Origin of the sequence: Acidisarcina polymorpha (assembly GCF_003330725.1) — a bacterium.
GTDB classification, from domain to species: Bacteria; Acidobacteriota; Terriglobia; order Terriglobales; family Acidobacteriaceae; genus Acidisarcina; species Acidisarcina polymorpha.
Window position 1 is genome coordinate 57672 of record NZ_CP030843.1, and the last position, 57671, is coordinate 115342.

General features: G+C 56.2%; 50 protein-coding genes and 7 pseudogenes (2 of these 57 cut by a window edge). 24 read left to right on the forward strand and 33 right to left on the reverse strand.

Annotated features, from left to right (window positions below):
• From tnpB to ACPOL_RS31680, 3 genes and pseudogenes are all read right to left on the reverse strand, one after another.
• Positions 1 to 49, reverse strand: the 5' portion of a protein-coding gene (gene tnpB / locus ACPOL_RS35290; RefSeq protein ID WP_236657642.1) for an IS66 family insertion sequence element accessory protein TnpB. 209 nt of this gene lie to the left of the window's left edge; the window shows 49 of its 258 coding nt (coding positions 1–49); its start codon is at positions 47 to 49; its stop codon lies off the left edge, out of view.
• Positions 50 to 107: 58 nt separating this feature from the next.
• A pseudogene (locus tag ACPOL_RS31675) lies at positions 108 to 335 on the reverse strand (transposase); the annotation flags it as partial.
• A gap of 287 nt (positions 336 to 622) precedes the next feature.
• A complete protein-coding gene (locus ACPOL_RS31680) occupies positions 623 to 2629 on the reverse strand; it encodes a diguanylate cyclase (RefSeq protein ID WP_114211360.1) in 2007 nt (668 codons plus the stop codon).
• Between the two features lie 419 nt (positions 2630 to 3048).
• On the opposite strand from ACPOL_RS31680, the gene ACPOL_RS35295 reads away from it, so the two are divergent.
• Positions 3049 to 3249, forward strand: a complete 201-nt coding sequence (locus tag ACPOL_RS35295; RefSeq protein WP_236657643.1) for a hypothetical protein — start codon at positions 3049 to 3051, stop codon at positions 3247 to 3249.
• A 616-nt stretch (positions 3250 to 3865) separates the two neighbouring features.
• On the opposite strand, the pseudogene ACPOL_RS31700 reads toward ACPOL_RS35295, so the two are convergent.
• Positions 3866 to 4677: pseudogene (locus tag ACPOL_RS31700) on the reverse strand (IS6 family transposase).
• 80 nt (positions 4678 to 4757) lie between these two features.
• Between ACPOL_RS31700 and ACPOL_RS31705 the strand changes: the two are divergent.
• From ACPOL_RS31705 to ACPOL_RS31720, 4 genes are all read left to right on the forward strand, one after another.
• Positions 4758 to 5282: a CRTAC1 family protein gene (locus tag ACPOL_RS31705; protein WP_114211364.1), complete on the forward strand. Its 525-nt coding sequence runs from the start codon at positions 4758 to 4760 to the stop codon at positions 5280 to 5282.
• A gap of 200 nt (positions 5283 to 5482) precedes the next feature.
• The gene (locus tag ACPOL_RS31710; RefSeq protein WP_114211365.1) at positions 5483 to 7117 is read left to right on the forward strand and encodes a glycoside hydrolase family 27 protein; all 1635 of its coding nucleotides are present in this window, start codon (positions 5483 to 5485) and stop codon (positions 7115 to 7117) included.
• A gap of 255 nt (positions 7118 to 7372) precedes the next feature.
• Complete coding sequence (locus ACPOL_RS31715) at positions 7373 to 8074, forward strand: IS6 family transposase (RefSeq protein ID WP_114211366.1); 702 nt, start codon at positions 7373 to 7375, stop codon at positions 8072 to 8074.
• A gap of 38 nt (positions 8075 to 8112) precedes the next feature.
• A complete protein-coding gene (locus ACPOL_RS31720; RefSeq protein WP_161557691.1) occupies positions 8113 to 8586 on the forward strand; it encodes a chitobiase/beta-hexosaminidase C-terminal domain-containing protein in 474 nt (157 codons plus the stop codon).
• Positions 8587 to 8654: 68 nt separating this feature from the next.
• On the opposite strand, the gene ACPOL_RS31725 is transcribed toward ACPOL_RS31720, so the two are convergent.
• Together ACPOL_RS31725 and ACPOL_RS31730 are read right to left on the reverse strand one after the other, a co-directional pair.
• Positions 8655 to 10439, reverse strand: a complete 1785-nt coding sequence (locus ACPOL_RS31725) for a CRTAC1 family protein (RefSeq protein WP_236657644.1) — start codon at positions 10437 to 10439, stop codon at positions 8655 to 8657.
• 37 nt (positions 10440 to 10476) lie between these two features.
• On the reverse strand, positions 10477 to 11076 hold the full coding sequence (locus tag ACPOL_RS31730; protein WP_114211369.1) for a tetratricopeptide repeat protein: 600 nt from the start codon (positions 11074 to 11076) through the stop codon (positions 10477 to 10479).
• Between ACPOL_RS31730 and ACPOL_RS31735 the strand changes: the two are divergent.
• Positions 11012 to 11887 (forward strand): annotated as a pseudogene (locus ACPOL_RS31735) (alpha/beta fold hydrolase); the annotation flags it as partial. The gene ACPOL_RS31730 and the pseudogene ACPOL_RS31735 sit on opposite strands and share 65 nt — an antisense overlap.
• 381 nt (positions 11888 to 12268) lie before the next feature.
• On the opposite strand, the pseudogene ACPOL_RS31745 reads toward ACPOL_RS31735, so the two are convergent.
• A pseudogene (locus ACPOL_RS31745) lies at positions 12269 to 12613 on the reverse strand (DDE-type integrase/transposase/recombinase); the annotation flags it as partial.
• Positions 12589 to 13038 carry a hypothetical protein gene (locus tag ACPOL_RS31750; protein ID WP_414633415.1) on the reverse strand — a complete coding sequence of 150 codons (450 nt, stop codon included), beginning with the start codon at positions 13036 to 13038 and terminating at the stop codon, positions 12589 to 12591. The gene ACPOL_RS31750 and the pseudogene ACPOL_RS31745, both read right to left, overlap by 25 nt.
• A gap of 121 nt (positions 13039 to 13159) precedes the next feature.
• On the opposite strand from ACPOL_RS31750, the gene ACPOL_RS31760 reads away from it, so the two are divergent.
• Both ACPOL_RS31760 and ACPOL_RS31770 read left to right on the forward strand, forming a co-directional pair.
• On the forward strand, positions 13160 to 13504 hold the full coding sequence (locus tag ACPOL_RS31760; RefSeq protein WP_114211373.1) for a hypothetical protein: 345 nt from the start codon (positions 13160 to 13162) through the stop codon (positions 13502 to 13504).
• A 1107-nt stretch (positions 13505 to 14611) separates the two neighbouring features.
• Positions 14612 to 14968 carry a Crp/Fnr family transcriptional regulator gene (locus tag ACPOL_RS31770; RefSeq protein ID WP_114211375.1) on the forward strand — a complete coding sequence of 119 codons (357 nt, stop codon included), beginning with the start codon at positions 14612 to 14614 and terminating at the stop codon, positions 14966 to 14968.
• A gap of 359 nt (positions 14969 to 15327) precedes the next feature.
• Here the strand turns inward: ACPOL_RS31770 and ACPOL_RS31775 are convergent, their stop codons facing one another.
• The gene (locus tag ACPOL_RS31775; RefSeq protein ID WP_114211376.1) at positions 15328 to 16320 is read right to left on the reverse strand and encodes a ferritin-like domain-containing protein; all 993 of its coding nucleotides are present in this window, start codon (positions 16318 to 16320) and stop codon (positions 15328 to 15330) included.
• A gap of 12 nt (positions 16321 to 16332) precedes the next feature.
• Positions 16333 to 17256 (reverse strand): ferritin-like domain-containing protein, encoded by a 924-nt coding sequence (locus ACPOL_RS31780; protein ID WP_161557692.1) that lies wholly within the window; start codon positions 17254 to 17256, stop codon positions 16333 to 16335.
• A 1635-nt stretch (positions 17257 to 18891) separates the two neighbouring features.
• Here ACPOL_RS31780 and ACPOL_RS31790 point away from each other — a divergent pair.
• Positions 18892 to 20418, forward strand: a complete 1527-nt coding sequence (locus ACPOL_RS31790; protein ID WP_114211379.1) for a replication initiator protein A — start codon at positions 18892 to 18894, stop codon at positions 20416 to 20418.
• Positions 20419 to 20579: 161 nt separating this feature from the next.
• On the opposite strand, the gene ACPOL_RS35650 is transcribed toward ACPOL_RS31790, so the two are convergent.
• Complete coding sequence (locus ACPOL_RS35650) at positions 20580 to 20711, reverse strand: hypothetical protein (RefSeq protein ID WP_275066532.1); 132 nt, start codon at positions 20709 to 20711, stop codon at positions 20580 to 20582.
• A 21-nt stretch (positions 20712 to 20732) separates the two neighbouring features.
• Positions 20733 to 21068, reverse strand: coding sequence for a single-stranded DNA-binding protein (locus ACPOL_RS31795; protein WP_114211380.1), 336 nt, complete (start codon positions 21066 to 21068; stop codon positions 20733 to 20735).
• 53 nt (positions 21069 to 21121) lie between these two features.
• Here ACPOL_RS31795 and ACPOL_RS31800 point away from each other — a divergent pair, with 53 nt between their 5' ends.
• Positions 21122 to 22138, forward strand: a complete 1017-nt coding sequence (locus tag ACPOL_RS31800; RefSeq protein ID WP_114207353.1) for an IS110 family RNA-guided transposase — start codon at positions 21122 to 21124, stop codon at positions 22136 to 22138.
• Between the two features lie 756 nt (positions 22139 to 22894).
• Here ACPOL_RS31800 and ACPOL_RS31805 read toward each other — a convergent pair.
• Positions 22895 to 23359: an SgcJ/EcaC family oxidoreductase gene (locus ACPOL_RS31805; RefSeq protein ID WP_161557693.1), complete on the reverse strand. Its 465-nt coding sequence runs from the start codon at positions 23357 to 23359 to the stop codon at positions 22895 to 22897.
• Positions 23360 to 23496: 137 nt separating this feature from the next.
• On the opposite strand from ACPOL_RS31805, the gene ACPOL_RS31810 reads away from it, so the two are divergent.
• Together ACPOL_RS31810 and ACPOL_RS31815 are read left to right on the forward strand one after the other, a co-directional pair.
• Positions 23497 to 23919: a winged helix-turn-helix domain-containing protein gene (locus tag ACPOL_RS31810; protein ID WP_114211382.1), complete on the forward strand. Its 423-nt coding sequence runs from the start codon at positions 23497 to 23499 to the stop codon at positions 23917 to 23919.
• Entirely contained in the window at positions 23916 to 25289 is a 1374-nt protein-coding gene (locus ACPOL_RS31815) for a tetratricopeptide repeat protein (RefSeq protein ID WP_114211383.1), read from the forward strand. The genes ACPOL_RS31810 and ACPOL_RS31815 overlap by 4 nt, the downstream gene beginning before the upstream one ends.
• Before the next feature lie 294 nt (positions 25290 to 25583).
• On the opposite strand, the gene ACPOL_RS31820 is transcribed toward ACPOL_RS31815, so the two are convergent.
• The 5 genes and pseudogenes from ACPOL_RS31820 to ACPOL_RS33860 form a co-directional block, all read right to left on the reverse strand.
• The gene (locus ACPOL_RS31820; protein WP_114211384.1) at positions 25584 to 26903 is read right to left on the reverse strand and encodes a HupE/UreJ family protein; all 1320 of its coding nucleotides are present in this window, start codon (positions 26901 to 26903) and stop codon (positions 25584 to 25586) included.
• Positions 26900 to 27901, reverse strand: a complete 1002-nt coding sequence (locus ACPOL_RS31825) for a DUF3500 domain-containing protein (protein ID WP_114211385.1) — start codon at positions 27899 to 27901, stop codon at positions 26900 to 26902. The genes ACPOL_RS31820 and ACPOL_RS31825 overlap by 4 nt, the downstream gene beginning before the upstream one ends.
• A complete protein-coding gene (locus tag ACPOL_RS33330; protein WP_150133224.1) occupies positions 27885 to 28058 on the reverse strand; it encodes a DUF3500 domain-containing protein in 174 nt (57 codons plus the stop codon). The genes ACPOL_RS31825 and ACPOL_RS33330 overlap by 17 nt, the downstream gene beginning before the upstream one ends.
• Positions 28055 to 29072, reverse strand: a pseudogene (locus tag ACPOL_RS31830) (DUF3500 domain-containing protein). Before ACPOL_RS31830 ends, ACPOL_RS33330 begins: the two are co-directional and overlap by 4 nt.
• The gene (locus ACPOL_RS33860) at positions 28964 to 29299 is read right to left on the reverse strand and encodes a hypothetical protein (RefSeq protein WP_161557694.1); all 336 of its coding nucleotides are present in this window, start codon (positions 29297 to 29299) and stop codon (positions 28964 to 28966) included. The pseudogene ACPOL_RS31830 and the gene ACPOL_RS33860 overlap by 109 nt, the downstream one beginning before the upstream one ends.
• 622 nt (positions 29300 to 29921) lie before the next feature.
• Here ACPOL_RS33860 and ACPOL_RS31840 point away from each other — a divergent pair.
• Both ACPOL_RS31840 and ACPOL_RS31845 read left to right on the forward strand, forming a co-directional pair.
• Positions 29922 to 30653, forward strand: a pseudogene (locus ACPOL_RS31840) (transposase family protein); the annotation flags it as partial.
• 459 nt (positions 30654 to 31112) lie between these two features.
• Positions 31113 to 32711: a GMC family oxidoreductase gene (locus ACPOL_RS31845; RefSeq protein WP_114211387.1), complete on the forward strand. Its 1599-nt coding sequence runs from the start codon at positions 31113 to 31115 to the stop codon at positions 32709 to 32711.
• 192 nt (positions 32712 to 32903) lie between these two features.
• Here the strand turns inward: ACPOL_RS31845 and ACPOL_RS31850 are convergent.
• The 6 genes and pseudogenes from ACPOL_RS31850 to ACPOL_RS31875 form a co-directional block, all read right to left on the reverse strand.
• Positions 32904 to 33863: pseudogene (locus ACPOL_RS31850) on the reverse strand (alpha/beta fold hydrolase).
• A 42-nt stretch (positions 33864 to 33905) separates the two neighbouring features.
• On the reverse strand, positions 33906 to 34520 hold the full coding sequence (locus ACPOL_RS31855; protein WP_114211388.1) for a DUF417 family protein: 615 nt from the start codon (positions 34518 to 34520) through the stop codon (positions 33906 to 33908).
• 71 nt (positions 34521 to 34591) lie between these two features.
• On the reverse strand, positions 34592 to 35995 hold the full coding sequence (locus ACPOL_RS31860; protein ID WP_114211389.1) for a dihydrolipoyl dehydrogenase family protein: 1404 nt from the start codon (positions 35993 to 35995) through the stop codon (positions 34592 to 34594).
• Positions 35996 to 36058: 63 nt separating this feature from the next.
• Positions 36059 to 36454, reverse strand: a complete 396-nt coding sequence (locus tag ACPOL_RS31865; RefSeq protein ID WP_114211390.1) for a DUF302 domain-containing protein — start codon at positions 36452 to 36454, stop codon at positions 36059 to 36061.
• Between the two features lie 38 nt (positions 36455 to 36492).
• Complete coding sequence (locus ACPOL_RS31870) at positions 36493 to 36939, reverse strand: cupin domain-containing protein (RefSeq protein ID WP_114211391.1); 447 nt, start codon at positions 36937 to 36939, stop codon at positions 36493 to 36495.
• A 188-nt stretch (positions 36940 to 37127) separates the two neighbouring features.
• Positions 37128 to 37946, reverse strand: coding sequence for an AraC family transcriptional regulator (locus ACPOL_RS31875; protein WP_114211392.1), 819 nt, complete (start codon positions 37944 to 37946; stop codon positions 37128 to 37130).
• Positions 37947 to 38084: 138 nt separating this feature from the next.
• On the opposite strand from ACPOL_RS31875, the gene ACPOL_RS31880 reads away from it, so the two are divergent.
• The 5 genes from ACPOL_RS31880 (at position 38085) to ACPOL_RS31905 (ending at position 42097) form a co-directional block, all read left to right on the forward strand.
• A complete protein-coding gene (locus ACPOL_RS31880) occupies positions 38085 to 38927 on the forward strand; it encodes an alpha/beta fold hydrolase (protein WP_161557695.1) in 843 nt (280 codons plus the stop codon).
• 38 nt (positions 38928 to 38965) lie between these two features.
• Positions 38966 to 39376 carry a hypothetical protein gene (locus tag ACPOL_RS31885; RefSeq protein WP_150133225.1) on the forward strand — a complete coding sequence of 137 codons (411 nt, stop codon included), beginning with the start codon at positions 38966 to 38968 and terminating at the stop codon, positions 39374 to 39376.
• Positions 39377 to 39481: 105 nt separating this feature from the next.
• Positions 39482 to 40456, forward strand: coding sequence for a zinc-dependent alcohol dehydrogenase family protein (locus tag ACPOL_RS31890; RefSeq protein ID WP_114211395.1), 975 nt, complete (start codon positions 39482 to 39484; stop codon positions 40454 to 40456).
• Positions 40457 to 40556: 100 nt separating this feature from the next.
• Complete coding sequence (locus ACPOL_RS31895; RefSeq protein WP_114211396.1) at positions 40557 to 41420, forward strand: SDR family oxidoreductase; 864 nt, start codon at positions 40557 to 40559, stop codon at positions 41418 to 41420.
• A 266-nt stretch (positions 41421 to 41686) separates the two neighbouring features.
• Entirely contained in the window at positions 41687 to 42097 is a 411-nt protein-coding gene (locus ACPOL_RS31905) for a hypothetical protein (protein WP_114211398.1), read from the forward strand.
• A gap of 432 nt (positions 42098 to 42529) precedes the next feature.
• Here ACPOL_RS31905 and ACPOL_RS31910 read toward each other — a convergent pair whose 3' ends face one another.
• The 3 genes from ACPOL_RS31910 to ACPOL_RS31925 all read right to left on the reverse strand — a co-directional run bounded on the left by ACPOL_RS31910 (position 42530) and on the right by ACPOL_RS31925 (position 47344).
• Positions 42530 to 43171: a M15 family metallopeptidase gene (locus tag ACPOL_RS31910; RefSeq protein ID WP_114211399.1), complete on the reverse strand. Its 642-nt coding sequence runs from the start codon at positions 43169 to 43171 to the stop codon at positions 42530 to 42532.
• Positions 43172 to 43514: 343 nt separating this feature from the next.
• Positions 43515 to 46118 carry a protein kinase domain-containing protein gene (locus ACPOL_RS31915; RefSeq protein WP_114211400.1) on the reverse strand — a complete coding sequence of 868 codons (2604 nt, stop codon included), beginning with the start codon at positions 46116 to 46118 and terminating at the stop codon, positions 43515 to 43517.
• A 302-nt stretch (positions 46119 to 46420) separates the two neighbouring features.
• Entirely contained in the window at positions 46421 to 47344 is a 924-nt protein-coding gene (locus ACPOL_RS31925; RefSeq protein ID WP_161557696.1) for a retropepsin-like aspartic protease, read from the reverse strand.
• A 206-nt stretch (positions 47345 to 47550) separates the two neighbouring features.
• Between ACPOL_RS31925 and ACPOL_RS31930 the strand changes: the two genes are divergently transcribed.
• On the forward strand, positions 47551 to 49665 hold the full coding sequence (locus ACPOL_RS31930) for a winged helix-turn-helix domain-containing protein (RefSeq protein ID WP_114211402.1): 2115 nt from the start codon (positions 47551 to 47553) through the stop codon (positions 49663 to 49665).
• Positions 49666 to 49779: 114 nt separating this feature from the next.
• On the opposite strand, the gene ACPOL_RS31935 is transcribed toward ACPOL_RS31930, so the two are convergent.
• Both ACPOL_RS31935 and ACPOL_RS31940 read right to left on the reverse strand, forming a co-directional pair.
• Positions 49780 to 50841 (reverse strand): TolB family protein, encoded by a 1062-nt coding sequence (locus ACPOL_RS31935; RefSeq protein ID WP_114211403.1) that lies wholly within the window; start codon positions 50839 to 50841, stop codon positions 49780 to 49782.
• A gap of 113 nt (positions 50842 to 50954) precedes the next feature.
• On the reverse strand, positions 50955 to 51347 hold the full coding sequence (locus ACPOL_RS31940) for a hypothetical protein (protein ID WP_150133226.1): 393 nt from the start codon (positions 51345 to 51347) through the stop codon (positions 50955 to 50957).
• Between the two features lie 54 nt (positions 51348 to 51401).
• Between ACPOL_RS31940 and ACPOL_RS31945 the strand changes: the two genes are divergently transcribed.
• Positions 51402 to 53069: a RepB family DNA primase gene (locus tag ACPOL_RS31945; protein ID WP_236657619.1), complete on the forward strand. Its 1668-nt coding sequence runs from the start codon at positions 51402 to 51404 to the stop codon at positions 53067 to 53069.
• A 37-nt stretch (positions 53070 to 53106) separates the two neighbouring features.
• A complete protein-coding gene (locus ACPOL_RS31950) occupies positions 53107 to 53340 on the forward strand; it encodes a hypothetical protein (RefSeq protein ID WP_114211405.1) in 234 nt (77 codons plus the stop codon).
• A gap of 113 nt (positions 53341 to 53453) precedes the next feature.
• Here ACPOL_RS31950 and ACPOL_RS31955 read toward each other — a convergent pair whose 3' ends face one another.
• Positions 53454 to 53933 (reverse strand): hypothetical protein, encoded by a 480-nt coding sequence (locus tag ACPOL_RS31955; protein ID WP_150133227.1) that lies wholly within the window; start codon positions 53931 to 53933, stop codon positions 53454 to 53456.
• 101 nt (positions 53934 to 54034) lie between these two features.
• Positions 54035 to 54805, reverse strand: a complete 771-nt coding sequence (locus ACPOL_RS31960) for a hypothetical protein (protein ID WP_150133228.1) — start codon at positions 54803 to 54805, stop codon at positions 54035 to 54037.
• Positions 54806 to 55008: 203 nt separating this feature from the next.
• On the opposite strand from ACPOL_RS31960, the gene ACPOL_RS31965 reads away from it, so the two are divergent.
• Together ACPOL_RS31965 and ACPOL_RS31975 are read left to right on the forward strand one after the other, a co-directional pair.
• Positions 55009 to 55602 carry an IS3 family transposase gene (locus ACPOL_RS31965; RefSeq protein WP_114211408.1) on the forward strand — a complete coding sequence of 198 codons (594 nt, stop codon included), beginning with the start codon at positions 55009 to 55011 and terminating at the stop codon, positions 55600 to 55602.
• 367 nt (positions 55603 to 55969) lie between these two features.
• Positions 55970 to 56947: an FRG domain-containing protein gene (locus ACPOL_RS31975; RefSeq protein WP_114211410.1), complete on the forward strand. Its 978-nt coding sequence runs from the start codon at positions 55970 to 55972 to the stop codon at positions 56945 to 56947.
• A gap of 13 nt (positions 56948 to 56960) precedes the next feature.
• On the opposite strand, the gene ACPOL_RS31980 is transcribed toward ACPOL_RS31975, so the two are convergent.
• Both ACPOL_RS31980 and ACPOL_RS31985 read right to left on the reverse strand, forming a co-directional pair.
• Positions 56961 to 57167 (reverse strand): DUF2188 domain-containing protein, encoded by a 207-nt coding sequence (locus ACPOL_RS31980; RefSeq protein ID WP_114211411.1) that lies wholly within the window; start codon positions 57165 to 57167, stop codon positions 56961 to 56963.
• 245 nt (positions 57168 to 57412) lie between these two features.
• Positions 57413 to 57671: the 3' portion of an HNH endonuclease gene (locus tag ACPOL_RS31985; RefSeq protein ID WP_150133229.1), read on the reverse strand. 392 nt of this gene lie beyond the right edge of the window; only the last 259 of its 651 coding nucleotides appear in the window; the start codon falls outside the window, past its right edge; its stop codon occupies positions 57413 to 57415.

Genomic DNA, 57671 nt, shown 5'->3' on the forward strand with positions numbered 1-57671 from the left:
TCACCCCGGCCACGACACACACCCCCGTCCCCGTTCTAAGCTCAATCACCGGAGAAGATGCTCCAGGATGATGCGCGGCGACTCCGCGTGCGGAGCTCCATCGACGGTCAACAATGCGTTGCCGGGAAACTCCACGTGAATGGAACCTGAAGCGGACTTGCTTCAATCTTAGGAGAGGCCTCGTCCACAGCATCGTTCGCGATCTGCGCCGGCAACAGCTTCACTCCGCTGTTACCGCGATCTTCCAGAAGGCCTTGCTGGTACGCTCTGCGCCAGGCAAACACCTGATTCGCATTCACCGCAAACTCGCAAGCCACTTGCGCCACCGAGGCTCCAGGAGCTAGCGTCGCGCCTCGACGATCCGCCGCTTCTGTTCCATAGGGAAACGCTGCCGCCGACCACCTATGCGCGTACTCGCTGCCGCCAGTTCCACCCCTCCAGAATCAGGCAGAACAAACCAAGAGACTAGACGCACTCACCGGACGCTTACAGGAACTCAACTCACGGTCGCATCAACCCGTGCCCTCGCCGTTCCGTTTTCCCGCCATAAGCGCATTAGAAACCGAGGGAACGCCTGGCGCTCCGGCGCAGGCCAAGCGGACTCATGCGGGATTGCTTTGCCCTAACGCTCCAGCAGAGGCTCTTCCGAGGTCTCGCGTTGGAACATCTGGTATACCACACGGTGGCGCCCCGCATTTTTTGCGCGGTAAAGGGCCTGGTCGGCCATGCGCATCGCCGAATGCTGATCGATCTCGTCGCCGGCCGCGATAAAGACGCCCCCTATGCTACATGTAATTCGAAAAGTAACTTCCACGTCTTCCACTTCCAGATCCGAGATAGAGGCATGAAGCGCCGCCATCCGCTCGTCGAGGTCTCCAGCCAAGATACCGGTGAGCACGATCAGGAACTCCTCGCCCCCATAGCGCCCCGCATGATCGTAGGAGCGAACGCAGCCAGAGAGCGCCGTCGCGAAGCGCCGCAACGCTGTATCTCCGGCCAGATGGCCATAGGTATCGTTGACTCGCTTGAAATGGTCGATATCCGCCAAGACAATGGTCATCGTACGGTTCTCGCGGCGGCAGCGGTCAGTCTCTCGGTCGAGCGCCGATAGAATCGCACTCCGATTCCACATTCCGGTAAGTTCGTCATGCTGGGCGAGATGGCGAAAACGCTCCTCACTCTCACGAATGATCCGGGTCTGCCGTTTCACGCGAACTCTCAACATCAAGATCCAGAGAATCGCAAGCAGGGTAACTCCTGCCAAGGCGGCTAGCAACAACAGGATCCGGGTTGGTGTCCAAAAGGGGGCCTGCTTTAAGACTAGAATGTCTTGTGGAGAGCGCAACAGAATACTAAATGAGGTGGGGATACCCTCATGGTCGGCATGAACCGTGCAGATTCCGGTCATCATGAGGACACTGCCGACACCGATGGTGCGCGTTCTCTCGTTTGTGGTGATCATGGGAAGATATGCATCGAAGACCTCGCTGCCTTGCTGCAGAATCCATACGTGCTGGCCACCTTGTATCCAGCTATCCACGACCTTTCCCTGCAATTTCACAAGTTGCTGATCGTATGGGACCTGATCGAATCCTGATCGGCCGCCGATCGCATCTTTGGCCTTGATCAGCAGAGGCACGATTGGAGTCGCTTTTCCGACGACGTGAAACAAGCCATCTTCAAGGATCGGCGAGTATTCACCCTGGACCGGGAATCCCACCGCCTCGACCCTATTGCCGGACTCCACCAACTCCTTCGATGAAGTCTGAATTCTCACTCCGTCGCTGCCATCCTGAAGGTAAAGAGCATGGCCGGGGATCTGATGGGTGGCTATGCCTTCGATCTTCACTCGATGTTGTCCTTGGCCGAACTGCAGGACGTTGCGGACCGGGATCGCAGATAGGGCGAACGGATCGGCGGCCGCGGGCTGCACGACTGTGATACCTCTACCATCCGAAACATACAGCTCCGCACCAATAAACTGGCGTTTTTCGTTGAAATGGGATGTGCAGACGCCGCGAATGCTTACCGTGGAGTCGACGAGAGGGTTGTAGTTGATCCCGGCGAGGTTTTGAACTACACCCCGAATCGAGCCTCCGCCAAGTTCAACGACCAAGACAAGGATGTCGTGATCGAATACCTGGGACATATGTGCGGAGCGAACGACGCCGCGTACCTCAATTCGCTGGCTGTCCAGAACGCCGCCGATCAGTTCGGCGTAGCCAACCCGGCGCGCACGCGGAAGAGGTTCATGACCAACTACCCGGACATAAGAAGCTACCACAGTCGGCGCGAAGAGACCCGCGCTGCTCGTCCCGGTCAATACCACGAGATCGCCGACACCTACGTCCGCATGGTCGGTGCGGTCTACCGAGATACCGGCCGTAGAGTCCTGAAAGAAAAAGGAGTTCTTGTAACCCGAGAGATTGGTAACAATTCCGGTAAGTTTGACAGGCATGCCCTTTGCGGCACGCTCCTGGCTGAGACCTCGGATCTGGGAGACGCTCGTGAGAGGCACTGAGTTGTCTGCGGCCGTAGCATGCAGGCATGAAAGAAACACGGCAAGCCAGAGTGTCGAGGCCGTGCTTGCAAGACGCCGCGTGCTCGATTTGATTTGGACGATGTTCATCCTCAGCTCTGAGCCTGATTACGGCTTGAACAACACCAAATCTGAGCGCTTCAGGCTAACGTCGCTAGCCCACCTTGCGGTCGGATCGCTCACACAACCGTACTCCTTATTAGTAGTTCGCGTCCCGCAACCGGTGAACGAAAACGCTGCGGATGTGTTACTTTTGCGTTTTTTGCTACTCAAGGCTTTGCTTGAAAGCAGATGGGTGCCGGTCGCCGAAACCCAGACGAACAGCTTCTCCCAAGAGTAATCGCGAGCCTGATCCGGATCACAGGAGGCAACTTCAGGCTCTTGCCCCGGTTCTTCACTCAGATAAAGCGGGTTCTCAGCGTAAATGACCCACACCTTGTGTCGAACGCTGTTGACGAGGCTAAGAGGGACAGCCTCATCTGGGTATCATCGTACCCCGGGGTAATGTGATGGTTCGGCGCTTTCAATGCACCTCGTCGCAGGATGAAGGCGATCAAGGAGTAATCTCACATGACAGCACGTACGACAAAGTCGTGGTCATTACGAAAGTGAGTTGGGACACGAAGTGGCAAGCGAGTGCTCTGGCTGGCGGCCATCTCAATAAGGTTTTAGCAGTGAAACGCGAGTCGGGAGGGGCTGTCGCCGATTAGCGTCCCGCCATCTGACCACCGCAGTACCCCACCCGGATTCACAACGTTACGCGGTGGGAACCATATTCGCCGGCCATGTCAGTTCCCAATGTTGGCGAACGATCTCTCGTCCACTAAAATCCCATCAGCCTTCGCCATTGTTCCCCTCGTAGCCATACTCATCTACAAGGACGGGTTTAGGAAATACACTGCGGCCGATCGGCACGGCCAAATCAGGGTGATGTGTTCCGTCCTGATCCACTTCGTGAGTTATCCAGACTTGCTCGCGTCATACCATGTGGCAAGTCATGATTGCCGATGAGGTGATGATATGGGTCGTTGGTCATCAGCGTTCTCCCAAGATGGTCCCAGTCCTTTGATGGTCGTTCGCCTTTCGCAACGAGGCGTCGAAAGGGTCATACTCGTTCGCCATCGTCCACCAGACATTTTGATAAGTTGACAGTCTCGCAGCTGCATACTTTAGGTACTGCTCATCATGCTCTGCATTCATTGAGTCAAAGCCACAGTGGTCGTTATGGATGAAAAGAATCATGTCGGCCTGGGTGCCCATGCGCTGCAACTCACTGATTTGAAGCTCGGATCGCTAAAGTGCATTCGGAATGGCTCCGTTGCAAATTTAGACATGGACGCGGGCGTCCGAGACGTTGCCCTGGACCCAGAGGTCAAACAGTCTGGAGTGTGAGCTTTCATCGATGAGCGCAAGGGCTTCCGCGAGCGCAGAAGAACCGATGCCGAACACTCGTTCGACGATGCGCGCCTCGCCGCATATGTCGCGCGTGAGGTTGAAGATCGCTGCCTGGCCTTTGCGCAGGGCACGCATCACCTCAAATCCTCTGATGGTCGCGTAGGCGGTCTTCAGTGTCTTGAAACCCCGCACGGGACGGATCAGTTGCTTCAGCTTGCCATGATCGGCTTCGACGAAGTTGTTCAGATACTTGACCTGGCGATGGACCGTTTTCTCCGGGCATTTACCCTCGGCCTTCAGTTCTGAAATCGCGATCCCGTAGGTCGGCGCTTTGTCCGTGTTGATGACTTCCGGCTTCTCCCAATCTTTCAAACCGCTCAGCGCCTTGCCGAGGAAGCGTTTCGCCGCTTTGGCGTTCCGTGTTGGCGAAAGATAAAATCGATCGTGTTTCCTTCCTTGTCGAGCGCTCGGTACAGATAGACCCATTCGCCGCGAACTCTCACGTAAGTCTCATCGACCCGCCAGCTCGTTGACTGCGGCCGACGCCACTGCCCGCGCAGTCGCTTTTCCATCTCGGGCGCATAGCGCTGAACCCAACGATAGAGCGTGGAATGATCGACGCTCACGCCCCGCTCACCCATCATCTGCTCCAGATCGCGATAGCTGATCCCATAGCGGCAGTACCAACGCACACCCCAAAGGATAATCCCGCCCTCAAACTGGCGCCACTTGAACTCTGACATGGTCAACTCCCCTCGCTTTCAAGTCATTCTCTGGTCGCCAACGAAACTTTGCAACAGAGCCGCTCGGGGACACTTCCTACATGCAGCGAAAGATCTTGTATCGCAATCGTGGCAATGGAAGCTTCGAAGACGTTTCGGCGCGCGCCGGTTCTGGCATTGCCTTGAAACGTTCATCCCGCGGGGTCGCTTTCGGAGACATTTTCAACACCGGTCAAACTGACATTCTCGTCAGCAATATGAACGAATCGCCCACGCTGTTGCGCAACTATACGAGACCGAAATTCTCATCTCTCACGATCCAACTCCGGGGAAAAGCACCCAATCTGTTTGCAATCGGAGGCCGCGTTTCCGTTGTGCCGGGCACCCTGCACATGATGAATGAAGTTCAAAGCGGCGGAAGCTATCTCTCGCAAAATGACCTTCGATTGCGCTTCGGGCTAGGCAGTGCGACTAAGGCAGATCGAGTACTGATACGTTGGCCAGACGGACACGAAGACGCACTGGAGAATGTCGCCGCTGGCCAATATCTCACGGTCGCTTATGGCGGAAAAATCCTGTCTGCCGTGCCGTACGGAGAAACCCCGGGGAAGTTGAAGAAGCATTAGCCGCCGACAATTACGGGGTGCCGCGCAGTCGGACTTTGCGGGTATCGACAAGTATGGGATGAGCAATTAGGATGGTGCAATTCGGTCTGGTCGAATTCTTTTGGGTCGATGCGATCCGCTAACTGAGTGGGTTTGGTGAAGCAGACAATGTATCAAACCATCCAATCTAAAACTTAAAAGAATAAGTAGGAGTAACTGTTATGCACTCCCTAGCGAAAACGTTTACCAGGCGGCTGTCACTGGCATTTACCATCCTTCTGTCTGCACTCCAGCTCTCTGCGCAGTCAAACACCCCACCTTTAGCAAAAAGTGCTCTGCCACCTCTGGCATGGTCGTCCTGGAACAGCTTCTCCAATTTAATCGACTCGAATATCACCATGCAGCAGGCTCGCGCGCTCGCTTCTTCGGGCTTGCAGAAGGCTGGCTATCAGTACGTCAACATTGACGAAGGCTGGTGGCTGGGCGACCGCGACGCGGAGGGGCACTTCATCGTTGACCCCAAAAAATGGCCTGCGATTGCTCCGGGCGACAAGCCCGGCAATATGGCGAACATCGTCCGCTACATCCATTCGCTAGGTCTCAAAGCCGGCATGTATACCGACGCCGGCACAGAGGGTTGTTCCATATTTCCGGATATCGGTCCGGCCTACTTCCATGTGGGTAGCCAAGGCCATTATGAGCAGGATTTTCTGCAGTTTGCCCAATGGGGCTTCGATTACGTCAAGGTGGATTGGTGCGGCGGTGACAAGGCGAATCTCAGCGCCGATGTGCAGTACGGCGAAATCGCACGGGCGATTTCGCGCGCAGAACAGATCACCGGCAAACGCCTCTACTATTCCATCTGCAATTGGGGCAAGCAGGGCCCGTGGACATGGGGGCCCGGCGTTGGAGGTTCCCCGCAGGATATCTGGCGCGTAAGCGATGACATCGTCGCACCGGTTGTCGAAGCCGGGCCAAATCATGGCCGCAAAGTCGCCTTCGACAAGATGCTGCGCAATTTCGATCAGGGGGTTCATCCGGAGGCGCAACACACCGGCTATTACAACGATCCTGACATGATGGTGCTAGGCATGCCAGGGTTAAACGCCGAACAAAATCGTCTGCACATGGCTCTATGGGCAATCTCTGGCGCACCGCTCATCATCGGCGCCGATATCACCAAGCTCGATGCGGATACTCTGGCCATCCTCAGCAATCCGGACGCAATCGCCATCGATCAGGACCCACTCGGCCTGCAAGCAGTCAAGGTGAAAGAAATATCCTCCGGCCTTGAGGTCTGGTCGAAATTTCAGCAGACGCCGGGGTTACGAGCGGTCCTGCTCTTGAATCGGACTTATTTCCCGGCGCCGATGTCGGTCGATTGGGCCGACCTTGGCTTGGAAGCCGATTCCGCCTCAGTTCGCGACGTTTGGGCAGGGAAGGATATGGGCCAGCTGAAGGGGCCCTTTGCAGCGACGGTCCCAGCCCAGGCGGGATTGTTGCTGATCGTGCGCGGATCGGAAGGGGAGTTTGCGCACTACAAGCCTGACGCGGACATTAGTGCCGGTGAAAAAGCGATAACTGACCCGCAGACGGTATTCGCGGGCGTCTCGCAGGTATCATCGCCGTTCGCTCAGGTCAAGATCACCTTCACGAATTCTGCAAAGATCACAAAAGTTATTGATCTGTATGCCAACGCTGAAACAAGCACACGAGTGGCCTTTCCGCCTACAGGAGCGGCCGAGGCATCGGTGTGGATTCAGGCGAAACTCGATCGCGCGGGCAAAACCAATGAGCTTAATTTTTCTGCAGCGCCGGACTCCGAATTAAAAATACGAGCAATCGATGTTCATTAATCGAGAAATGTCGAGCACCCCCGGCAGGTGCGGGATTGTGATTACAAGAGATTCGAAGTACAAGGTGACCCATTCATGAAAGCAGTCCGTGCCAATGCATTCATTTGTTTTTTCGTACTCGCCTTCTTGGCAGCGACGATCTCCTCGTCGCAAGCCGCGGCACAGTCTACCCAGTGGACCCTGGAGTCTCCTGGCTCTGTTGCATTAACCGCCTGACAGGAGCTTTGAGCAGGAGCGTGGCGGTTAGGATGAGTCATGTTCAAGCGTCGCCGCTTTCCCGTTGAGATCATTCTGCTTTGTGTCCGCTGGTACTGCAAGTACGGCATCAGCTATCGGGATTTGGTGGAGATGATGGAGGAGCGTGGCGTGGAAGTGGACCCGTCAACGATCATGCGCTGGGTACATCGGTTTGCGCCTGAGTTGGAAAAGCGGGTGCGCTGGTATCAAGGCTATCGAGCGACGTCCTGGCGCGTGGACGAGACGTATGTGAAGGTGGGCGGCCGGTGGAAGTACCTGTTTCGGGCCGTTGATAAGCACGGCCGCTTGATCGACTTCATGTTGGCAGATCGCCGCAATACCCGGGCAGCCTATCCTTTCCTGGGAAAAGCGTTGACTACGATGCGCAACTGGCCGCCTTCTTCGATTACCACGGACCAGCTCGGCTCCTACCCGACGGCTATCGGCCGATTGCAACGAGAGGGCAAGCTGTCGGTCGACGTGAAACACCGGACCTGCAAATACCTGAACAACATCATCGAAGCCGATCATGGCGCGCTCAAGCGAGTCATTCGTCCTACACGAGGCTTCCAGACCATGAATACCGCCTCGGCTACGATCAAGGGCTTCGAGGTGATGCGGATGATCCGCCGCGGTCATTGCCTCACATGCAAGCCGCACGTCAAGGACGAGGTGCGTTTCGTCAACAAGCTGTTCGATGTCTACTCCAGCGCCGCTTGATCATCGCAACCCTATCCCAACTGCGCCAACCAAAGTTAATGCAACAGAGCCCGAAATTCGTCTACGCGGCTGGCATTTCGCCGACGCTGACTCAGAACGTTGTCAAGGTCGGGACTCCGACCTTCTCTCCATTAGGCGGGGTATACCCGGCGCCCATCGCGGTCACTCTCTCCTTACCTTCGGCAGGGGCGATGATTTACTACACCACCAACGGCGCAATTCCTACGACCCAATCTGCGCTGTACACGGCACCGATCGCTGTTTCCCAGGATGAGACAATTCAGGCCATCGCAGCATTGAGCGGAGGCGCAACAAGCGCGGTCGGCGTCTCAAACTACACGATCAACTCGGTCGCTGTTCCAACCACGACGTCAATCCAATCCTCGGTCAATCCTTCGCCTGGCGGGGAACCGATCACGTTTACCGCCACCGTCACCACGGCCTCCGGGCCGGCCTCCGGGACAGTCACTTTCAGTCATGGAGCCGTAGCAATGGGAACGATAACGCTGTAGGCGCATTCAGGCGACGTGATTTACAAGGAACCAGAGTATTAGCCATCTCTCCATGCCCACGCGTCGAGTTAAGCATTCTTCAGCTTGAGTGGACAAGGCTGGTAAGGCGTATCACTTACAACACGACCGCCATAAGCAATAGTGACGAAGCGATTCGCGGAGACGTCCTTTAGGGTGTCTTCCTTACCATCAGGCCAGCGGACCACTACCTTGTCAGCCGCACCTGCGTTTCCGAGGCCAAAGCGCAGGCGAAGATCGTTTTGCGAAAGATAGCTGCCGCCGCTGCGCACCTCATTCATCATGTGGAGTTTTCCGGCAGTGACAGTTACTCGCGCGCCAAAGCCAAATACATTCGGCGGCTGTCCTTGAAGTCGTATGGTCAAGGACGACGCTTTGTACGACATGGTGTTGCGTAATAGCGTTGGCGTCTCATTCATGTTGGAGATTAGGATATCGGTGCTGCCAGTGTTGAAGAGATCGCCAAAAGCGACTCCGCGCGAAGAGCGTTTCAGACCGATGCCCGCGCCGCTACGAACCGAGACATCCTCGAAAGTCCCGTCTCCGCGGTTTCTGTAGAGGATTTTGCGCTGTTTGTATGAAGTGTCTCCGAGTGCTTTGTCGACCTCGGGGTAAACGTGGCCGTTGGCCATAAAGATGTCTGGCCAGCCGTCGTCGTCGAAGTCCAGGAAACCACACCCCCAACCGACGAAACTGGTATTCACGCCGAGACCGCCGCGAAAGGTCACGTCGTCGAAGGTGCCATCGCCGCGATTGTGATAGAGCGTGCTGGTATCCTGCTCGAAATTAGTCTTGACCAGGTCGAAGAAGCCGTCGCCATCATAGTCGCCAGCATCGGTTCCCATGCCGCTCTGTTCGCGGCCGTCTTCGTTGTAAGCGACTCCTGCAAGCGCTCCCACCTCGCTGAAGGTGCCGTCATGGTTGTTGCGATAGAGCAGGCTGGCCGTCGAATCATTGGCGACGTAAATGTCCGGCCAGCCGTCGTTGTTGTAATCGACAACCAGAGGCGTAAAACCGTAGTGCTTGTCACTTAGAATGCCGGCCTTTTCAGTAACATCTTCAAATTTGCCGTTGCCGGTATTTCGATAGAGCGTGTTCTTTGCACCCCTGAGTCCACGCGGTCCGCACATCACGGGTACGCCGCGCCACTTGCAGGTCTCTCCGTGTCCGGCATCGTGGCTCGTGGCTTCGGCGAAATCGACGTAGCGGGTCACAAACAAGTCGAGGTGTCCGTCGCGATCGTAATCAAGAAAAGCCGCGCCGGTACTATAGCTGTTTTCAGCGGTAATCAGGCCACAGTCTCGAGTCACGTCGGTAAATGTTCCGTCACCGTTGTTACGGTACAGCGCATTCTGACCGTAGAAGGTAACGAAGAGATCGAGCCAGCCGTTGCCGTTGTAGTCGCCGACGCACACACCTTGTCCCCATCCATGACGTGCCAGTCCGGCTTTCGCGGTTACATCGGTGAACGTGCCGTCGCGGTTGTTTTTGTAAAGCTTATTAGTTGGCGTGGGTCCTGTTGAAGGAGACAGGGTCGAGCCATTCACCAGGAAGAGATCGAGCCATCCATCGTTGTCGTAGTCGAACATGGCGACTCCACCGCCGGTGGTCTCGAGGATATAGCGCTTTTCATGGATGCCGCCAATAGTTGTCCGCTCATTCAGCCCGGCTATAGAAGCAATGTCTATAAAATTGGCTACAGGTGCGCCGGTCTTGGGTTGCACCTGTGGCTGAGGATGCGCAGACGCAATTTGGGCCAGCAATTTCGGCGGCGCGGATCCGGCCATGCCCGCGCCACAAAGCAAGCCGAGCATTCCGCGCCGTGAAAGTCTCATTGGAAGAAGCCTCTCTGGCCCGTGACGACGCGATGTTTCATGGAGCTTCAGTTTCCTCGCTGGTGATCGGTGCGCCCTTCAACAACGTCGACGAAGGAACCGCCTTGTTCATTTTCTGAGTGGTCTTCTGCAAGGTGTGGTCGCGCTCGCGCTTCTGCTTCAACTCGGTAAGCCTGGCATTCCACTCCGTCGCCTGAGCGGTATCGCCCATCCTCATCGAAGCGCGGGCCAGCAGGTAGTATGGGCCGTCTAAGTCCGGGGTCTGAGCCACGGCGGTTTTTAGTTCTCGGATTGCGTCGCCGGCCTTGCCCGCATTAGCCAGCAACTTTCCCATCAGATAATGGTCCTCGCCGCCGGCCGCGGGTGACGAAACAGCCCTGATTGCGTAGACCGTAGCCTGCTCAGGATTGCTGGCGCGATCAAATGCTATCGCTGCGTCATGCGCGAAGACAAGGTTGTTGGGAAGCAAATCAGAAGCCTTCTGGTAGTAGCCTGCTGCCTTGGCATAGTCGCCTTGTGTGAAATAGCAGAATCCCAGCAGATTGTAGGCAAGCGGCGCCGACGGATCCTCGATCGAAGCCGGACTTCTCAACGTCGGATACGCTGAAGCCGGACCCGCCACTGGTACCGCTGTCATTCTCCTGCACGGGTGGCCCTATGACATTTACAGCTTTGTCGATGTCGCCCCTTTGCTTGCCTCGGCGGGATACAAGGTGATCGTCCCTTATCTACGGGGCTATGGCACGACACGCTTGCTCTCGAGCGAGACACTTCGCAATGGACAGCAGTCGGTGGTTGCTCTCGACATCATTGCACTAATGGATGCGCTCAAGATCCAGAGGGCAATCATCGCGGGCTTCGATTGGGGAGCGCGGACGGCGGACATCATGGCGGCACTATGGCCGGAACGCTGCAAGGCGCTCGTCTCCGTAAGTGGCTATCTGATCGGCAGCCAGGCAGCCGGCAAGATGCCGTTGCCGCCCCAGGCCGAGTTCCAATGGTGGTACCAGTATTACTTCGCTACAGAGCGCGGCCGGGACGGATACGACAAATACCGTCGAGACTTTGCGAAGCTCATCTGGCGTCTCGCCTCACCCAAATGGAACTTCGATGATGCCACGTTCGATCGCAGCGCGGCGTCTTTCGATAACCCCGACCACGTCGCCATTGTCATTCACAACTATCGATGGCGCCTAGGCCTAGCTGAGGGCGAGCCGAAATACGACGGTTTTGAAAAACAACTCGCCCAGGGCCCCGCCATTAAGATTCCCACGATTACCCTTGAAGGCGATGCCAATGGCGCACCGCACCCGAGTCCGGCTGCCTATGCCCACAAATTCGCCGGGAAATATCAACACCGGGACGTTACAGGCGGTGTGGGTCACAACCTTCCGCAGGAGTCCCCGAACGCTTTTGCTCAAGCTGTAATCGACGTTGATGCGATGTGACGGTGCACCGTGCAAGCGCAAGCCTGCTATGGACTTGCCTCCATGAACGTTGACGACCAAAAACTACTTAGCGAAGTGAGTAATGGCGAGCCACCCACACATGAAGATCAGATGGCGCAACTCAGGCAGGCCGTATCGCTTTCGTGCGCGTAGTGCGCGGCGCCTCGTAGGTCAAGCTCGAATGATTGGAAGTCGGATGCCACACCTTCGAGGCGCGACCGCTCTCGCGCATTCGTCGATCGGCTTCCAACCAGGAGGGTAGTTCTTCTTCAGGCTGAGTCCAGTGCGCGACCGAAGCTTCGTCACACCAGTTCAGAAGGGCTCTGTTGCAAGATTGAAGTTATGGGCGGAAAGAGTCTGAGACGTTTTCACATTCGTAGGTCAAGCAGTTTGAAGTAGAAGTCTTTCATCGATGAGCCCTACCGCCTCTGCAAGAGCACAAGGGCCAATGCCGAAAGCGCGTTCGACGATGCGCGCCTCACCCAAGATGTCACGCGTGAGATTGAAGACTGCCGCCTGACCCTTCCGTAAAGCACGCATCACCTCAAAACCTTTGATCGTCGCATAGGCAGTCTTCAGCGTCTTGAAGCCCCGCACTGGACGAATGAGTTGTTTCAGCTTGCCATGATCGGCCTCGATGACGTTGTTCAAATACTTGACCTGCCGATGCGTCGTTGTCTGGGGACATTTGCCTTCTGCCTTCAGTTCTGCAATCGCAATACCATAGGCCGCTCGGGCGGCATGAGTGCGGCGTCGCTGTTGCCGGTCGTCGCGGAAGGGGCGGGAGACAGAGCTGCCGGCTCGAACTGTTGGTTGCGCTGGCTGTTGTCGTCCTGCGATCCGCGCGCTTCGAGCCGCGCCCAGTGTTTCCCGTACTTTGCAAGAGATTCGAGTTGTTTATCGGCCTGCGGGGTGTAGGCGCTGTCGGCCGTCCGCTGGCCGTAATACTCCCATTGGTGATTGTGGTTGGCGTCGACAGGGCGGCTACGCGGAGCACCGTCAAGGATGGCCGCCAGGATGGCGCTCCGGTCGTGGTGGGTCGCCCTCATGCGGAGCGCGATCATACTTATCGAGAATGAAAATCTTGTTCTGGCCGTCGGGCAGCATCTTGATCGAGGTGACGCGGTAACGCTCGGCCTGCACGGCGTCATGGTATTTCTCGAATTGTTGGAGTTCGAGAGAGGCAGCGGTGCCTTGGAATTTCTGATTTGGGACTGCTTGGCTGGGCGTCTCAGCTGGCGCGGGCTGGGGGTGTCTTGGTGATTCCCGGACTTGGGTTTCCTGGTTCCTGACCGCTGGGCTATCGGAGATGTAGAGATTGACCTCGCGGCCTTTTCGGGAGAGCACGGCGATCTCCCGGTCGCCCGGCGCGGGGTCGTGAGTGAAGAGTACTCGCTCCGGAGCTCCGGCCTTAACGCTCTCGATTGCGTAGCCATGTTCGATGTGGCGGGCCTGGTCGGCGGTGAGCTTCGCGAGCGAACCTTTGTCGAGCCGTACTTCGAGATTGCTCGGGTCGATCGCCGTAACCGTCCCCAGTTCGCCTCTGCGGATGCCAACTCGGCGTCCGTGCGGGTGAACTGGACGCGGTCGCCTTTGGTGATTTCGCGCTGCTCTTGACGAAAGACGGTACTCTCGGCGGTCATCGTTCTCGAAAGATGCGGATCAGGATTTCGCGTGACTCGGGACAACCTTGCTGGCGTCAACCATACGACGCGCGACCGGTTCTGTTGGCGCTTTTACTCGTCTCAGCTTTTGTTCCACTTTTTACACGCTGGCGAGGATCTCGACCAGAGATACGGAGCATAGCGCAGACCACTATGGTTGGTTGTTTTTCGCCATGACAAGAACTGCAAGCGTTGTACATAGTACTTTTCAAGTAGAGCGGCACGAGGATCGTCAGAACTCGGCGCTAGCGGCGCATACAAGTACTTCAGAAAGCGAAGGATGGAGAGGATAAAGACAATTTGAGCGGCAGCGGCTTTATGTTCCACTACCTCTCTATCCTTAACACTACCTCTCTATCCTTAAAGACGAAGGCTCAAAGAGCCCTACCTCGCCGCGGCAAGAAGCCGCGAAAAGTAGCCATTAAGACATAATCAGACTTGAGCAGACATAATCAGACTTTGGCATACTTAAACACAGAAAAACATACTTTTCTCGTTTGCCACCGTAGCCGGAGTTGTGGAATACTCGCGATGTGAATAGTACCCTTCACACTGGACATCCGAAGCCCCCCGAAGTAGTCGCTCTAATAGAACTTTTTGAGCGGCGCTGCGGAGCACAGTGGACCAGCGCTCGTCCCCTCAAGGGGTTGGCACCTCAGTTGTCGGCTGTGCGCGCACTAGGCCTGACGTGGAAGGAAATCTGGATGGAACTGGTCAACTGCGGGTATCGCGGCCGATATCCCCAATTCACGAGAATGACTCACTTGCTATTCGCGCGCAGCTCGGAAAAAGTAGAAGCGAGAACCTCACTCCCCCTCCCTGTCTCTCTTGCGGCTGATTCTCAAGCAGCACCAATTGTTTCGCGAATCGAAGGGCACGTTGTGCAAGAAAGTATGGACTGGCGAGCCCAGCGGGAAAGCATTCGGGCCAAGGCTCGGGGGGATGCGGAGTTGTATCGTCAAGCGGAGGAAGAGCGAAAAAAGAAGGTTTTCACTCTCCCGGAATTTATAGGCCGCCAGGAGTCGTAATCGGGGGGTGGCGAGGCTCCACGTTTCAGGAGATGGCGCTCCGCTATGTCCAGGCGCAGCTTGTCCAGGTCATTCAGTCTGCCGGCTGCAATGCAACCCACAATCTTGAGCAAAGGCTCGCCCGATGGCTACTGATTTGTGCGGATCGAGCCCATAGCGACACCTTCGAGATGTCGCATGAATATCTGGCCCAGATGTTGGGAGCGAGCAGGCCAACTGTCTCTATAACGGCCTTCATTCTGAAAGGACGGCAGCTTATCGAGTACAACCATGGACTCATCCACATCCTCGACGTTGCCGGGCTTGAAAAGGTGGCTTGTGAGTGCTATCAGGTCATCAAGGAACACCTCAATAACTATGCCGAGTTTGAGAGCTCCATCACCGCGTAGGGATCTACGCCAAATGAGACATTTACTGTGTTGGGGACGAGTGGATAAGGCCTATGGAGAAGCCGCGATCTGCACGTTGTGTAGGTCACAGATTGCCGGATTGGAGGTGCCCTTTTAAAAGAGATCGTCCGCCGTCAAGATCCTCTTTGCCCGTGAAGTCGAATATCAATGAGTCAGCGGACGTCATTCCTTAGTACCTCTTCTGTTGTCATCGTTGCTGCCCATTCCTTCTTCTGGAATCGAGTTGCGGCTCCCAGAGCTACTAAGACAGCATATTGCAGTCGCGACGATTGTATTCCACGTCGTTTTGCTTACAATCGCCTGCACTCGGAGAGAGCGGATAAACACCTTTAGTTGCCTCAGCTGAAGAGTCCATTCAGACCAGCGGGAAAGAAAACTCCTGTGTACTTCGTGCCGGTGGGTAAAACAGTAGCGTTACCGGTCACGATTTGCAGCACTTGCGTTGTCGTTCGGCTGTAGGTCCTAGAGTAGTTTGGCGAGGCGGTCTGCGCATCGACAATCGTTGCCGCTCCAAGAGTAGAACCGGTGGCCTCAACAGACACAGACTGGAAACCCACTCCGATGTCGTCGACGGTAGGGCTGCCATCAAGCGCCATCCGAGTCGCTGAAATCTTCTGCGTGTAGCCCTGAAGACCTACTGTTCCCGTTGGATCCGCACCGAAAATTGAGGTGCGAACGAGTCCTGCATGGTAGGCCTCAACTGCCAGGATGCCCGCGGCCGCAGCCAGATTGGCCGGCGTGGTAATCAGGGGCGCGGCGCCGCTGTATGCGGTCACGCCGACGTCCTCGAAAATATAGGCTCCTATCAGGAAGTTGAGGTCATTGGCGAAAGGGTCGAAAGTGGTAGCAATACCTGCCGCACCTGCCAAGGTGTTGAAGCTATTAAAAAGATCGAGATTAGGTTGAGCTACAGCGGAGGAACCCAACGCGCCGCGGAGAAAGCTGACGTGGTTGCGCTCCTCCTTGGCGGTTTCTGTGGCATAGGCTTGGATGGCTGGTATCGTCCAGGACACCAGGCAACCGGCAGGACCGCCCGGCTTGGTGACGACTGTACCACCACCTGTGGCCGAGGTACCCGTGCCAATTCCAAGGCCGAGTTGATTGATGGTCATACCTGCTGTTGCCAGAGTATAAAACTGCGACTCGAGATATTCCAGGTTGAGGGCGAAGTTGAGGATGTCTGAGTCGGTGTAAGTCGCTGAGGTCTGTGCTTCCGCCAGTTTGACACCCGCAAAGGCTAGGCCGGCGAGAGCCGCACCGCCAAGGGCAAGCATCTTTCGGCGACTGTTAACGATCACTTCATCAAGTTGCTGCGTTTCTGAGGTTGCCATTGATCTCCATCCTTAGCTATTGGTGACGCTGATGTTCCCGTTCATTCCGTCCGGGTAGAAGCCGCCGCCCTTGACACCAGCGCCGGAAGCGGTTGCATAGACAATATGGAGAACTTGATCTGTGGTGCGGCTGAACGCAATCGAGTTCATCGTGTCGGCAGCAACGATGCTGCTCGCCGGCGTGTAAGCAGTTGCCACAAACGGAATGGCATAGGGAGGAAGCGCGGTCAAAGGAGTTTCGTTCCCCCCACCGAGACTGGCGCGGAGCGTGCTGATCTGGTTGGCATAGTTTACGTAAGCATTGTTCGGCGTAAGCATCGATGCCGTGGACGTCCCAGTCGCAATCGAATCTGCGATGAGCAGGACGCGTATTTCAGCGGCGTGATACGCTTCGACTGCCATGATCGAAGCAGCAGCAGCCAGGTATGTTTTTCCTGTCGTCGTATTGCTAAGCAGACCCGCTGCGCCGTGGTATGCCGTCACGCCAACATCCTCAAACACGAACGCACCCACCAGAAGCGTTTCGTAGCTCGCGAACGGATTGAAGCTTGCCCCGATGCCTGCCGCCATCGCTGCCGCGTTGAAGCTATTCATCAAATCGAGATTCGGCCGCTCTACCGCATCCGCGCCAAGTGCAGATCGCAGGAAACGTACATGGTCTAACTCGTTCTGTGCGATCTCATACAAATAGTTTTGCTGAACAGTGGTTAGATTCGGAACCATAGTGGTCGCTGGAACCACGACTGTACTCGTTGCGTTCCCAGTATCGGCTGCGGAGAGCCCACTCCCAGTCGCTGCCCGGAGATAAAATTCAGCTTCCAGGTATTCGAGGTTGGTTTGATTGATTACGCACTTGGTAGATGCGCCGCAACTGTATCGCACCTGATCTGAAGACGTTTTCGTGCCGAGCAGTTGCACGACACTATATCCTGCCACCCAACCTCGCACTTCGCTGAGCTGGGGAATACGCGCGGAGTGCATAGAGAGGTACGCTGGCACAGATTGCAAGCAGTATGGTCGTTTTCTCTTCCAAGTGCCGCGTTTTATGTAACGTTCGATGTGTGCACTGCCAGCCAACCTCGCAGTTCGCTGCGCTGGGTATACGCGCGGAGTAAATAGAGAGGTACGCTGGCACAGATTGCAAGCAGTATGGTCGTTTTCTCTTCCAAGTGCCGCGTTTATGTAACGTTCGATGTGTGCCCTGCCAGCCAACCTCGCAGTTCACTGAGCTTTGGGAATGCGCGCGGAGTAACTAGAGAGGTATGCTGGCACAGTATTGCAAGCAGTAGGTTCGTTTTCTCTTCCAAGTGCCGCGTTTTGGCCGCTAGCTGTAACCTTCACCGAGACCCGGTGGGTTCGCCCCTAGTGGCAATTCTGCATTCGGCCGAAAGCTACTTCCTGCCGCCGCATGCGCACACACCGTTACGCTTGAAATAGATCTATTTGGCGACTTTCTATGCTCCACTCGTCGAAAGTAGGAAGTGACAAGCCTTCCTTAATCTCCCTAATCAAGAGTTGCTGAGCCATTTTCAGAGGTACGCTGGCACAGATTGCAAGCAGTATGGTCGTTTTCTCTTCCAAGTGCCGCGTTTTATGTAACGTTCGATGTGTGCCCTGCCAGCCAACCTCTCTGTTGCTGAGATTTTGCGATGTGCGCGGAGTACATAGAGAGGTACGCTGGCACAGTTTCCAAGCAGTGCCGCCGTTTCCCTCTTTCAAGTCCCGCATTTTGTGTAACTTCGATGTGCGCACTGCCAGCGAACCTCTCTGTTCGCTGAGCTTTTGCAACGCGCGCGGAGTACATAGAGAGGTACGCTGGCACAATTTCCAAGCAGTACCGCATTTTGTATGACTTTCAATGTGCACACTGCCAGCCAACCTCTCTGTTCGCTAAGCTTTTGGGATGTGAGCGGAGTACATAGAGAGGTACGCTGGCACGGTTTTCCAAGCAATGCCGACGTTTCCACTCCAAGTGCCGCTTTGTATGACTTTCGATTAGGGCGCTACCAGCCAACCTCTCTGTTCGCTGAGCTTTGGTATGGGCGGGGAACGCATAGAGAGGTGCGCTGGCACAATCCAAGCAGTTCCGTCATTTCGCCTATTCGAAGGGCCGCTTTTTGCACAACTTTTCGATGTGCGCTGCCAACCAACCTCACTATTTCAACGAAGAATCTCCTACACTTCAGGAACGAAGCCTGAAATAGAGAGGTTGGCTGGCACAAGTGAGCCTCTCCAAGCCTTAAGTGCAGCGCATGAGTCCCTGATTCATTCCGGAAGAGGATAGAGCGGCTGGCTGGCAATCTGAATAGGGCCGTCGGTGATTTTAGAGACGTTGGCTGGCAGGTTTAGAGAGGTCCGCAGTCACAAATGGTGAGGCTGGCTGGCATGGAATGCGAGTGGTGTGCTGGCACGGAACGAGAGGTGCGCTGGCAAAAATAGAGAGGTGCGCTGGCAAAGAACGATCGCAAAGTACTTTTATAATCAATGATTTACACGCGGCTATAGTTCTTAGGTGTCTTTACAGTTGTTGTATTTTCTATAGCATTCAACAAACAGCACGACCTCAACCACATGCCCAAAAATTCGCCACTCCAAAAAAAAGATCAGCGTTTGGCGCTAATGCCGATTGCTGTTGATGTTGATCTTGTTCGATTCGAGAAAAACTTGCTTCAAATAGGTTTCTTTGGAGCAAATGACGGAAGGGATAAGCATCGCACGACGCGACGAGTGGAGCAAGTCGTTATCCGCAATGGGCATAAGGTCAAGGTAGCCGCTGAGTTTCGCGCTTCCGAACAGCTTGGCTTGCCCTCAACGACCGATCGAGATAAATTCATTGCCTTGCTCAAGATCGTCAGCGAAGAGCGCACAAGACAAGGGCAGATATCGAACCCCATCACGTTTAGTGGCTACCGGATGATCCAGGAGCTGGGTCTGGCGCGTAATGGTGAGATTTATGAGGAGATTCTTCGCTGGGGAAAGCGGATGACCGATACGACAATCACCTCGGAGCAAGTAGTGTATCGAGCTGATAAGAAGCATTACTCGGATGAGGTACTCCATGTATTTCGATCGTTCAGGAGGACTGGAAGCAGCAAACTGGATGGAGCCGAAAAACAGGAGAATTACGAGGTCGTCCTCGAGGACTGGCTACTCGAAAATCTCAGGCAGCGATATGTAATTCCCGAGGATTTTAATGCCTACAAACAGCTCACTCGTCCAACAGCGAAGGGCATTTTCGGCAACTTGCATCTATGGTTTCACGCGAGCCAGGGAAAACCCATTGAAAAGGATTACACCGAGCTATGTAATCTCTTGAACATTCAGGCGTACCCCCATTTGTCAAAGATCAAGTCAACGATGGGACATTCGTTGAACGAGTTGGTGGGCATCAAATACCTCTCAAAATGGGACGTTCAGCCTATGTCAAGCAAGGCTGGGTACAAGGTGGTAATGTCTCCTGGAGTTGAACTGCTTCGGATCATCCAAGATTCCCGTTCCGAACCACGGGAGTCGGTGGTTGTGGAAGCGCATCCCAGCTTAAGTGAAGGTTCCGAGAACGCTGTAAAGCTTCTTATGAAGCACGGAATCGCCGCCGGAAAGGCAAGAGAGCTCGCCCAACGTTTCGACGCAGACACGATCACGGATACCGTCGAGTATTTCGAGTGTGAACAAAGTGCCGGCAAGCGGAGCCGCGTTCAGAATCCATGTGGCTTAATCATATGGGCCTTGGAACATCAGGCGCCCGTACCAGCTGGTTTCATCAGTAGCCGACGTAGAGAAGAAATGCATCAAGCCGAAGAACGAGAGCGCGCAAGGCAAAGTGCCCTGATCTCGCTTCGGGTCACCTACGAGAACTGGGTCGAGAAGAAGTGCGCTCAGGCGCTTGATGTTCAATATCCAGGTTCACAGTTGCAAGAAAAGCTCGAAGAACTGGTGAAAAGCAAGCAGAACGATATGTATTTCGTCAGAGTTACCGCAGAACAGCGATTGAAAATGGCTCAGCAACTCTTGATTAGGGAGATTAAGGAAGGCTTGTCACTTCCTACTTTCGACGAGTGGAGCATAGAAAGTCGCCAAATAGATCTATTTCAAGCGTAACGGTGTGTGCGCATGCGGCGGCAGGGAAGTAGCTTTCGGCCGAATGCAGAATTGCCACTAGGGGGGCGAACCCACCGGGTCTCGGTGAAGGTTACAGCTAGCGGCCTGGACATCGAATTGTGCGGGGGCAAAGAGGTTCTTTTCCTTTCGTGGCTGGAACTTTACGAGAGCGCCATTGCATGTGAGAGGAAGCAGGCGCGGAAAGAGTAGCGAATGTTGAAGTCGTGCGAGCGGAAGTACGGGAGCAAGCCGCCCTGGGCAAACAAGGTCAAAGAATGGCTCTTGGGAGCCATTCTTCCTCTCGGGGACGCCCCTTAGAAGGGGGCGTCCTCGGCATCAGGGGCTGCATCATCAGGCTCGTCAATGACTGCGGGCTGGTTGTAGTCGATCTTGCGGAGGGAGTTGGCTCGGATGCTTAGGGCGAAGTGATCGACCTCATCGACCTTGTAGCGGCGCGGGATCAGTTTGCCTTCGACGATCACCGGGTCGCCCTTTTTCAGGGTGGCGGCGAACTTGGTCATCGGCCCCCAGACCTCGATGTTGAACCAATCTGTCCTCTGGTGGGTCGAGCCGTTCTTCTCCCACTTCTCGTGAACGGCGATGGAGAAATTGACGACCTGCTGGTTGTTGACGGAGGGGCCCGAGCTTATGTAATGGTCCGCCGCTCGCTACACTCTGAAGTTGCGTTCAGGAGGAGACCGTTATGGCTATTCGTACCGTTGGAATCGATGTTGCAAAATCCGTCTTTCACCTCGTCGCTCTTAATGAGAAGGGCTCCGTGGTAGTGAAGAAGAAGTTCTCGCGACCTCAGTTGCTGGTGTACACGGCGAACCTGAGGGCGGAGGTGATTGGGATGGAGGCTTGCTCCGGATCACACTATCTGGCTCGCATTCTTGCCAGCCAAGGCCACGATGTCAGGCTCATGCCGGCGGAGTACGTGCGCCCGTATGTGAAGTCGAACAAGAACGACTTCATCGATGCAGAGGCGATTGCTGAGGCGGTGTTGCGGCCTACCATGCGCTTCGTTCCAATGAAGACGGAAGAGCAGCTCGATCTGCAGGCGCTTCACCGCGTGCGCGAGCGTTGGATTCAACGCAGGGTGGCGCTCACCAATCAGATCCGTGGATTTCTGCTTGAACGCGGTCTTCCGATACGGGTTGGATCCGAACATCTTCGAAAGAATTTGCCGGCGGTCTTGGAGGATGCGGAGAATGGACTGAGCGACCGTTCACGCACGATTCTGTCAGCACTCCGAGAAGAGTGGGAAGAGCTAGAGGCAAAGATTGGCAATGTGACGGAGGAGATCGGCCGTATCTCCCGATCGAACGAATCGTGCAAACGTTTGACGGGTATTCCCGGGATCGGCCCGATCATCTCCACCGCTCTTGTCGCAGCAGTGGGCAATGCAGCAGCTTTCCGGACAGGCCGTGATATGGCCTCTTGGCTGGGGCTTGTTCCGCGGCAGCACTCCTCAGGTGGTAAGGCGAAGTTGCTGGGTATAAGCAAGCGGGGAAATCAGTACTTGCGGAAAATGCTGGTTGAGGGCGCTCGAGCCGCATTCGCACGACTAAACCGATCTCAGCATAGCTTCGGTCCCTGGATGGACGAGCTTGCAGTAAGGAAGCATTCCAATGTGGCTGTTGTGGCACTGGCCAACAAGCTGGCTCGTATCGCATGGGCCATTCTGACAACCGGTCAGCAGTACCGTCCCGCTGCGTAGAAGTGGTGGAAATGATGCAAATCGCTAGCGCGATTCACACATTCCCACCACACGGCTGCTACTGTATTTAATTTTCCCCTCGGTATTGCGCGCAGAAGAACTGATGAGAGAACAGGTCAAACCGGCCCGCTCGTAACCTGTCCCAAGGCAAGGCATTTTAATGCCGGCGAGCTTGTAAGGTAGAGAGGGGCGCGGAGTACATCATGGCCAGAAGCGAAAGCTTCACCTATAGGCCGAATACATTGCCGCAGGCCACTTCATCTCATCTGGGCTTTATGCTTGCAATTAGGCGGCGGACCATACATTGCCTCGGGAGAGGAGGCCGTCGAGCGAGCTCGAAGAACGAGCGTAAAGTTTTTCGCCGTGGCGCAGCGGCGTGAGCTGTTCTTACACCCCATGATGGCCAAGTGGGACGGGACGGAAAAGGTGGTCATGCTCCCAGTTGAAAGTGCCTATCTCGATACAGCAGCCTCGGACAGCATAGAAATCTGCGTCAACATAGGTTGCCGAGCTTTGGGGAATGGCTGTTGAAGTGGGTTAAAGGCCGCACCGTTCGCTGTAGGTTCTACCGAGGTCGATGCGCCGAATGGCCCTCGGCCCCGTTTGAAGAAGGGCGATGGGATGGCATGCTTCGCCGACAGCAGCGCCCCCTTAAAGGTGCGTGCTCGGGTCTCTCAAGCGGGTACTGAACACCCAAGGACATTGTTCTGAAATAGATTCGTCACGATCCTCTTTGCCACTTTGCCTGTGCTGCTCTTAATTCGGAAGCGCGACAGTATTCTGTCCAGACGCAAGCTTCCAACTACCATCGATCTGTTTAATTGCTAGATATTTGAAATGGGTGAGAAGCGTGCCTGGGGAAGACTCGACAATACCGGGCGGTAGCCCCACAAAGTCGATGACGGTCTGGTCAGTGTCGATCAGGACTGCGGAGTCCGAGATCTGACTAAATCTGCGTAGAGCGATGGAGATTGTGCTGCCTTTGACTGGCCCAGCGAATATCTTGGCGTGTTGCTGTTGAACCGCGGCCCTTCCAGAAAAGATCTGACCTCGAATATTGATGAAGTCTGCGTCTTCGGTGAACTCATGGGCATATGAGAGGCTGTCGCCAGCATTCCAAGCGGACTGCTCCGTCGCGAGTATCTTCTCGATGGCAATCTGTGGGGTAACTTCAGCGGCTTTTACTCCACCGCAGCCAGTGGGTACGATTGTAAGCGTCATAATGAGTGCACCTATCCAGTTTTGAAATCGCATTGTTGTGCCTTTCCGGGATGACAGCTCGAACTGAATCGATAATGACGAAAACCTGTCTGTCATTCCTGAACGCGACCTGAAGTTTTTCTGAAGATGGGCGAGAAATGGGCAGTGAAATCTGGAAGATGGATGGGTTCGAGTTGGACAGGCGTAGCTTCTCGCTGCGGGTTCATGGAACGATCGTGCGCCTGGACCCAAAGCCCCTGGAGCTACTGTTCCTGCTGGTGGAGAGTCAGGGGGCAGTGATCTCTCACGATGAGGCACTGCGCCGGGTATGGGGCGAAGATGTCTTTGTCAATGGTGAGGCGGCGCTTTACACGGCGGTAAAAAAGATTCGTCAGGCGCTCGGCGACGGGACTGTAATAGAGACGGTGACGGGCAGAGGTTACCGGCTTCGAATGCCGGTCAGAGCCGCATCAGGAAGTGCTCTTCCTGCATCGTCTCCACCAGAAGGGCAGAGGCTCGCCATTCTTCCATTGCTGAATCTCTCCAACAATCCGAGCCAGGATTATTTTCTGATGGGTTGACCGAGGAACTCAGCAGCGCCGTCTCGCGTCTGCTGCATGGACAGATGGGAGTGATCTCAAGGACATCCGTGATGCGGTATCGCAATGTGAGCATGGCGATCGAGGAGATTGCCCGTGAGCTAAAGGTCAATTACCTGGTAGAGGGGAGCGTAAAGCGCGATTCCGGAAGAGTCCGGGTGACGGTGCAGTTGTTGCGTGCGATCGATGGGACCGCGCTGTGGAGTGAGAGTTTTGAGCGCGTGCTCGATGACGCACTCGCAATGCAGTCGGAGATTGCGCTTGCAACTGCTACCGCCATCGGTATTCAAATCGTGCCGAATGAAGCAGCGAGCATTCGCAAAAATAGATCCGGCGCTATCCATGCCGAGGTGCACGACCGCTACCTCAGGGCGCGACATCTCTTGAGTCTGCGTACGAAGCCTGCTATTCAGGCAGCGATACGATATCTGCGGGAGGCTCTTGCAATCGACCCGGTCTTCGCTCCAGCCATGGCAAGTCTGGCATTCTGCCATGCGTTGCTGCCGATCACCAGCCTCTTGCGCCCTCATGACTGCTTCCCCGCGGCACAAAGCCTGGCAAGTGACGCGGTGTCGCTGGATGCGTCGCAAACGGACGCGCATATCGCATTAGGACTGGTTGACTTCTGGTATAGGCGTGACTGGAATGCCGCACGACATCACTTCCTCCACGCTTGCACACTGAACCCGGGAGACAGTGCCCCTCTCATGTTCCTGGCGCATCTCCATTCGATACTCGGTGAGCACGAACAGGCGCTGACGACTCTTGGCGCAGCACTTATTCTGGATCCCGTCTCCCCTATCGTGAGAACGCATCACGGCCATTTTCTTTACAATGCGGGACGGTCTTTTGATGCGCTTCGCCCTCTGGAGCAGGTACTCGAGATGGCGCCACAGTTCTGGGTAGCTCATCTGATGCGCGGGAAGGCCCTCGCTACTCCTGACCATGTTCCCGGGCAAATTCCCGGTCTGTCCGCTACCTCCCGTGAGGCAATTGACTCATTCTTGCTGTCGGAACAGTTTGCCATGGGCAACAGCGAACCGCTGGCTTTTCGCATCCATACCATGGCTGCTATAGGGAGGAGCGTGGAGGCTGAGATGGCGTTCCGAACGATGCTGGAGATGCATCAAAGCGAGCTACTGCCACCGCTGCATCGGGCGCTGGGAGCACTGGCAGTCGGAGCCCCTTCCGCTGCACTTGAGTTAATCGAGGAGGCATTTGCGGAGAACGATGTTCGCCTGGTCTTCCTATTAGTGGAGTCGCGCTGGAACGCTTTGGGAGAAAGCTCTTATGCAGACGCCTTGGAGCGAGCTAACCTGAGTGCCTACAAGCTCGCGAGTTCTGGAGATTAGGTGCTTCGGAAGGTCTTTGGCGGAGAACGAGTGATCAACGGGGAGGCTGTTTAAGAGTGCTCAGGTACGTATTTGAGAATTCCAGCAGCTCCGCGCAAATCTCAAATGGCCCCGGTAGGAACGCTCATCACCGATCGCCCCGGACAGATCCGTACGTGCGCGTCTACGCATACGGCTCTCATGAAGATGTCGGCAACTTGCCACAGTCAAGGGAGATTTCGACGGCTCAGTGAGTGCGTTGGCCTGTTCTCCTCAGTTGAAGACTCTTGAGGATTGCATTTGACAAACCGACTCTCAGGACTTGACGCCCTCTTCTGAACGCTTTGCGAAGAGCAGGAGAGCTATGCCGCTCGCAGCAAACAGTATGCCGGAGCACACCAGACCTCGCTGAGCGATCAGGTTCACAACTGTATCCACGTGCGTCTGCACGCGAAACAGTCGCTCGGCGATCCACATAGCGGAGGCAATGCAAGCGAATGCCGCTCCGGCTATACGAAAACCAGAATAAGCAGTCGTGCGACTCATTACGAGCAACGACGGCAGAACCAGTGCCACCACAAGTAGCTGCATCGTCTCGATCCCTAGATTGAACGACAGTATTCCGGCGACGCGATCCCATCGAGACATGCCAAGCCGATCCAGAGTGGAGGCGAAAGCCAGCCCATGAATCAGCCCGAAGAAAGCAGCGATCCATGCTTCTTTGCCAGGAAAGATGGGCCGCAGAGCGTACACGGCTGACACCAGTATCGAGACGGCGATGAGTACCTCTACCGGTCGGCTGGGGACGTGGACGAAGTTCATCGCTGCCAGCGTCAGCGTCAGTGAGTGGCCGATCGTGAATGCTGTGACAATGCCAAGGATGTGGAGGAGGCTTCGTCGCACAGTCGCCGGTGCACCCCAGCGTGGGCCGACAGCCAGTAGCGGCGCGGGAAGCAAGAGCACCAGAAGGAAGAGTAGATGATCCGTTCCCTCGGCGATGTGACGCAACCCCAGATGGAACAGGCTGGAAAGCTGCAACCCCTTCCACCATGCCTGAGTGCGTGACCATCTGCTGAAGCTTCCATCTGCCGCGCCAGTCTGTTGGTAGTCCAGCTCGTAGACGGACTGTTGTGGATCTCTCTTTTGATCCACGACGTGAAGAGTCCGATCCTGCGGCACCTCCACATTCACAAGGTATACAGAGGAGCCGTTCCGATGGCGGTTGATAAGGACCAGAGCACGGTCCACGGTAGAGTCTGGCGGGAGATCGACGTGATACTCAAGATGAATCTCGCCGAGACCATCACGGAGGTGGGACGCATCGGGAATGTCCCACGAATCGAGTTGGGGCTTCATGGCCCGTCCATCGATCGAAAGGGAGAGATCCCCTATGACTTGATCTGCATAGGCGCGCTTCTCGTCTTCCGAAAACGACCCGTCACGGTTGGCATCGATCGTGGCGATGACGGAAGGTGCGACCAGCACGCCCGGAATCAAACGCATGGAGGCGTGAACCTGATTCGCTCCTAAGGAGAGGATCGTGGCCTGCAGGTATTCGTCGATTCGATGTGCCCACGCCGGCAGGGAGCACACGAGGAGAACCATCGCCGTACACGGGGCCAGCTTCGTCTTCATCGCTTGACGAGCGCCGTCCCGTAGTCGTTCGTTGGATCGCGATACATCGTATGGACGTGGTTCCCAGGCTCATCGCTCTGCGGAGCGTATTCGATGACGAGGTGCGGTCCCTGAAGCCGGTAGTACGCCGTGATGTTGGTTCCAGCCTCTGCGTTTGTCGGGCCACTCCATGCGAAATACGTTTCCTTAAGGTCGGCCTTCATCTGGGTCATACGCGCCGCAGCGTATGGTTCGGTCAGGATGCCGGACCACTCCGCAATCAGTTCCAGCAGCATGGCTTGCTGTTTCTCGCTCATGTTTGACGCCTTCAGGCCTTCGGGAGCAATCTTCTTTCCGTCCTGTCCAGGCCCAAGCACGAGATCGGCGACCTGGTAGCTCAGCACCGCCTGTTTGCGCTGCGATTCGTCCAAAGCCTGAAGCAGTGCAAGCGCCTTGTCGCTCTCGCGTCCGACAGGTCGAATCGTCTTCCCATTCAGCTTGAATAGCGCCGGTTGTGCTCCTGTCAACGTGGGTGTCAGCACACCTTGGCTGCCGGCAATCGTAATGTTCAGGGCGAGATGATGCCCGCCAAACTGCAACATCCATGGCTGTGTCGCGGAAGGCGTACCAAGGAACGAGATGTAGTACAGATCGGATCCGAACATATCGCCGCCCGGCGGTCCACCTCCAGCCCCTCCCGGCCCACCTGCACCGCCCGGTCCGCGTCCGGCGAACTGTGGCGGAGGTCCTCCCTGTCCACCCGGTGGTGGTCCCTGCGGACGCGGTCCACCGCCGCCGGGCCCGCGCTTCGAGCCATTCGCCTTAAAATCATCGTCTGCCTGACGAATCTCGTTGACCTTCTCGAGCCCCATCGGACTAAGAACCGTGCCCATGAGCTTCATCGCGGCCTGCTGTTGCGGCACGGTCATCTGCTTTAGGCTGATTCCGCCACGCGGCACGAAACCGGTTGGAAAGTTCGACCACCGAGCCCGCTGCGTCGCATCATCGAACGCGTACAAACGCGTACATCAGTTTCTGTTTCTGTTCTGCGGAGAGCGTTGCGAGGAAGTCATTTGCTGCGCGCACGACCGCTTCAGTCGAGTTTGTCTGCTGCGCGTTTACGAAGACAGGAGCCCAGAGCGCAACCGCAGCCGCCAGTGACAGAAGTTGTTTCATTTTGCCCCCGTGAGTTTGACGCCATAGTCGTTCGTGGGATCGCGATAGATCGTGTGGACGTGCATCGTGGGATCGCCGCCAACCCCCTGCGGCGAGAATTCGATTACCAGCCGCGGCCCTTGTATGCGGTAGTAGGAACTCCCATTCTTGCCTGCCTCACGCTAGAGGTCCGCTCCATGCGAAGTATGTCTCGTTGAGGTCTGCCTCAATCTCGGCCATCCGCGTCTTTGCATAGGCATCGTTCACGATATCTGCCCATTGCGAGATCACATTCAGCAGCATAATGCGCTGCTTCGCATCCATCTCTGACGCTTTCAGCCCTTCCGGCTGAATCTGCTTCCCCGCCTGGCCCGGGCCAAGCACGAGGTCGCGCACTTCGTAGTTCGGCACGACCTGCTTCTTCTGTTTCTCGGTCAACGCGTCCAGCAGCGCGAAGGCCGTGTCATTCTCCTGCGCCAGCACGCGAATCGTTTTCCCGCCATGCGTATACACCGAAGGCTGCGCGCCTGTGAGCGTCGGAGTCATCGTGCCATCCGCACCGGCGATCACGATGTTCAGGGCAAGGTGATGGCCGCCGAACTCCAGCATCCATGGCTTCGTTGCGCTCGGCTCGCCAAAGACCCCAATCGTATACACGGCCTCGCCCGATGCAAAGTTCGTTCCGGCATCGGTCAGCGGCTGATCCGATCCCATGATCTCTAACACCTTCTGATATCCCATCGGGCTAAGCACGGTCCGTAACAAGAGCATCGCCGCGGCACGTTGCGGAGCTGTCAACGCCCCAAGCTGAAGTCCGGGTCGAAGCACATCGCTTGCCGGATAATTCGACCACACCGCCTGGCCGTACTGTTCCCCGATGAAGCCGCCCGGAGGCCCCATGCCTGCTCTGCCGCCCGGGCCACCTTTCAGCCCTCCTGACGGGCCGCCCTGACCCGGCCCACCGAGTCCACCCGGCCCGCGGCCAGGTCCGCCACTGCCACCCGCTTGTCCGCCTGCTGGAGCACCCGGCGCCACCCCACCATCTGCTGTTCTATGAAACGCGAATTGAACCTTATGCCTCTGGTCTCCACTGAGGGACGCCAAGAAAGAGTTCGTGGCGTCCACAACGGCGCGGGTTTGGCCATCAGAGGGCGAGGATTCAACTGCCGCCCCTCGACTGTTTTCAAGACCGTTGCCGCGTGGCCGAAGATCAACGTGAGTGCGATAACAACACCGGCCACCGCGATCATTCTCTTCATCATTTTCCGTGCCTTGGCGACATTGAACTCAGGAATTTGGGGACTTTTATCCTGTAACGGTAATGACGACAACTAATGCTATTAAGACTACGCCGACGATCTCTGAAATAAGCTGATTGATAGCAGGCGCTTCGGATCAATTGGATACTAGCGCTAGACGCGCTTCTTGTGTGTATCCGAATGATTCCCCCGGAGGTTCACGGTAGGCGCTCTAGATGGGTGAACAATCGCCAACGCACTCACCGAGCTCGATTAGTACCGATTATGTATGGTCCGCCGCAGGACTGCAAGGGAGAAGCTACGTGCGATAGACAAGTCTGCGGCAATGTATCCGGCCTTTGTGTGGAGATCGTCTCTCCTGGCCACGATGAGTTCCGCTGCGTGCCTGTCCTTATAAGTCGGTCGGTCGTTGAAGACCAATATCGGTATCAGGTTGAAGGCGCGCCGTTGTGACTGTTCTTTCGTCGCCCCTCAAGATGCCATTTTTCTTGTTTGCTCGGTATTGTCTTCCGACTCTGGCTGTTTGTCCGAGGACTTGAACGAGTTTTCCCGGCGGGCGTTCTGCCAATGCCGGCGAACGGCCGCCTTGTATACCTCCTCCCAGGGATAGGCAGACACTCGTGGGTACCTTCACGAGCACGGTTGCCCTGTCGCCTTCTACTCCGACAAGCACTCGGTCTTCCGCGTCGTGCGCCAAGACACCAAGGGTGGTCAAGGCATGACGCAGTTCGGACGTGCGCTCTCGGAGCTGAACATCGAGATCCTCTGCGCGAACTCCAGCCAGGCCAAGGGCCGCGTCGAGCGTGCGAACCGCACGCTGCAGGACCGGCTCGTGAAGGAGCTACGGCTTGCCGGCGTCAGTGACATGGCAGCCGGCAACGCTTTCCTGCCTGCGTTCATGGAACGCTATAACGAACGCTTTGCCGTGCCGCCGGCCAGAACACAGAACCTGCACCGTCCACTGCGAACAGCCACGCCCAGGCTGAACGACATCCTGTGTCACCGCGAGCAGCGCTATGTCGGTGCGCAACTCACCTTCCACTACGACCGCAAGCAGATCATCCTGGAGCAAACCGATGTTGCGAAGGGATTGGAGGGCCAGTACGTCGAGCTGTTCGACCACTGGGAGAAGCCGCTGGAGGTTCGCTGGCGTGGTCACGTGCTTCCCTATCGCGTCTTCAGCAAGGACCAGCGTGTCAGCCACACGGCCATCGTCGAGAACAAGCGCCTGGGCGCAGCAGGACCTCCGGCTCGCCACGAGGTCATGACTAACAGCCAGAAGACCGGCTATAAGAAGCGAGTGAAGAGGACTTCTGATGGAACAAGTCCGCACGGAGCGGTGGAAATGACGGTCTGATGGAAACCGTGGAACGATAAAGCCGTCCCACTCTTCCCACAGCCCTTGGAAATCACTTCGTGATTTCGCACATTCCCACCGCAAGACAACGACGGCCCTTATACTGACATTTCTATTGGGCGCAGTACCCTGTCATTTCTACTGAGCGCGAACAGAATCGCGGCTTATTGGCGCTACGAACGAGCAGTTGTTTCCGCGCGGTGCGGTGTCTCCCCGAAGATCCCTCCCCCTATCGCTTTCGACTCAGGCGCAGAAGGAAATTTCAGCCGGAGGAAGGCTGCGGTCCGGATGTGGAGCTGTCGGTCAGGTACTCCAAGTGATAGTCCTGGTACCGAGAGTGACTCCTTGTGCTGCAAAGCAGCTGATTCTTGAGATGAGGTCTGAGATGTTCCGTCGTAGCGGGGCATCATGCGCGCAGAGCCAGGTGCATGCGCAGCGACGATCCCAAGGAGATAGAACATGTCGAAGTTGGTTGAGGGTACATTTGCAACGGCGGCTCGCTTACACCAGAGTCGCCTCTCGTCGGATTTGAGTACAGAATTCGATTACATCGTTTGCGGCAGTGGGAGCGCTGGCTCAGTTGTTGCTGGACGACTTGCCGCGAATCCGGAGGTCAGGGTGCTGCTGCTGGAGGCGGGCGGAAGCGACGAATCGGATCTGGTGCTTGATACGGACAGCTGGCCTATGAACCTAGGCGGCGAGAATGACTGGAGATTCATGACGGAACCGAACGTCCAGCTGGGCGGACGTTCTCTTCTGTACTCCATGGGTAAGGTGTTGGGCGGTGGGTCCAGCATCAACGTTGGGACATGGTCTCGGGGCCACAAGGCAGATTGGGACATGTACGCTGCTGAAGCTGACGACGCTGGGTGGCGGTACGACGCGGTCCTCGAGCTTTATCGTTCTCGCGTGGAAGATTGGGTTGGGGCTTCTGATCCTGATTTCTACGGTGTGGGAGGGCCAATGCATGTTCAGCCCGTTGCCGATCCTGATGCTTTTTCGCTCGCAATGCTCGATGCAGCGGAGTCCTCCGGAATGCCGAGATTTGCAAACTCTGGCGGACAGATGATGAAAGAGAACGGAGGCTGCGCCGTCGTCGACAACATCATCCATAACGGCAGGCGGCAGTCCGCCTATCGCTCCTACGTCTACCCTCGACTCTTGCAACCTAACCTGACCGTCCTGACGAACGCTCTGACAACTCGGATCCTCTTCGAAGGGAGCCGGGCCGCAGGTATCGAGTTCGAGTACGAGGGACAACTGCGTCAAGCCAAAGCAAGCGCAGAGATCGTGCTTTCCCAGGGCGCAATACAAACACCGAAGCTGCTGATGCAGTCCGGAATCGGGGACAAGAATGAGCTCAGCAAGTTCGACATACAGGTGCGGCAACATCTGCCCGGCGTGGGCCGCAACCTGCATGACCACGCTGCACTTGCACTTGTATGGGAGGCTACCGATGCACCTCTTCCACATAATGCCCGGAGTTCCGCTGTCGCATTTTGGAAGACTGATTCTGCTCTGGATGCGCCGAACTTCTACACCTATGGCATCGGCATCCCGTTCCTCACGCCGGAGAACGCCGCTCGGTACCCAGCACCCGAAGCAGCATGGACGCTCTTTATGGGGATGCGGCCTGCAAGCAGAGGCTCCGTTCATCTGACAGGCGCTGAGGCTTCCGCTCCAGCTCAGGTCCAGGCCAACTACTTGGCCGCTCCAAGCGATCTTGCTGATCTCAAGCTTGGTGTCGAACGAGCCCGCGAGATCGGGAACGCTGCTGCCCTCCGTCCGTATACCAAACGTGAGCACACGAACATGACGGGCCTAGCTTTGGATGAATACATACGGAATGGTCTCGTCACGTTCTGGCATCAGTCCGGCACCGCGAAAATGGGGCGCGATGCCATGTCAGTCGTGGATGGTGAGCTCAAGGTTTACGGCGTGGAAGGTCTTCGTATCGCGGACGCATCGATTCTGCCACGCGTTACTACCGGGAACACGATGGCACCTTGTGTGATTGTGGGCGAACGGGCCGCCCAGCTTCTACAAAAGAAGTCCTGAGAGTGGCAGCAGGAGGAAACTCTAGGGTGGTCGGAGCGATCCGGCCACCCTGGTCTCACTCGTGTGTTCTTGATGATATCTGCGCCGTGTTCTGGCACAGTGTTCCAGAGAATCTATCCTGTCCGGAAAGCGCCGTGCCGGAGTGCGGCACTTCTCGCGAAGCTCATACAGTAAGGGTGCGAGACAGGATGTTCACCTTGCGGTTGGCGAAAGAAATTGCTTCATCGCAAGCGCAACCTCTTCTACGTGCGTTTCCAACGCGAAATGCCCCGTGTCCAGAAATTGGACAGTAGCGTTCGGATCGTCACGCCTGAAGGCCCTGGCGCCGGCCGGGATGAAGAAAAGATCATGCTTACCCCAGATTGCAAGCAGAGGGGGCTTGGCCCGGCGGAAGTACTCCTGGAATGCCGGGTACAGTTTGACGTTGATGGCATAGTCAAGAAAGAGGTCTAACTGGATATCCATGTTCCCTGGCCTCTCAATCATGGCTGCGTCAAGCGTGTAACCGACAGGGTCTATCTGTTCCGGGTGCGGGACCTCGTCCGTGTACTGAGAGCGCAGACCTGCGGGACCCAAAGCTTGTCGCAGAGTCTCCCGGTTCTCTGCTGACGGCTCTTTCCAATAGCGCTGAATCGGAGCAGTCATCCCCAAGGCCCTCTACGTACGCATTGCCATTTTGTGAAACGATCGCGGTAATTCGTTAGGGTGGGCCATCGCTAAACGGAATCCGGTAGGTGGGCCATAGTCGAATACATAGAGTGCGTAGCGTTTCAGTTGCAGCACATCCGCGAACGCCTCAACGGTGCGAGCAAGGTTGTCGAAGGTATACCGATACTGCCGACTTGAAGGAATCTCCGTGAAACCGAAGCCTGGCAGATCAGGAGCGATGACCCGGTAGCGGTCCGCGAGTAAAGGGATGAGGTTGCGATATTGAAACGAGGAGGTGGGGAAGCCGTGCAGCAGGAGGAGTACTGGTCCATCCGTCGGCCCGGCTGCGCGGTAAAAGACACTTACGCCGTCGGCCTCAATTCGATGCAAAGTGGTGTGCGGTACATGGTTCACCTCTTTGCCGTTGAGAGGCTCGGCTGCTGCAGCCGCTGTTGCAGTTGCTATTACGCCGGCACCTTGCGAGATAAAGCCTCTACGTGTCATACATTCTCCGAGTCAGCAGTTGCATTGTGAAGGTAAGAAGCGCTATCGCACGGTGATCTCTAGGCGTCGATGAAGGTAGGATCTTGCGGCATCAGCCATGGTCAACACGGCGGCACCGAGCATGATGCAATCCTTGACGATGAGCCTGCCTACCCCGGAGAGATACGGAAAACCGTGGTGCATCTCGCCAAGCGCCGGCACCCAAGCTTCGGGGGTGGTCATCAAAAAGGAAAGAGTTGTGAGCGACATCAGAACGAGAAGGCCGCTGCCTACTGCAGACGCTTGCGGGAGCACAGGATAAAGCGCGATCAGTAAACCCAGCATCACAATGACGATGCCCAGTCCGTTAGAGACGAGGTAGGTATTGTTTGACCGCTGCCACTCTTGATTGGCCGGTTTCACCTCCCCTTCCTTGTTCATATGGAGGCGGTACTCCGGTGCGGGATGGCTGTACATGAAGCTGGCCAACGGGCTGTTTGCGACCAATGGAACAATGCTATCGGCTTCGTAGCTGGCAAATTTCAACCCTCCGATCCAAAGAAGAACGATGACTAAACCGAGACGGAGCAGTCCCATCCCGAACCTGTCGAGACCGGCGGCAAGTGTGAAGACGCGTACAGCCCAACTTCTGGATGTTGCTACCGAATGACTCGTCATAAATCTCCTGTCTTGGCTTATGTGAGCAACACACGATCCAATTCTGCTGTGACCTTTGTTGAAGCGACAATCTACTGAACTGGCGTAGATGAAAACAAATTCATCAAACCTTCGGACATCGTAGGGTGAGTCACGATCAAGTCCCGCAGAGCCGTGTACGGCAGCCCCGCGCTCATCGCCAACTGAACCGGTGCAAGCAGCTCCCCCGCCCCTACCCCAAGCGCTGTGAAGCCAAGGATGAGGTCGTCTGCAGCAATCAGCGCCTTGAGAAAGCCGGCAGTTTCCCCGAGCGTGCGTGTGCGTAACACCGCCGCCATCGGCAATTTCAAAAGCCGATACTCAATTCCCTGCTCTTTGGCCTCATGTTCGTGGAGGCCGACGTGCGCGAGTTCAGGATCGGTAAAGAGTGTGTACGGCACCTGCCGACCAGAGACAGTTGCGCTCTCGCCTTTCATCACCCTTTGCACGACCCGGTAATCGTCATACGCAATATGAGTGAATTGGGGGCTACCCGCGCAATCCCCTACTGCAAACACACCTTCTGCCGTGGTCTGCAAGGAGTCGTTAACCTTGATGTAGCCGTTCGGACTCAGTTCGATGCCGGCCTTCTCCAAGCCAATCTCGTCTGTGTTCGGCTGGCGGCCAGCAGCCACGAGGATGTGCGTGGCTTCGACCACCTGTTCCCCCGTCGCGGTCCGTATACGTGCTGTCACAGGGTCACCGGAGCGCCCGCTCACCGATTCCAAGGTACTGCCTAGCTGGAGATGGATTCCCTCTTTTGCGAGCACCGCTGCGAGAGCAGCCGTGACATCCTCGTCTTCGTTGGATAGGAGCCGCTCGCCTCGATTGATAACCGTCACCCGCGAACCGAAGCGCGCCATAGCCTGTGCGAACTCGAGCCCCACATACCCGACACCCAGCACCAAGAGATGCCCAGGCAATGTGTCGAGTTCGAGTTCTTCGACATGGGTCATCGGCTGCGAGGCACGCAAGCCGTGGATGTCCGGGATAACGGCCCGCGAGCCAGTGCTCACGATCACAATGTCCGCCTTGAGCAGGCGAGTGCCACCTTCTGGGAGCGCCACAGATAGGGTGCGAGGGCCTACAAACCGACCTTCGCCATTTACGAACACCACGTGGTTCGCAGCAAAGCGCTTTTCGTGGACATCAACAAGGCCCCTGACCATAGCCCGCTTTCTCTCGCGGACCACAGCCATATCGATACCTGGCGCGGATTTGTTCATGCCAAACTCATCCAGCCGTTGCGCATACCAGGCGACCTTGGCCGAATGCACGATGTTTTTGCTTGGCAGGCAGGCGATGTTGGGACAGGAACCACCGACGTATCGTCTCTCGATGAGCGCCACTCTTTTCCCTTCAGCACCTAAGGACCAGCTAAGGTACTTCCCTGCTTCTCCGCTTCCAAGAACCAGGGCATCAAACACTTCTACTGTGTGGTGTGTGCTATCCGGCATCGTCACTCCTTGGTCTCAGTTCGCTTCGATATCCACGTCTTTACACGTCAGAGAATCAAGTTGCTAGTGTGCGAGGGCTTTAACGATGTTCTCGATACCTGCTATATTCTCGATCAGCACATCGTTCAGCTCGTGACGCATTTGCAGATACGAGGCGCTGTTGTAGCTGATCCAGGTGCTTCCGTCTGCACCTTCTGCGATCAGGATCTTCAGTGGCAAATCGAGCGCGCTGCTGGGTGCAGCGAGCATGACTGGAGTACCGGCCTGCGGATTTCCAAAAATCACGAGCTTCGTGTTCGGCATCTGTAGACGGATCTTCGTGGCCTCGCCGCTGTGGTCAACAACTGCAAAGACGGTGATACCTTTGCCGCGCAAGATGGAGAGAAGTCGCTCTACGACTTCCTCGACCGACCCCGTGGCAGAACGCTGCAGAATCCCGTTATCCGTTAAAACGAACATCGCAAATCCTCCCGAATGTGAAAAGCCTGGTTCTGCCTTTACCAACCTGTGAGCAAGGTGATTCCGAACCGTGGAGCTGCGGCCTTCATGCGCTCTATGTCTTCAGGCGAGGGAGCTTGCACTTGTTCGCCGGGAGCCCTTAGGTGGCCGCCCTCGGCCAGAAAGCCCTCAAAGCCGCTCGGCGTGCAAAGCAGAAGGTAATGCGTTGGCTGACCACTGATATTCATCAGTTGGTGCGGAATACCCCTTGGGAGAAAGACTGTTTCGCCGGCTCTGATCGACTGTTCCTTACCTGCAATGATTGCCCGCATTTCACCCTCTAACATGTGAAGCGCCTCGTCATCGTGTTCATGAACGTGGATCGGCGTACGCGAAGGGCCTGTGCTTCTGTTCTCGAACATGGAGAGTGCCCCGGCAGTCTGATCTCCTGCAAGGTGTTGTTTCATGAGGACGCCGGCGAGGATGTATTCGGGTTGAGATGGCATCAAGAGCTCCTAAATCGACAGCGTCGTTCCCGCAAGGCCAGATGTTGTTCAGCCTGGCGAGGAGGGAGCGCTCAGTATTCCTGCTCACTGATCGTCAGGCAGCGGACGACTACAACGTTCACTCTCCGTACCACGATCTTCACACTCCGTCTCATGACCCTGCATGGTGTCTGGGGAGCGTCATCGCCCTAGTACTTACGTTGGGCCGCAAGCCATGCCATCGGCGGCTTGCCGACAAGCTGAGAAAACGTACGAGTGAGCGCTCCTGTGCTGCTGTAGCCGACTGCGGGAGCCACCATCTTGAGTGGCTCTCCTTTCTTGAGAAGGGACTGTGCGACTCCGATACGCCACTGGGTAAGGTATTCAAATGGAGTTTGGCCCATGATGCTCAGGAAGTGGGCAGCAAAGCGCGCCCGAGACATGCCTCCTACGTGTGCCAGTTCCTCAAGAGTCCAGGCCTTCTCGGGTTGATGGTGAAACGCCGCCAGCACTCGCGATAGGTGTGGGTCAGATAGAGCAGTCAATATACCGCCCTGCATCACCTGTGAATCGATGGCGAACCTGAGGAGGAGGACGAGAAAGTATTCTGCCAGCCGGTCGACAGCCACCTGTCGTCCATCTTTGTTGTCGAATGCTTCGGCAAACAGCGACTCTGCGGTGGGGACAAGCGGGGGTGCAGCCGCCAGCGGAACCATCAGGAGCTTAGGCAGGGCAGATGCCAGCGGGTTAAGCATGCCCGCACCGAACTCCACGAACGCACATACGATATCTGCGCCGGCTGATCGGAATGTATGCTCCGCCGGACGGGGATAGAGTAAAACGCTCGGTTCTTCAACGCTGACCGGGAGCTCCCCAGGTTCATATATGGTTAGTCTGCCCCGGCGAAGAACGTGGAGATGCCCGGCTGTTTGCGTCACGTGATCGCTCGACGTTCCACAGAGCGTGCCGGCAAGGAAGATGCGTGCAGAGAGGGAAAAGTGGGAGAAATAGGGCGACAGTCGATCCAATCGGATACTCCTGGGCAATCTCTGGATACTCTGAGTGCGTTCCGGCGCCACAACCTACTGCATGATCACTTTGACGACCAGTTTGTCGAGCTTTTTCAAGGCCCTGACGAGCTCAAATGCAGAAAAAGGAGTACAAACGTGCAAAACAAGCTTCGGGATAGCGTGCCGCTAGCATTCAGTAAAAGCGGAGATCAGGAGAACGCTTTGCTGCTAATTCACGGATGGGGCTGTGACCACACGACTCTTCTAAGGCAGCAAACCTTTTTCGAGCACTCCCATACTGTAATTAATGTAGACCTACGTGGGCACGGGGAAAGCGGTGCGCCGGAGGCGGTGTACTCCATTGCACAATATGCTGATGACGTGATGTGGCTTTGCGGCGAGCTGGGAATTACACGCGTAGCGGTCGTCGGCCACAGCATGGGCGGCGCTGTCGCTTTGGAGATGGGCTACAGAAATCCCGCGCTGGTTGAAGCGGTCGCAATGCTTGATACTGCGTTCCAGGCTCCATCCAGCTTGAATAACATTCTCGGCCCTCTGGTCCCCGGGTTGATGGAGGCTGGGTTCGAGGCAACTTATAGGTCGATCATGAGAGCGCTCAGCCTGCCATCGGACCTGCCAGCTCTGGACCCTGTCCTCGAAAGTTTCCCAAAGGCCACTCAACACGTTCTTCTATCTTCATTGAAAGGGCACATGGAAGACCACAATTTCGCTGCGGCTGCTGCAGGTTGTACTGTCCCCGTGGCCTACATCGGGGCCGCACAGCCACTTGCCGATCTCGTTAGGCTTAGGGAACTCATCCCCGAACTCATGATCGGAAGAACCGTCGGGGCTGGTCACTTCGCTCCCCTACTTGTCCATGATCAAGTCGACGCAATGCTGCTGCGTTTCTTAACGTTGGTGCGACTTGATAAGAGCGCATCGATGGAGCCGGACCGCTCCCGGACAGTGGCAAACACTCCGCAGCTTGTTAATTCGTAATCCACCATTCAGAACAGCGAAGGCAAAGAAGGAGGACCATGAAGCTAATGGGTGCAATGCTAAAAACAATGATCTCTGCCGCGTCGCTTTCGATGCCGTTCTTGATCGTTGCGCAAACTGACCCGCTCTCCCTCAAGCATGGCGTCTATGTGGAGAAGCACGAGCAATGCAAGGGTGCCCCGAATGCAGCAATCAGGGTTTGGGATGGTGTTGGCTTCTCCGGCGCCCACTCCAGCCGCTGCACGTCACGCGTCCTTCGTCGCGATAAGAACCGCTTTAGGGTCAGCACATCCTGCTCCGCATTGGGAGATGGTTCGCCAAGCGGCTCTGGTATTGATGGCGCGGATCCCATTCTGCTGGAACGTCTGTCGAGTACTGCCTTCGTGATGCTACGAGATCGCCAAGCGCCACGCAGCTTCCGTTGGTGCAGCGCGAACGACGTGGATTAGCGGTCAGGCGGACGGCGCGCCTTCCACGAGTGGTTAGATGCGGGACGTCGGCTGGAACTGGCCATTATGCAAGAGCCTTGTTAAACAACAACCATAGGAGCCGCAATGAGAGCTTATGTCGTCGAAAGTGCGAATGGTCCTTTCAAGAGGGTGGAAATCGATCGGCCTAGCCCCTCAGCCGATCAGGTGTTGGTCAAGATTATCGCCAGTGGGGTGAATCCTCTGGACACCAAGATTCGAGCAGGCCAGGCGGAGCATGCAAAGCAGCCTATTCCCGCGGTACTCGGCTTAGACATGGCCGGTGTCGTGGAGTCGGTTGGCTCCGATGTCACGGCGTTCCGTCCAGGTGACGAGGTATTCGGGATGGTCGGGGGCGTTGGCGGCCTGCAAGGCACGTTGGCCGAATTTGTGGCAGCTGATGGTGCCCTGCTGGCGCACAAACCTAAGCTTCTGAACATGCAGGAAGCGGCGGTGATGCCACTGGTGACAATCACTGCCTGGGAAGGCCTCGTAGATAAAGCGAAGATTCAACCGGGACAGACCGTGCTGGTACACGCTGGTGCCGGGGGCGTGGGCTATGCGGCGGTCCAGATTGCTCTTGCCCTTGGAGCGAAGGTCTACGCGACAGTCTCACAGGACAAGCGGGCGCTCGTGGAGGCTCTGGGCGCGACCGCAATCGACCGGTATACCTCCGTGAACGACTACCTGACTGAATGCACTGGAGGGGCCGGTTTCGATGTCATCTATGACACGCTGGGCGGAGCAGTCCTGGACGCATCCTTCGCCGCCGTCAAGCGCTACACGGGGCATGTGGTGAGTTGTCTTGGCTGGGGCACACACTCCCTGGCACCACTCTCGTTCCGTAGCGCCAGCTATTCCGGCGTGTTTACACTTTACCCTCTGTTGACAGGACTACAGCGTGCCCATCAAGGAGCAATCCTGTCCGAGGTTGCGACGCTTGTGGAGAGGAAGCAATTGCGACCTCTTCTCGCGGACGTGCAATTCGGCGGGAACGATATCGCGGCAGCTCATGAACTGGTCGCACGGGGGAGCAATGGGAAGGTTGCTGTGCAGTTGTAAGGCTTGCGCCGAGATCTAGCCCCTTCCCTGGGGTTGGGCGTTTGCCGAGGCATTTAGCTCGATGGAGCTCCTCGATTTGCTGTGATGTGGGAGAAAAGCAATGAAAACACAACCGAACGTCCTTGTGACAGGTGCCTCTTCCGGGATTGGTTGGGCAGTCACCGAGGCCCTGACCGCAAGAGGCATCCGGGTCTTCGGCAGCGTGAGGACTCGCCACGACGCTGAACGGCTGCTCAATGCATTCAAAGAGCAAGTCGTTCCCTTAATCTTCGACACGACTGACGTGGATGCCGTTGCGGCTGCAACCAAACAGGTGCGGGATAGGCTAGATAATGAGCCCCTGTTCGGAATCGTGAACAATGCCGGCACTGGTACGGCCGCTCCTCTGTTGTACGTGCCAATTGCTGAATTTCGCCAGCAGTTCGAAGTGAACGTGATTGGCACTCTCAACGTCATTCAACACTTTGTTCCGCTGCTCCGCTCCACAGGAAGAACACCGGGAAGAGTAATCAACATTGGCTCGACGGCAGGCCGCATCGGCATTCCGTTCTTCGGAGCCTACGCGGCATCAAAACATGCACTCAACGGTTTGTCTGAGTCGCTTCGCCGTGAACTCCTGCCTTATGGTATTGACGTGATCACCGTTGTGCCTGGGCCTGTGAAGACGCCTATCTGGGACAAGGCGGAAAGCCTCGATTTCCGGGCGTACAGAGGCACGCCCTACGCAGGTCTTATTGATACATTCCGCGACGTCATGGTTCGGGACGGCAGGAACGGTATGGAACCGCGAGTGATCGGCGATGCCGTGTTTACGGCCTTGACCACGAGCCGACCTCGCTCGACTTACGTTTGCGTGACGGGGCTTCTCAAGAACTGGATACTTCCAACTCAATTGCCGTCACGGTGGGTGGACAGGCTTATAGGCGACCAGTTAGGGCTGACTGCGAAAACAGATGAAAAGTGATTGATTCCAAACGAGGTTCGTTAATGATTGCTGCTACTGCTACAGAGAAATACCGGCCAAATTCTCAGCGCTTTCAGAGGCCCTAATGCTCGACGTTCATCCACCACATGCTTCTCCACACACGTGGAGGGACTTTTTCATCCACATTGCCACGATCGTTGTTGGCCTCCTTACTGCCTTGGGTCTTGAGCAATCGGTTGAGGCAATCCATCGTCATAATGAACGCATCCGCCTCATCGAGGATCTCAAACAGGAGGCGCGCGCGAGTGCTTGAGATTCGGGAAAACAATCAGTCCTACCTTGTCCTGAATCAATGGATGCGCGATACGCTCAGCGTCGTGCTCAAAGCGACTCCTGCCGATGGGTACGTCGTCTTCACATTTCCTGCTCCAATCAGTCAGACATCTGGAAACCTCAGACCTTCGAACGCAGTTTGGACTGCAGCGAAGTCCGCCGGCAGTGTGAGCGTACTCACCCGCGAGGAAATCGAAGATTGGGAGCGGGTTGACTACTTCGCACAACTGGCACAGCGGGACACTGAGGTCTCGCAGACCGCGCTCAAATCCGTTGAGGCCGTTTGCGACCATCTTGGCAATCGTTTTCACCGCAAGCAGTACCGTTCGGACCACGTTGGCAGGTCGCGACGAGCTCACTCGCGGATTGGCCGTAGTCATTGAGTCCGTGCAATCGATGCGACATGACAATGAGGAGACGATCACTGCAACTGAGACGGTAAGCCTAGAGATCGCAACCGCGCCTGAAGTCCGTCAGCGAGACCACTATCTATCCGGTCGTGGAAGAGGTTGTGGTCGTGCACAAAAAACTGCTGGGGCGGTGCTCGAACACTGCCCCAACCACCCCCAATGTACATGGCCTGTCACTTAGAGATATGTGGCAACGTGTTTCAGAGCTAGTTGTCGTAATCGTCATCGGACTTGCCAGAGAGCCTGACCAAACGGACAGCCCTGCCCTGCAACCGCATTCAGACAGACGCATCATGTCTTTTCCGCTCGCTGCCTCCACCTCTCCGCCCCAAGGAAGCTTTTGTCCGATAAGCCGGCTATCCGTCAACTTGCCAGAACCTCTGAATCGATTAGCCCAACTTGAACTCATTTCTGCTCCTTGCCCTTCGGCTGTCCCTTCGCCTCGCCGCCTTCTACTGGTTCAGCTGGGACGTACTGCAAGCCTGTCGCCACGTAAGCCCGCTCGAGGACGTTTCCATTACCGCCGAGGGTCGCCTTATAGAAGTGCATGTAGTCGGGCTCTCCCGAGTAAAAGCCTCCCCACGCCCAGCCATGCCGAGCAAAGATCTGAAACGCCTCAGTGTTAGGAGACACTTTGCCCTTGGCATCGTCGCGCTTGGAACGAGCATCGGACCCCTGCGGCCACCAACCCTCCTTCACGTCGTGGAACGGATTGTCGAAGGGATTAAGGTCGACGGCGATGCCGTAGGCATGACCACTCCACTCGGTGGGCGCGTCTTGCGCTTTGCGGCAGTAGAAGCCGACGGTCACATCCTTTTCTGCATTGCCTCCACCAACCTCATAGTTCTCGTAGGGATCGATTTTGTTGATCGGAAACCGAATGTCGTACAGCTCCTGGAAGATCGCGGAGGCTTCTTGGGCGAACCGCTTGTGGATTACCAGCGTGCCCTCATGGGTCAGGTGATCGAATCCGAAATAGGTCAGACGGATCGAGAGCAGATCATCCAGCGGTACGGGACAACCAGGGCTCCATGCTTTCCCGGTCATAGCAATTCGTTCACTGGGGGTGAGAGGCCTGATCTTTTTGCTGAACCTGAACGCTTTGGCCAAAAGTTGCGATTGAAAGAAAGAAGATGGCGGAGCTGCTTCTGAGGCGAAGTCGCAGGTCTCTCATGCAAGTTCTCCAGGTTCTTCGTTTTTTTACAATCATCGCACGGGGCCGTCACCTAGATGTTGTGGACTGATCACTCGCTGGATCACTTACTGACAGTCGAAAGGAAGCCACGTGGACGAAAAGTCGGTAACTCATTCACCTGCCAATCCGGTCGTTCCGCGACTCTGGGATGAGAGCGACAAGCACGACTTCTTTTACCCACCAGGTAGTAGGCTGTCACTTTCTTTCGAGATTTAGAGAGTAGATGTCGGAAGTGCCCAGATCGCGAAGAAATAGCGGCGCACCGGTAGGGTCGATGCCCATCCATCCGCCATCGTTCCCCGCGTAGCGGAAGTCCTTTAGATCGACGACGCGCTCAGTCGCGCCGTCCGCCGCGCGGACTCGAAGTACGGCTGGATTTTCTAGGAAATTCAGAAAGTAGACGTTCTTGCTGTCCGCTGACCACGATTGGTAACCAATAAGCCCCTTATAGGGATTGGACCACCGCTGCGTTTTTACGTCGAAGACGTTCAAGCCCATTGAGTCCATGTGAATTGCAGCGATCGAGCGACCATCAGGGGACCATCTAGGAGCGAACAATCCCGTCGATCCCGGTAGAGTTGATACCTGATCGCTCTTGAGGTCGAAAATCTTCAGGACGCTGTTCGGGTCTTTACCTCCCAATCGGCTGTTCGAAAACACGATCTTCGTTCCGTCCGCAGACCAACTCGGGTCTGTTTCTAGCCCTTTGTCGTTAGGAACGAGTCGTTGCGAGCTGCCTCCATGCGATGGAACGAGGAAGGCCTTTGGACCGTCCTCACCTGAACTATTGACAAAGAGAATTTGTGAGCCATCCGGTGACCATGCCGGCTGCAACGGGCATGTGGGTGGACTGCTCAGTTGAACCCGATCGCTGCCGTCACGTCTCGCGCTCCAGAGTATGCAATCAGGATAGGAAACGTAAGCGATGGACTGGCCGTCCTTTGAGAATGCCACGCTATCCGCCGATAGTCCTCCGAGATATGTTTGGAATTGCTTGGTGTGCGGGTCTAATCGGATCAGTTCGCCATGCCGAATCGAGCCCTGCACGAATATTTTTGTTCCATCCTTGCCTGCAATGGGATTACCCCATTCGATAGGTCCGGTTGTTAACTTCACGGGAGCCGTTTGTTTGCCAGACAGAGACCGACGTTCGTCGCGAGTGAATATCTGCCCGTCCGAATTGAAGTAGAAGAAATGCCCGTCGGACGTCCAGTGCCCACCGCAACAAACGTAGCCTTTCCACCCAGGCAGCAAGGGATGGAGATCGGCTCCTGAGGAGGATATCTCCCACAGTCCACCACTTTTCGAGAACCGAATCGCTTTGCCGTCTGGAGACCAACTGGGGCCATAGCCTCTGCCTCCAATCGAAGCCAGCTTGTGGCCTCCTGTCCCGTCACTTTTGATAAGGAAAAGGTAGCCGTCTGGAGTGGTGTAAGCGACCAGGTTTCCGTCTGGCGACCAGGAGGCGTCTACTCCCGCGGCCAGATATTGGTGTGCTCCACCGAGGATGTTCAAGCTCCAGAAAGGCTGGGAGGGACCGGTACCTGAGTTGAGCGAGAAGACGAGAAATTTGGAACCATCAGGTGAGACATCCGCGAGAAACGGATTCGGCAAGTCGATTTTCAATGGAGAAATATCTCCACCTGCGACTGCGACCTCCGTAATGCCGTATCTGTTTTGAGAGAGATACAGTCTAACGCCGTCCGTTCCATAAACCTCGCCAGCGTTGCCGGAATGGGTAATCTGCGTATACCCGGAGATGCGCAGTAAGGCAGAGTTCCTCTTCACTACCAGATAAAAGGTCACGGCGACGATGGCGGAAATCGTTGCGGAAATGAGCAGCCAGCGCATCCATTTCTGAGACAGGTGCGGGTGCGGGGCAGCAAGCGCGACTGGCGTGGCATTTGACCCTGAGAGTGCTTCGATAGCAAATGCGAGATCGGAAGCTGACTGAAAACGTTGCTCGGGATTTTTCTCAAGGCACCGATGAACGACCCTTTGCAGACCCGGAGGAGCCGTTGGGAGAACCTGCGAGATGGCCGGCGGGTCCTCGTTGAGGATAGCGGTCATGGTCTCGACGTCGGTATCACGATGGAAGGCACGCACCCCGCAGAGCATCTCGTAGAGAACAACACCGAACGCGAATATATCGGTGCGATGGTCGACGCCGTTGCCGCGTATTTGTTCGGGCGACATATAGCCTGCGGTACCCACAATTAAGCCGGGGCTAGTTTGATGAGTGAGCGTCGGCAAATCGCCGTCTGGTGCCGTTCTCGGCTGGATCAACTTGGCAAGACCAAAATCTAATATCTTGATGCGTCCGTCTTTTGTGACGAAGAGGTTTTCAGGTTTTAGATCGCGATGTACTATTCCTTTTTCGTGGGCCGCAGAAAGTCCTTGGGCGATCTGCACGGCGTAATCGATTGCCTTACGCGGAAAAACGGGGGCGAGCTTAAGTTGGCCGCGCAGCGTTTCGCCTTCGAGCAGCTCAGTGACCAGGTAAAGCGAGCCCTGAAACGAGCCGAGCTGGTAAACGGCGAGAATGTTGGGATGGTTCAGTGCTGCAGCGGCTCGCGCCTCCAGTTCAAAGCGCTGAACGCGTTCCGGATTTTGTGAGACAAAGGGGGGCAAAATTTTGATCGCAACTTCACGTCTCAGCGCCGAATCGCGGGCGTGATAGACCTCGCCCATTCCGCCCGCGCCCAGCAAGCCAAGAACCTCATAGTTGTCGAGCCGCGAACCGGGAGGGAGAGCCATAGCAATGCGGATTATACCTACGCGGAAAGCCAATTTTCTCATTGCTTAGCTCGTTCGATGAGTACAACAAAGTCAGGGGTATGAGGAGGTCTCTCTGGGCATCTCGACGATCGTCACGAAGGTAAATCCGTGTCGCGGCTCGGTTAAACCTGCGCGGGGAGAGAGCTCGGAAGCACTACGGGATCTAGTACGCGCCCGCGAAGCAGCCAAGCAGGATCAGTTGCGAGCGCGTCACCGGTTGAGCAAATTCTTGCTGCGCTCCATATTAGAGATTTGGTAATCGTTGAGGCACGATCCCACTTATGAGGCATTGTCAAAGACGTAAGCCCGACAAGGGCGCCGACTCACTTGGGATCAAAAATAATGAAGTGATCCGAATGGGAAACGTAGACGCGCCGAAACAGTATGGTCGACAGTATTCCATCAGCGCCTTCCTCCGGAGGGCTTTGCGCCCCATTAGCTGGCATCACGAAGCGTATTTTCCGAAGGACGCGGGATCCAAGCCTCATGTCCTGGGAAGGCAGGACAACGAAGGCCCTACGCGCCTCGCCTACCTCTAATCCCTGCAGCTTGGCTAGCTTTAGAAGAGGCTCTTCCAATTCCTTGTTGCCCGCGAAAAGAATCTGACCATCACTTCCGGAATCGACCTGGAGCAGGACCGGCCGCCTGCCCGTAGCAGAGAGATTGACGGTAACAACGAGGCGATGAGTGAGAGGCAGGTCAGTTTCGGAGTCCTTTGAGGCCAACAGCGGAATCGGGTCTCCACGAAGCTTCCTTCGCATGAGCTTCGCATCATCTAGGCAGAGTAGTCGGTGCGGATAGTCAATCAAAAAGTCAAAGTGAGCCAGAAAGTTCTCACCTAGCACACCCCGAATGCGCGGATCTGCGGCTTGAATCGGTCCGAGGTCCTGGACGGCAGCCAGCGGTTTGTCAACAGTCAGCAAACCGGTCTGCAGCGAATCGAGAATCACGACCGGAGCGTGAAGAACCATAGAGGTGGTGACCAGGCCGACGGTGCCTTGCGATTTCACCTGAAACATTGTGGCGAGCGCCGGATTTATAACGTTGAGCTGGCTACCCGTATCCACCATGAAATCAAACGGACCCTTCCCGTTAATTTTCACCGGAACAACGAGCAGTGCCCCCGCGACCAAGCGCGGATGCAGACCAGGTGTGTCGGCCGGGCAGTGCGCTTCTGCCCTGGATGTGATTTGAACCATGGGGGCGAGAAAGACCCAGATGGATATACGGAGAAGGTGGGATTTCATGTCGGCCTCCGCTCGCCGTGTGCGAGCCGAAGACGACATTGGCGACTATATGTGGCTACCTCAATCGATTCGGGATAAAATTTTTGTCGATTGATGGATGGAAAAGGTGTTAATAGGCATAACTGCCGGGCATTGTTGAACTTGACAGGTAACGCTTAGGGAGGACCGCGTTCAGCAAAGCTGGCCTGGGATGGGAGGCTTCCTTAATGGTTGAACCACACTTACCACCCCGACTTGTACGCTTCGGCGCGTTCGAGGCAGACTTGCGCACAGGCGAATTGCGCAAGGATGGAGTGAAGCTGAAATTTAGCGGGCAGCCGTTCCGGGTGATGGCCATCTTACTGGAGCGCCCGGGCGAGGCGGTAACTCGCGAGGAGTTGCAGAAACGCCTCTGGCCCGACACGTTCGTGGACGTTGAGCGCAACCTCAATACCGCCATCAACAAAATCCGGGAGGCTCTAGACGACTCGGCAGAGAGCCCGCGGTTTGTCGAGACGCTTCCGCGACGAGGATACCGTTTCATCGCGCCGGTTGAAGCGGATTTTCCCGTGGCGAGCCAGGGCCCCGTCGAACAGCCGATCGATCAACCAGCAATATCGAGGAGTCGCCGCACTCTCCGGTTGGCGATTCTCAGCAGCGCAACCCTCCTTGCTACAGGGTCGGTCCTCTGGTTTTCGGTTCGCAGAACGAGAGAAACGCCGAGAGTCGTGCGCTTCACACCATTGAGTAATGATGGCCAGAAAAAGGCCGGCCCTATTCTGAGCGACGGTGTCCGGATCTATTTCAACGAGATCCTGCCCGATGGCAGGTCCGTGATCGCCCAGGTCTCCGTAAAAGGAGGCGAGGTTACTCCGCTTGTGGTCCCCCTCAAGGCCCCATCCGCTCGTGATCTGTCCCGGGATGGGACGGAGCTTCTGATTGCAAGCGCCGAAGGTATTCCTGCAAGCTCCGAAGGAGTTCAGGAGAGTTCGATTTGGCTTCAACCCGTCGCGGGCGGTTCGCCACTTCGAGTCGGGACTATTCTTGCACAAGACGCCGCATTCGGCGTAGATGGAACCACCATCATCTACAGCCAGGGAAATGATGTGTACACGGCGAACCGCGACGGTTCCTCAACCCAGAAGTTACTCGCGGTCGACCATAGTCCCAGCCATTTCCGCTTTTCTCCCGACCGCAAAGAGCTTCGGTTCTTCACAAGCGCCCACTTCTTGATGAGTGCCGCCGCCAATGGAACGGGTCTTCATACGATGTTCCCGGGCGGTCCTGGAGATTGGACTCCAGATGGGCGATATTTCATCATGGTAAGGCAGGACCCGGGCTATACGACCGGCCATTTTGAGGTCTGGACGTTGCCGGAGTTAAAGACTTTTCGTTGGAGCAAACAGGATAGAGAGCCGATCCGGTTGACTTCAGGCCCCTTCGAATTCTGGTGGCCAACCAGTGGAAAAGACAAAAAGGAAATCTTTACGATTGCATTAGACCCTCGTGCTGAAGTCATTCGTTACGCTTCGCACGATCGCAATTTCGTGCCTTATTTTGGTGGGGTATCAGCAGAAGGCTTGGCCTTCTCGCCAGATGGTCAATGGGTGGCCTATACAACTTTTCCGGATGGGACGCTCTTCCGCAGCCGTGTCGACGGAAGCGAGCGGCTCCAACTTACCTCGCCCCCTATGCAGGTCGTCATGCCACGTTGGTCGCCCGATGGTAAGCAGATCGCTTTCAATGCAACTCTTCCCACGCCCGCAACTTGGAATATATACCGTGTCTCCAGCGCCGGGGGTACGGCCGAACGTCTGCTACCCAGCGAGCAGAGCCAGTTGGATGTGGATTGGTTGCCGGATGGGAAGTCGCTTATCTTCGGTTCCGCTGAGGAACAGGATCGCGGCCTCTATGTTTTGCACCTGGAATCACGGCGTGTTTCGCTCTTGCCTGGCTCAACAGGATTTTTTTCTCCCCACCCGTCTCCAGATGGGAGGTACATCTCGGGCACTACCGTTGTATCTGAGAAGTTGATGCTCTTTGACATATCCGCACAGAGGTGGACGAAGCCGTGTGACTGTACCGTGGGCTATCCTAGTTGGTCGCATGACGGGAAGTACTTGTACTTCCAGTACTATCCTGCTCCAGACAAGGCGTACCGAATCGTTCGCCTCCGGATGAGTGATCGCAAAATCGAGGATGTTGCGGAAATCAGCAAAGTCGGTCGCGTAACCGCCGGCACTTGGGGGGAATGGTTCGGACTCGCTCCCGATGACTCTCCGTTGTTTGCTCGGGACATCAGCATCCAGGAAATCTATGCGCTTGAAATGAAGTGGCCTTAAGAAGGCATTGCAAGCCCTTGCTAAGCCCGTTGTTGCCAACAGTCAGTATGGAGTGACCGGCGCCGATGCGCTGACCGTGGGTTAAGCTGTGAGCGTCCGCAGGACGACCGGGGGCTAATGCAAAGGAATGCGATAGAGATTTCGGCGAACGGTTTCATTCAAGAAGGCGTATTGCCCTGAATTTGGCCCCGGAACGATTAGCTTATCCAGCACTTTAGCTCCCCGTAGGGTCTCCGGGTGATCGGTTGAGTCGACTCCTTCCGACGACAGTGAGGGAACTCCGTTGGCGGCATCAACCTGGAAGAGTACCGTTTTGCCGGTTCCTTTCACGTAGAGGAGTATCGCCAAGACTTTTCCTTGATCTCCCCACACGGCGTCGCACCGATTGTGGCAGATGATGACTGGAGTTCCACCATCGAGTGGGACGGCCGCGAGATCAGGTGCGGCTGCATTTGCGGGCGACGCCCGGCCGACGACTGCCCAGTGTCCGTCCGGCGAAAGCCCATGGCTACCGATGATCGGGTAGGGCAACACTCTTACCCGATCGCTTCCGTCCTCCTTCATTCGATAAAGGAAGTTTGAGCCGCCTTCGGCAGCACGGAAGTAAATGTTGCCGTTCTGGTCAACGTTCGGCGTATCTTCGTTAACGGTCGAGGGAAATTGCCTCGGCGGAGACCCAAGTTCTATGTCCGCTATCCAAAGGTGGGAGTGGCCCGCCCGGTCGGTAGCGGAAAATACGACTCTCTTTCCGTCCGGGAACAAGGCGTATCCGCCCATCAAAATACCAGGCAGCAAATGCTGATTTTCGCCAGTTTCCAGGCTTACGCGAAAGAGCTCTCCACTCTCTAGGTCTGTCAGATGCCCGGAGGCCCCGTGGAGCGGAACGAGGTAGAAGATCGATTGTCCGTCGGACGAAAATCGCGGGTTTGCAGCGTGGCTTGCCGAGGAGAGTTGCCGGTCGCCTTTCGAATCGTGGAGCATGATCGTGCTTTGCACCAACCCTACGGAGGTGATGAACGAACGACCATCTGACGCCATAGCCATGCCTTCCTCCTCGGTCGCGCCGAAGGTCACCTGTTCAGGCTTGCCGTTGGCGAACCGTTGGCGCCAGATGTGAAAGTGGCCGCCGGCATCGGAGCTGAAGTACATCCAGGCTCCATCGGGGGACCACGCCACATAGGTGCACCCTCCAGGGACTCACCGAGGGCCGCGTCCTCGCGAATATAGACACGAACTCTTCCCGTTCGCTCATCAATACGCGGCTCGCCTATGTCGCGATCTCGCGCGCCTCAGAGGACGCCCGCATTTATACCAACGACTCCGAAACGCTGGGGACGCGCCTCGCGACGGAAGTCAGCAAGACCGCCGCAATCGATTTCCGCCAAAACACGGCCGAGGCGAAACAGGCCGCTTCGCCGGCCGCTACCAACCAGTATGCCGATCCCAACCATCGCATCGCGGCGGTCGCCCTCGCCTACGCCGAGCGGCCGGACAGTACCGTCATCGTCGCACCCGACCTTGCCGAACGTCGAGAACTGAACCAGCTCATCCGCTCTGACCTCCAATCCCAGGGGCGCGTTGCGCCCGACAGCGTCGCTCTCATCGTCCATGCCGAGAAGACCCTGAGCGATCCTAGAATCGCCGCCCAGTACACGCCCGGCGATGTCATTCAGTACCGGCAAGCGAGTCCGACCATCGACGGAATACCGCACAACAGCATCGCGACGGTGTTATCGGTGGACGCCAGAAACAATACCCTGACTGTTCAAACTCCAGGCGGAGATGTGGCCACCTACGATCCGCACCTTTCGAGAACGATGACCGCCGAGAGTACCGTCTTTCGTCAGGAGCAGCGCGAAATCGCCAAAGGCGACCGCGTCCAGTTCACCCGTACGGACGCCGACGTTGGCATCCGCAGAGGCGAACTGGGGACGGTTACGGCGATCGACCCGAGCAATCTCGAAGTACGGCTCGACAAAGGTTCGCTCATCAAGCTCACCGCCGACCAGGCCCGCCACATCGAACATGGCTACGCAATCGAGAGCGTCAAGGCCGGAGCTCCGGAGCGAGTCATCTTCACCCACGACGCCGCTCCGGGCGACCGGGAGATCGCCGTGCTCTCCCGAAAAGGCCGCGAAGTCAATCTCTACATCTCCGATGCTCCAGCGGCCAGGAACCAGGAAACCCAAGTCCGGGAATCACCAAGACACCCCCCGCCCGCCCCAGCTGAGACGCCTAGCCAAGCAGTCCCAAATCACAAATTCCAAAGCACCGCCGCCTCTCTCGAACTCCAGCAATTCGAGAAATACCACGACGCCGTGCAGGCCGAGCGTTACCGCGTCACCTCGATCAAGATGCTGCCCGACGGCCAGAACAAGATTTTCATTCTCGATAAGGACAAGCAGACCGGCGTGACCAGAGGCTTCACGCCCGAGGAGATCGCCCAGCGCATCCCGGAGATGCAACGCCTTCAGCGTCGAGGCGAGAATATCTATTACACGCCCCTTTCAGACAACAAGCACCACATCCTGATCGACGACATGAACCGACCTAAATTCGCGAAGCTGATCGCGGACGGCTACAGGCCCGCCGCCCTGATCGAGAGCAGTCCCGGCAATTACCAAGCCATCGTTACCCTGCCCAAGCTGGGAACGCCCTTCGACCGCGAGGTAGCGAACCGCCTGACCGTCGAGCTCAATCAGGAGTACGGAGACCGGAAGCTCTCCGGCGCCATCCATCCGCACCGTGCCCCCGGCTTTGAGAACCGAAAACCCAAGCATATGCGGGAGGACGGTAGCTATCCGGAGGTCCGCCTGCTCAAGGCCGAACGCCGCGAAGACGGCAAGGCGCTCGAAATGACCCGCGCGATCGACGCAGACTATACTCAGCGGGCCGAAAAGCACGCCCGAGAAGCTGGCCAGCGTCACACCGCCGTCGCCTCAGGGCAAGCCAAGGACCTCTCCCAGGTTTACGACGCGCACCGCAACGACATTCTGGCCCGTCAGAAAGGCGACATCGATTACTCCCGGCTCGACAGCATGATCGCGCTCCGCATGAGGGCGACCCACCACGACCGGAGCGACATCCAGGCGGCCATCCTTGACGGTGCTCCGCGTAGCCGCCCCGCCGACGCCAACCCCAATCACCAATGGGAGTATTACGCCCAGCGGACGGCCGACAGCGCCTACACCCCGCAGGCGGACAAACAACTGGAATCTCTTGCCAAGTACGCGAAACACTGGGCGCGGCTCGAAGCGCGCGGGTCGCAGGACGACAATAGCCAGCGCAACCAACAGTTTGAGCCGGCAGCGCTATCTCCCGCCCCTTCCGCAACGACCGGCAACAGCGACGCCGCGCTCATGCCGCCCGAGCGCGTCTCCCACCGGCCGAGGATTCGCCACTAACCAACGCCTGCACCATTGCCAAAATAGGAGGAGAACTATGAACATCGACAATGCCACAGAGACCCGCGAGAGCTGGAGGCCGCTCGAAAACGCCATTGGCCCCGCGCTCTGCAAAGACTTCATGTGGATGGGCCAGGCCGGGACCGTCCAGCTTTACAAGCACATCGACACCCGCCGCTATCTCCTGATCGACTCCGCCACCGGCGCATTTTACGACCAGCAACGCTACCCGCTCAGCCGGGAAGCGGCGCTTGCCTACGCGCTTCCCTAAAAACCGCCGTCCCCTTGGGAGGTCAGCTCTTCGGCGGACTGGACGGCCCCGACTTCTTTTCAAGGCCGCCCCCGGAGGGACGGCCTCGCTGGAAAACGGAAGACGGATTGATCTCATCCGCCGATGCGAACCTCCCGATTGATTTCCTTCCAGGTGGAGGGCACAGGCTCGGGGAAGTTGTACCAGATAACTTCCAAAAGACTAAGACTGCCTTCCGCGAAGTGAAGAAGAACGCTGATGACATCGTTCTTGCCATCCAGGTTTATCCCTAATTCGATCTCTCCCACCAAGCCCTGATGACCACCGAACCGGGGATTCTGTGGTTGAGAAGGAGCTTCTAAAACAACTGAACGGCAGCCGCATCTGCATTCAGCGACTATGAACAGTTCACCTAAATCTACGTCGCTCCACGCCGGATTAGCCAAGACGATCTCGTTTATCCAAGCTCCTTCTTGGGAAGTCGGAGGCCTCCTCGGCACGTTGATGTAGCTACCATGTTCCATGCTCATCTCTTTGTAAACACCGTGGATTATTCTGAGCACACCATTGACCATTTTGCCCCTAAACCCTACGTCCGTTCCGAGTATCTGCAACAGAGCCGCCGAAACTCATGAACGAAGCCGATACTCTACAGCCTTTAACCTACGACCCGCTCAACCCGCTGAAAACAGGGCAGGGAAGCATGGTACGGCTTTCAATGGTGTGTTCTCAGGTCGCCATCGCCAACTTGGTTCCAGTTGACGCAGTTAATCGCGGCAAATTCTACAGGGACAGTTTGGTTGTATCCGTGCCAAGCGCAAAAGCGATACCAGTGCGGTCCGAACTGATCAAAATACTGCACTATGCCAAAGACAGCCAAATAAGATCTTCCTGCCCTCAAGTCTTCTAACTCTTTTGGCGAAAGAAACCTATTTTTGTAGTTAACTTTGTCGAGCAGAGGAATATCCAGAATCGCGACCTCCATTGGAAAAATGGGATTGTGAAGCAGTTGCGTCCTAGCCTGACTAAGGTTTAAAGAAGGGGGATTTCCAGCATTAATTATCTCGAATACCCCTTCACTAAAGCTGGTGCTTATTATGCTCTTACCAATATTGGTGAGAGTAGCTTCTATCACCGGTGTTTGGTCAGATTTGAGATTAGTGGGGAATTGATAGTTAACCTTTACCCACGCCCGCTCGTCAACTTGGAAATTGTGCCGGAGATCGTGCCACTGGAGATAGGTTATCCCCCCATAAAAAGTAACGATCACGAGCGTAAGAATTTCTATAACGAGGCGTATTTTGTCGCGGATTGCAGTCTCTTTACAAGCGGCATTTTCCTGTTCCTGGTCAAGAGGGTGACTCTTTGTCAGTATTTCTCCAGTCACTCTTGCGTCGCCGTTCCAGTGGCAAAAATGTTTCTCGGCGGCCCCCTTATCTGGATTGGAATGGCCTCGATTGCCGGCTCGTTTATTTTGGCTTGACATAAGACCTAGTTTGGTAAAACACGGATTCTACAAAGGCCGTTAAAGCACCTGAAGAAATCAAAATCGATTAGATTCCCTACAATATTCGCACGATCAAATGCATCGTTGTGGACGAAAATTAATTCGACGCGGGTTGCGACAGCTGAGCTTGCCCCCGGGAAACGTCTCTCCTAGCGAGCTGTTGTAATTGCGAAGAGGAGACTTTGGTGCAGAAGTTGACGCGTCGGCGGTACACGTTGGAGTACAAGCAGGAGGCGGTTCGTCTGGTGGGGCGCAACTTCACCGTGGCCCCGGCGAACACCGTCTGGGTGGGCGAGATGACCTATATCCCCACTCGGGAAGGCTGGCTGTACCTTGCCGTAGTGCTCGATCTGTTCAGCCGCCGCATCGTGGGCTGGGCCATGGGTGCAACGATCGACTCGGCGCTGGCCTGCGGCGCCCTCGACATGGCGTGGCACAGCCGCTCGGCCGCCGCGGGCCTGATCTTCCATAGCGATCGCGGAAGCCAGTACGCAAGCCGTTGCTACACGGACCTGCTTGCCGGGCATTCAATCAAGGCTTCCATGAGTCGCAAGGGCAACTGCTGGGACAACGCCTGCTCGGAGACCCTGTTCGGCTCACTGAAGGTTGAGCGGCTGCATGGCATGGAGTTCAACAACCATAGGGAGGCCAAGGACGCGACGCTCGAATGGCTGCTCAGGTACAACCGGTCGAGGATGCACTCGACGTTGCGCTACTTCAGCCCAGCACAGTTCCAGCAACAAGCACTCGCTTCACCAATCGCTCTCGCAGCCTGACCGCGAAGGCGCAACCGCAACTCGACGAAAGTCCAAAACCAGTACGCTTATGAGAGACGCGTTCTTGATGGAACACGCGCGCTAATCGAAGCTAGTCAAGCGCCAGGCGGCGGTCTTCAATCTCACGCGTGACATCTGCGGCAAGGTATGCATCGTCGAACGCGCTTTCGGCATTGGCGCTTGTGCGCTCGCGGAGGCCGTCGCGCTCATCGATGAAAGGCTCACACTTCAGACTGCTTGACCCACGGATGGAAAACGCCCCAGATGCCTCCGCGATGACTTTCAATCTTGCAACAGGGCCGTTGAGATCTATGATCAGAAAGACTCAGACAGCTTCGCAGCTCTTTGTGCTGCACTGGCAGGCCGCATGTTGAAGAAACGCACGAAAACACCTGTCCCGCTTCGATCGCTGACTGACTTCATAGAAGAATTCGATCGGTACTTCTCGGGTTCGACCCAACTGAAATGCTATCGAGGCCAGCGGGATGCCTCTTGGCCGAATGTAGCCGGTATATTTCGCCCTGACGCCAAAGAGCTTCTTGAAGATGAGAAAAGGGCAGTTCGAAGACTGATCTCAGTGCAGCCTCATGAGTTTGCGTCGGACGAAACCATGTTCGACAAGCTCGTTCGGATGCAGCATTTTGGACTGCCAACTCGATTGTTGGATGTTTCGCGTAATGCAATGGTGGCGCTCTTCTTTGCGACGGATGCAGGCCCCATCGACAGCAAACCGAGCGACGGTCTGGTGACCGCGTTTGCTATTCCGCCGGAACTTGAGAAGTACTATGACAGCGACTCTGTAAGCTGCATTGCCAACTTGGCCAACATGACTGCCGAGGAGAAGGCCAAGCTTTTTCAATTGAAAGAGACGCTGACCGAGGATCTATCAGAAGCTCGCACCATCGAACTCTTCAACCAGAACGACGTGGTGCAGCGACTCCTTCAATTCATCCGAGCCGAAAAATCATACTTTAGGCCGATCATGAACCCCGCAGATTTGTTTGTGCCGTATTTTGTCCATCCAAAAATGAGCAACCGACGAATCCTTGCGCAGTCCGGGGCTTTCATCCTCTACGGCTTTACTCCGCCCCAGACGATGTTCTTTCCCTATCAGATCGACCCAACCTCATTTACTGTTCCCCACGATGTCAAACGCTCCATTCGAGAGGCGCTCGACAATATTGGCATCAACGAAAGCACGTTGTTTCCAGAGATTGATAAGGCTGCGGCTTGGATCAAGAACAGCTACCCAGGTAGTTCGGCATCGGGCACGACTATGCAAAAGCCCACAACTGGAATGCACCCAATGCGAGCGTTATGGAATCTTTTTAGGACGAGTAGGTGATGCACCCTCGTTCCTAAACCTTCCTCCACTTGTCCCTGCCGCCAACACTAGTGTCGCGGACTCGCTCAACGAGAACGGCTGAATCCGGGTTGATCTCACGAGCTCGCTCAATCGCCGCAGCCTGGGTCGGAAGGACGTCGCTGGCTCTTTCCGAACCCGGTTTTCGCACCGCGTAATCGCCCTGTTCGCGCCTTTCGATAAACAGTTCATTCTTTGCCATGGAATCCTCGCGTTTCTACGGATCGGATACACCGCCAAGCATAATTGTACGGCTACACGACTCGAGTTGTCCGATTGAGCCGACAAAGCGCGCCCGAGGGTCGCGTTGAGCTTGTCCCTCGCTTTCCAGGCTATGGAACACCTCTTTTCCCAAAAGTTGTTGAACAAAACCGAAGAGCAACCTTCCCAACGAACTACAAGTCATGCAAATGGCCACTGCGCTCCACCTAAGGCGGATGCTTTTTATTAAGGCAACCGGAAAACCAGGCCCGTCGCCGGCCGCCGAGGATCGCAGACCCCACCATGCGCGGTCGGATCGATGGCAGCGATCTGTTGTTTGTGCCGCAGCAACTCCTCCGCCTGAACCGAACCGGTGTAGCTCTTGCCGCTTCGCTTCCGCGCCAGAATCGCCTGCGTCGAAGTCACAAGCTCAATCGGAAGCGAGAGGCCGTCCTTGCCAATTTCCAGAGGCGTCATCTCAGTCTTCCACCTCACCGGAAGCTTT

Coding starts and splice junctions, on each gene's coding strand:
- ACPOL_RS31680 (WP_114211360.1), bottom strand. CDS start 2,629: ATGAACATCGTCCAAATCAAATCGAGCACGCGGCGTCTTGCAAGCACG.
- ACPOL_RS35295 (WP_236657643.1), top strand. CDS start 3,049: ATGGTTCGGCGCTTTCAATGCACCTCGTCGCAGGATGAAGGCGATCAA.
- ACPOL_RS31705 (WP_114211364.1), top strand. CDS start 4,758: ATGCAGCGAAAGATCTTGTATCGCAATCGTGGCAATGGAAGCTTCGAA.
- ACPOL_RS31710 (WP_114211365.1), top strand. CDS start 5,483: ATGCACTCCCTAGCGAAAACGTTTACCAGGCGGCTGTCACTGGCATTT.
- ACPOL_RS31715 (WP_114211366.1), top strand. CDS start 7,373: ATGTTCAAGCGTCGCCGCTTTCCCGTTGAGATCATTCTGCTTTGTGTC.
- ACPOL_RS31720 (WP_161557691.1), top strand. CDS start 8,113: ATGCAACAGAGCCCGAAATTCGTCTACGCGGCTGGCATTTCGCCGACG.
- ACPOL_RS31725 (WP_236657644.1), bottom strand. CDS start 10,439: ATGAGACTTTCACGGCGCGGAATGCTCGGCTTGCTTTGTGGCGCGGGC.
- ACPOL_RS31730 (WP_114211369.1), bottom strand. CDS start 11,076: ATGACAGCGGTACCAGTGGCGGGTCCGGCTTCAGCGTATCCGACGTTG.
- ACPOL_RS31750 (WP_414633415.1), bottom strand. CDS start 13,038: ATGACGCCGTGCAGGCCGAGCGTTACCGCGTCACCTCGATCAAGATGC.
- ACPOL_RS31770 (WP_114211375.1), top strand. CDS start 14,612: ATGGCGCTCCGCTATGTCCAGGCGCAGCTTGTCCAGGTCATTCAGTCT.
- ACPOL_RS31775 (WP_114211376.1), bottom strand. CDS start 16,320: ATGGCAACCTCAGAAACGCAGCAACTTGATGAAGTGATCGTTAACAGT.
- ACPOL_RS31790 (WP_114211379.1), top strand. CDS start 18,892: ATGCCCAAAAATTCGCCACTCCAAAAAAAAGATCAGCGTTTGGCGCTA.
- ACPOL_RS35650 (WP_275066532.1), bottom strand. CDS start 20,711: ATGGCTCCCAAGAGCCATTCTTTGACCTTGTTTGCCCAGGGCGGCTTG.
- ACPOL_RS31800 (WP_114207353.1), top strand. CDS start 21,122: ATGGCTATTCGTACCGTTGGAATCGATGTTGCAAAATCCGTCTTTCAC.
- ACPOL_RS31805 (WP_161557693.1), bottom strand. CDS start 23,359: ATGACGCTTACAATCGTACCCACTGGCTGCGGTGGAGTAAAAGCCGCT.
- ACPOL_RS31810 (WP_114211382.1), top strand. CDS start 23,497: ATGGGCAGTGAAATCTGGAAGATGGATGGGTTCGAGTTGGACAGGCGT.
- ACPOL_RS31820 (WP_114211384.1), bottom strand. CDS start 26,903: ATGAAGACGAAGCTGGCCCCGTGTACGGCGATGGTTCTCCTCGTGTGC.
- ACPOL_RS33330 (WP_150133224.1), bottom strand. CDS start 28,058: ATGAAACAACTTCTGTCACTGGCGGCTGCGGTTGCGCTCTGGGCTCCT.
- ACPOL_RS33860 (WP_161557694.1), bottom strand. CDS start 29,299: ATGATGAAGAGAATGATCGCGGTGGCCGGTGTTGTTATCGCACTCACG.
- ACPOL_RS31845 (WP_114211387.1), top strand. CDS start 31,113: ATGTCGAAGTTGGTTGAGGGTACATTTGCAACGGCGGCTCGCTTACAC.
- ACPOL_RS31855 (WP_114211388.1), bottom strand. CDS start 34,520: ATGACGAGTCATTCGGTAGCAACATCCAGAAGTTGGGCTGTACGCGTC.
- ACPOL_RS31860 (WP_114211389.1), bottom strand. CDS start 35,995: ATGCCGGATAGCACACACCACACAGTAGAAGTGTTTGATGCCCTGGTT.
- ACPOL_RS31865 (WP_114211390.1), bottom strand. CDS start 36,454: ATGTTCGTTTTAACGGATAACGGGATTCTGCAGCGTTCTGCCACGGGG.
- ACPOL_RS31870 (WP_114211391.1), bottom strand. CDS start 36,939: ATGCCATCTCAACCCGAATACATCCTCGCCGGCGTCCTCATGAAACAA.
- ACPOL_RS31885 (WP_150133225.1), top strand. CDS start 38,966: ATGAAGCTAATGGGTGCAATGCTAAAAACAATGATCTCTGCCGCGTCG.
- ACPOL_RS31890 (WP_114211395.1), top strand. CDS start 39,482: ATGAGAGCTTATGTCGTCGAAAGTGCGAATGGTCCTTTCAAGAGGGTG.
- ACPOL_RS31895 (WP_114211396.1), top strand. CDS start 40,557: ATGAAAACACAACCGAACGTCCTTGTGACAGGTGCCTCTTCCGGGATT.
- ACPOL_RS31910 (WP_114211399.1), bottom strand. CDS start 43,171: ATGACCGGGAAAGCATGGAGCCCTGGTTGTCCCGTACCGCTGGATGAT.
- ACPOL_RS31915 (WP_114211400.1), bottom strand. CDS start 46,118: ATGAGAAAATTGGCTTTCCGCGTAGGTATAATCCGCATTGCTATGGCT.
- ACPOL_RS31925 (WP_161557696.1), bottom strand. CDS start 47,344: ATGAAATCCCACCTTCTCCGTATATCCATCTGGGTCTTTCTCGCCCCC.
- ACPOL_RS31930 (WP_114211402.1), top strand. CDS start 47,551: ATGGTTGAACCACACTTACCACCCCGACTTGTACGCTTCGGCGCGTTC.
- ACPOL_RS31950 (WP_114211405.1), top strand. CDS start 53,107: ATGAACATCGACAATGCCACAGAGACCCGCGAGAGCTGGAGGCCGCTC.
- ACPOL_RS31960 (WP_150133228.1), bottom strand. CDS start 54,805: ATGTCAAGCCAAAATAAACGAGCCGGCAATCGAGGCCATTCCAATCCA.
- ACPOL_RS31975 (WP_114211410.1), top strand. CDS start 55,970: ATGTTGAAGAAACGCACGAAAACACCTGTCCCGCTTCGATCGCTGACT.
- ACPOL_RS31980 (WP_114211411.1), bottom strand. CDS start 57,167: ATGGCAAAGAATGAACTGTTTATCGAAAGGCGCGAACAGGGCGATTAC.